Source organism: Hydrogenophaga bisanensis (genome assembly GCF_042665135.1).
GTDB lineage: Bacteria > Pseudomonadota > Gammaproteobacteria > Burkholderiales > Burkholderiaceae_C > Hydrogenophaga > Hydrogenophaga bisanensis.
In genome coordinates this window covers 56,962-114,144 of record NZ_JBHTBX010000004.1, presented here as the reverse complement: position 1 = coordinate 114,144, position 57,183 = coordinate 56,962, and the positions used below count along the sequence as shown (strand labels likewise).

At 64.4% G+C, this 57,183-nt stretch carries 49 protein-coding genes and 2 tRNA genes (2 of these 51 cut by a window edge); 24 read left to right on the top strand and 27 right to left on the bottom strand.

The genetic code is table 11. The features are described 5' to 3' along the window. From ACFQNJ_RS07500 to ppsA, 5 genes are all read right to left on the bottom strand, one after another. A protein-coding gene (locus ACFQNJ_RS07500) for a 3'-5' exonuclease (protein WP_382255612.1) crosses the window boundary here: on the bottom strand, nt 1-1,195 show its 5' portion. The gene continues 1,004 nt to the left of window position 1, outside the view; the window shows 1,195 of its 2,199 coding nt (coding positions 1-1,195); the start codon lies at nt 1,193-1,195; its stop codon lies off the left edge, out of view. Continuing rightward, a complete protein-coding gene (locus tag ACFQNJ_RS07495) occupies nt 1,192-1,566 on the bottom strand; it encodes a response regulator transcription factor (RefSeq protein ID WP_374639980.1) in 375 nt (124 codons plus the stop codon). The genes ACFQNJ_RS07500 and ACFQNJ_RS07495 overlap by 4 nt, the downstream gene beginning before the upstream one ends. 20 nt (nt 1,567-1,586) lie before the next feature. After that, nucleotides 1,587-4,334, bottom strand: a complete 2,748-nt coding sequence (locus ACFQNJ_RS07490) for an ATP-binding protein (RefSeq protein WP_382255608.1) — start codon at nt 4,332-4,334, stop codon at nt 1,587-1,589. 10 nt (nt 4,335-4,344) lie between these two features. Further along, a complete protein-coding gene (locus tag ACFQNJ_RS07485) occupies nt 4,345-4,566 on the bottom strand; it encodes a hypothetical protein (protein WP_374639978.1) in 222 nt (73 codons plus the stop codon). Nucleotides 4,567-4,717: 151 nt separating this feature from the next. Then, nucleotides 4,718-7,111 carry a phosphoenolpyruvate synthase gene (ppsA, locus tag ACFQNJ_RS07480; protein WP_382255605.1) on the bottom strand — a complete coding sequence of 798 codons (2,394 nt, stop codon included), beginning with the start codon at nt 7,109-7,111 and terminating at the stop codon, nt 4,718-4,720. Between the two features lie 244 nt (nt 7,112-7,355). Between ppsA and ppsR the strand changes: the two genes are divergently transcribed. Further along, complete coding sequence (ppsR, locus tag ACFQNJ_RS07475) at nt 7,356-8,177, top strand: posphoenolpyruvate synthetase regulatory kinase/phosphorylase PpsR (protein WP_382255602.1); 822 nt, start codon at nt 7,356-7,358, stop codon at nt 8,175-8,177. A 46-nt stretch (nt 8,178-8,223) separates the two neighbouring features. Here ppsR and ACFQNJ_RS07470 read toward each other — a convergent pair whose 3' ends face one another. The 5 genes from ACFQNJ_RS07470 to ahpC form a co-directional block, all read right to left on the bottom strand. Continuing rightward, complete coding sequence (locus ACFQNJ_RS07470) at nt 8,224-8,607, bottom strand: hypothetical protein (protein WP_374639975.1); 384 nt, start codon at nt 8,605-8,607, stop codon at nt 8,224-8,226. Nucleotides 8,608-8,737: 130 nt separating this feature from the next. Continuing rightward, the gene (locus ACFQNJ_RS07465) at nt 8,738-10,591 is read right to left on the bottom strand and encodes a sodium:solute symporter family protein (protein WP_382255599.1); all 1,854 of its coding nucleotides are present in this window, start codon (nt 10,589-10,591) and stop codon (nt 8,738-8,740) included. Between the two features lie 18 nt (nt 10,592-10,609). Beyond that, nucleotides 10,610-10,870 (bottom strand): DUF4212 domain-containing protein, encoded by a 261-nt coding sequence (locus ACFQNJ_RS07460; protein WP_374639973.1) that lies wholly within the window; start codon nt 10,868-10,870, stop codon nt 10,610-10,612. Nucleotides 10,871-11,161: 291 nt separating this feature from the next. Continuing rightward, nucleotides 11,162-12,751, bottom strand: a complete 1,590-nt coding sequence (gene ahpF / locus ACFQNJ_RS07455; protein WP_382255596.1) for an alkyl hydroperoxide reductase subunit F — start codon at nt 12,749-12,751, stop codon at nt 11,162-11,164. 208 nt (nt 12,752-12,959) lie between these two features. Then, complete coding sequence (ahpC, locus tag ACFQNJ_RS07450) at nt 12,960-13,538, bottom strand: alkyl hydroperoxide reductase subunit C (protein WP_382255594.1); 579 nt, start codon at nt 13,536-13,538, stop codon at nt 12,960-12,962. Between the two features lie 285 nt (nt 13,539-13,823). Between ahpC and ACFQNJ_RS07445 the strand changes: the two genes are divergently transcribed. From ACFQNJ_RS07445 to hemP, 7 genes are all read left to right on the top strand, one after another. Then, the gene (locus ACFQNJ_RS07445; RefSeq protein ID WP_382255592.1) at nt 13,824-16,169 is read left to right on the top strand and encodes a TonB-dependent receptor; all 2,346 of its coding nucleotides are present in this window, start codon (nt 13,824-13,826) and stop codon (nt 16,167-16,169) included. A gap of 91 nt (nt 16,170-16,260) precedes the next feature. Next, nucleotides 16,261-16,953 carry a Fe2+-dependent dioxygenase gene (locus tag ACFQNJ_RS07440; protein ID WP_382255590.1) on the top strand — a complete coding sequence of 231 codons (693 nt, stop codon included), beginning with the start codon at nt 16,261-16,263 and terminating at the stop codon, nt 16,951-16,953. After that, nucleotides 16,950-18,056: an alpha-hydroxy acid oxidase gene (locus ACFQNJ_RS07435; protein ID WP_382255588.1), complete on the top strand. Its 1,107-nt coding sequence runs from the start codon at nt 16,950-16,952 to the stop codon at nt 18,054-18,056. The genes ACFQNJ_RS07440 and ACFQNJ_RS07435 overlap by 4 nt, the downstream gene beginning before the upstream one ends. Before the next feature lie 242 nt (nt 18,057-18,298). Next, complete coding sequence (locus ACFQNJ_RS07430; RefSeq protein ID WP_417449749.1) at nt 18,299-18,946, top strand: energy transducer TonB; 648 nt, start codon at nt 18,299-18,301, stop codon at nt 18,944-18,946. Nucleotides 18,947-18,992: 46 nt separating this feature from the next. Beyond that, nucleotides 18,993-19,727: a MotA/TolQ/ExbB proton channel family protein gene (locus ACFQNJ_RS07425; RefSeq protein WP_382255583.1), complete on the top strand. Its 735-nt coding sequence runs from the start codon at nt 18,993-18,995 to the stop codon at nt 19,725-19,727. A gap of 11 nt (nt 19,728-19,738) precedes the next feature. Next, complete coding sequence (locus tag ACFQNJ_RS07420; protein WP_374639965.1) at nt 19,739-20,152, top strand: ExbD/TolR family protein; 414 nt, start codon at nt 19,739-19,741, stop codon at nt 20,150-20,152. A gap of 26 nt (nt 20,153-20,178) precedes the next feature. Next, nucleotides 20,179-20,382 (top strand): hemin uptake protein HemP, encoded by a 204-nt coding sequence (gene hemP, locus ACFQNJ_RS07415; RefSeq protein WP_374639964.1) that lies wholly within the window; start codon nt 20,179-20,181, stop codon nt 20,380-20,382. Between the two features lie 138 nt (nt 20,383-20,520). Here hemP and ACFQNJ_RS07410 read toward each other — a convergent pair whose 3' ends face one another. Beyond that, nucleotides 20,521-20,925 carry a GlcG/HbpS family heme-binding protein gene (locus ACFQNJ_RS07410; RefSeq protein ID WP_382255579.1) on the bottom strand — a complete coding sequence of 135 codons (405 nt, stop codon included), beginning with the start codon at nt 20,923-20,925 and terminating at the stop codon, nt 20,521-20,523. 203 nt (nt 20,926-21,128) lie between these two features. Between ACFQNJ_RS07410 and ACFQNJ_RS07405 the strand changes: the two genes are divergently transcribed. After that, nucleotides 21,129-21,827, top strand: a complete 699-nt coding sequence (locus tag ACFQNJ_RS07405) for a Bax inhibitor-1 family protein (protein ID WP_374639962.1) — start codon at nt 21,129-21,131, stop codon at nt 21,825-21,827. Between the two features lie 106 nt (nt 21,828-21,933). Then, nucleotides 21,934-22,296 carry a hypothetical protein gene (locus ACFQNJ_RS07400; protein WP_374639961.1) on the top strand — a complete coding sequence of 121 codons (363 nt, stop codon included), beginning with the start codon at nt 21,934-21,936 and terminating at the stop codon, nt 22,294-22,296. A 16-nt stretch (nt 22,297-22,312) separates the two neighbouring features. Here the strand turns inward: ACFQNJ_RS07400 and rlmD are convergent, their stop codons facing one another. From rlmD to surE, 5 genes are all read right to left on the bottom strand, one after another. After that, complete coding sequence (gene rlmD, locus ACFQNJ_RS07395; protein ID WP_382255574.1) at nt 22,313-23,734, bottom strand: 23S rRNA (uracil(1939)-C(5))-methyltransferase RlmD; 1,422 nt, start codon at nt 23,732-23,734, stop codon at nt 22,313-22,315. 12 nt (nt 23,735-23,746) lie between these two features. Next, on the bottom strand, nt 23,747-24,583 hold the full coding sequence (locus ACFQNJ_RS07390; RefSeq protein ID WP_382255571.1) for a 3'-5' exonuclease: 837 nt from the start codon (nt 24,581-24,583) through the stop codon (nt 23,747-23,749). A gap of 11 nt (nt 24,584-24,594) precedes the next feature. After that, entirely contained in the window at nt 24,595-25,515 is a 921-nt protein-coding gene (locus tag ACFQNJ_RS07385; protein WP_382255569.1) for a peptidoglycan DD-metalloendopeptidase family protein, read from the bottom strand. Nucleotides 25,516-25,598: 83 nt separating this feature from the next. Further along, nucleotides 25,599-26,429: a protein-L-isoaspartate(D-aspartate) O-methyltransferase gene (locus ACFQNJ_RS07380; RefSeq protein ID WP_382255567.1), complete on the bottom strand. Its 831-nt coding sequence runs from the start codon at nt 26,427-26,429 to the stop codon at nt 25,599-25,601. Further along, nucleotides 26,426-27,226: a 5'/3'-nucleotidase SurE gene (gene surE / locus ACFQNJ_RS07375; RefSeq protein WP_382255565.1), complete on the bottom strand. Its 801-nt coding sequence runs from the start codon at nt 27,224-27,226 to the stop codon at nt 26,426-26,428. The genes ACFQNJ_RS07380 and surE overlap by 4 nt, the downstream gene beginning before the upstream one ends. 135 nt (nt 27,227-27,361) lie before the next feature. On the opposite strand from surE, the gene ACFQNJ_RS07370 reads away from it, so the two are divergent. From ACFQNJ_RS07370 to ACFQNJ_RS07325, 10 genes are all read left to right on the top strand, one after another. After that, nucleotides 27,362-28,348 (top strand): NADPH:quinone oxidoreductase family protein, encoded by a 987-nt coding sequence (locus ACFQNJ_RS07370; RefSeq protein ID WP_382255562.1) that lies wholly within the window; start codon nt 27,362-27,364, stop codon nt 28,346-28,348. 165 nt (nt 28,349-28,513) lie between these two features. Continuing rightward, nucleotides 28,514-33,910, top strand: coding sequence for a PAS domain S-box protein (locus tag ACFQNJ_RS07365; RefSeq protein WP_382255559.1), 5,397 nt, complete (start codon nt 28,514-28,516; stop codon nt 33,908-33,910). Between the two features lie 277 nt (nt 33,911-34,187). After that, nucleotides 34,188-35,528, top strand: a complete 1,341-nt coding sequence (locus ACFQNJ_RS07360) for a tyrosine-type recombinase/integrase (RefSeq protein ID WP_382255557.1) — start codon at nt 34,188-34,190, stop codon at nt 35,526-35,528. Between the two features lie 203 nt (nt 35,529-35,731). After that, on the top strand, nt 35,732-36,922 hold the full coding sequence (locus ACFQNJ_RS07355; protein WP_382255554.1) for a hypothetical protein: 1,191 nt from the start codon (nt 35,732-35,734) through the stop codon (nt 36,920-36,922). Nucleotides 36,923-37,354: 432 nt separating this feature from the next. After that, a complete protein-coding gene (locus tag ACFQNJ_RS07350) occupies nt 37,355-37,717 on the top strand; it encodes a hypothetical protein (protein WP_382255552.1) in 363 nt (120 codons plus the stop codon). Then, the gene (locus ACFQNJ_RS07345; RefSeq protein ID WP_382255549.1) at nt 37,717-39,666 is read left to right on the top strand and encodes an AAA family ATPase; all 1,950 of its coding nucleotides are present in this window, start codon (nt 37,717-37,719) and stop codon (nt 39,664-39,666) included. Before ACFQNJ_RS07350 ends, ACFQNJ_RS07345 begins: the two co-directional genes overlap by 1 nt. Continuing rightward, nucleotides 39,653-40,120 (top strand): VRR-NUC domain-containing protein, encoded by a 468-nt coding sequence (locus tag ACFQNJ_RS07340; protein ID WP_382255546.1) that lies wholly within the window; start codon nt 39,653-39,655, stop codon nt 40,118-40,120. Before ACFQNJ_RS07345 ends, ACFQNJ_RS07340 begins: the two co-directional genes overlap by 14 nt. 20 nt (nt 40,121-40,140) lie before the next feature. Next, entirely contained in the window at nt 40,141-40,563 is a 423-nt protein-coding gene (locus tag ACFQNJ_RS07335; protein WP_382255543.1) for a DUF5681 domain-containing protein, read from the top strand. Next, complete coding sequence (locus tag ACFQNJ_RS07330) at nt 40,550-40,756, top strand: hypothetical protein (protein WP_382255540.1); 207 nt, start codon at nt 40,550-40,552, stop codon at nt 40,754-40,756. The genes ACFQNJ_RS07335 and ACFQNJ_RS07330 overlap by 14 nt, the downstream gene beginning before the upstream one ends. Next, a complete protein-coding gene (locus ACFQNJ_RS07325; RefSeq protein WP_382255537.1) occupies nt 40,743-40,952 on the top strand; it encodes a hypothetical protein in 210 nt (69 codons plus the stop codon). The genes ACFQNJ_RS07330 and ACFQNJ_RS07325 overlap by 14 nt, the downstream gene beginning before the upstream one ends. A gap of 296 nt (nt 40,953-41,248) precedes the next feature. Here ACFQNJ_RS07325 and ACFQNJ_RS07320 read toward each other — a convergent pair whose 3' ends face one another. The 6 genes from ACFQNJ_RS07320 to ACFQNJ_RS07295 all read right to left on the bottom strand — a co-directional run bounded on the left by ACFQNJ_RS07320 (nt 41,249) and on the right by ACFQNJ_RS07295 (nt 46,087). Further along, nucleotides 41,249-41,995 carry a hypothetical protein gene (locus ACFQNJ_RS07320; protein ID WP_382255534.1) on the bottom strand — a complete coding sequence of 249 codons (747 nt, stop codon included), beginning with the start codon at nt 41,993-41,995 and terminating at the stop codon, nt 41,249-41,251. A gap of 206 nt (nt 41,996-42,201) precedes the next feature. Beyond that, nucleotides 42,202-42,277: transfer RNA gene (locus tag ACFQNJ_RS07315), tRNA-His, on the bottom strand. Between the two features lie 59 nt (nt 42,278-42,336). Next, complete coding sequence (locus tag ACFQNJ_RS07310) at nt 42,337-44,235, bottom strand: SurA N-terminal domain-containing protein (RefSeq protein WP_382255531.1); 1,899 nt, start codon at nt 44,233-44,235, stop codon at nt 42,337-42,339. Nucleotides 44,236-44,338: 103 nt separating this feature from the next. Then, nucleotides 44,339-44,414 (bottom strand) — tRNA-Val (locus tag ACFQNJ_RS07305). A 24-nt stretch (nt 44,415-44,438) separates the two neighbouring features. Then, the gene (locus tag ACFQNJ_RS07300; RefSeq protein WP_374639950.1) at nt 44,439-44,711 is read right to left on the bottom strand and encodes an HU family DNA-binding protein; all 273 of its coding nucleotides are present in this window, start codon (nt 44,709-44,711) and stop codon (nt 44,439-44,441) included. A 278-nt stretch (nt 44,712-44,989) separates the two neighbouring features. Further along, entirely contained in the window at nt 44,990-46,087 is a 1,098-nt protein-coding gene (locus ACFQNJ_RS07295) for a tartrate dehydrogenase (protein WP_382255528.1), read from the bottom strand. A gap of 94 nt (nt 46,088-46,181) precedes the next feature. Here ACFQNJ_RS07295 and ACFQNJ_RS07290 point away from each other — a divergent pair, with 94 nt between their 5' ends. After that, nucleotides 46,182-47,144 carry a LysR family transcriptional regulator gene (locus ACFQNJ_RS07290; protein ID WP_382255527.1) on the top strand — a complete coding sequence of 321 codons (963 nt, stop codon included), beginning with the start codon at nt 46,182-46,184 and terminating at the stop codon, nt 47,142-47,144. On the opposite strand, the gene ACFQNJ_RS07285 is transcribed toward ACFQNJ_RS07290, so the two are convergent. From ACFQNJ_RS07285 to uvrC, 3 genes are all read right to left on the bottom strand, one after another. Beyond that, nucleotides 47,101-48,006 carry a DMT family transporter gene (locus tag ACFQNJ_RS07285; protein ID WP_382255524.1) on the bottom strand — a complete coding sequence of 302 codons (906 nt, stop codon included), beginning with the start codon at nt 48,004-48,006 and terminating at the stop codon, nt 47,101-47,103. The two genes, ACFQNJ_RS07290 and ACFQNJ_RS07285, sit on opposite strands and share 44 nt — an antisense overlap. Further along, nucleotides 48,003-48,572: a CDP-diacylglycerol--glycerol-3-phosphate 3-phosphatidyltransferase gene (pgsA, locus tag ACFQNJ_RS07280; RefSeq protein ID WP_374639946.1), complete on the bottom strand. Its 570-nt coding sequence runs from the start codon at nt 48,570-48,572 to the stop codon at nt 48,003-48,005. The genes ACFQNJ_RS07285 and pgsA overlap by 4 nt, the downstream gene beginning before the upstream one ends. A gap of 114 nt (nt 48,573-48,686) precedes the next feature. Then, the gene (uvrC, locus tag ACFQNJ_RS07275) at nt 48,687-50,735 is read right to left on the bottom strand and encodes an excinuclease ABC subunit UvrC (RefSeq protein ID WP_382255522.1); all 2,049 of its coding nucleotides are present in this window, start codon (nt 50,733-50,735) and stop codon (nt 48,687-48,689) included. Between the two features lie 50 nt (nt 50,736-50,785). Here uvrC and earP point away from each other — a divergent pair, with 50 nt between their 5' ends. From earP to ACFQNJ_RS07260, 3 genes are all read left to right on the top strand, one after another. Next, entirely contained in the window at nt 50,786-51,922 is a 1,137-nt protein-coding gene (gene earP, locus ACFQNJ_RS07270; protein ID WP_382255520.1) for an elongation factor P maturation arginine rhamnosyltransferase EarP, read from the top strand. 172 nt (nt 51,923-52,094) lie between these two features. Next, entirely contained in the window at nt 52,095-52,649 is a 555-nt protein-coding gene (gene efp / locus ACFQNJ_RS07265) for an elongation factor P (protein ID WP_374639943.1), read from the top strand. Between the two features lie 120 nt (nt 52,650-52,769). Then, complete coding sequence (locus ACFQNJ_RS07260; protein ID WP_382255517.1) at nt 52,770-53,672, top strand: LOG family protein; 903 nt, start codon at nt 52,770-52,772, stop codon at nt 53,670-53,672. Here the strand turns inward: ACFQNJ_RS07260 and ACFQNJ_RS07255 are convergent, their stop codons facing one another. Together ACFQNJ_RS07255 and ACFQNJ_RS07250 are read right to left on the bottom strand one after the other, a co-directional pair. Next, nucleotides 53,673-55,058: an efflux transporter outer membrane subunit gene (locus tag ACFQNJ_RS07255; protein ID WP_382255514.1), complete on the bottom strand. Its 1,386-nt coding sequence runs from the start codon at nt 55,056-55,058 to the stop codon at nt 53,673-53,675. A gap of 10 nt (nt 55,059-55,068) precedes the next feature. Beyond that, on the bottom strand, nt 55,069-57,183 hold the 3' portion of the coding sequence (locus tag ACFQNJ_RS07250) for an efflux RND transporter permease subunit (RefSeq protein ID WP_382255512.1). Its footprint extends 1,044 nt past the window's final position; only the last 2,115 of its 3,159 coding nucleotides appear in the window; its start codon lies beyond the right edge, outside the window; its stop codon occupies nt 55,069-55,071.

Genomic DNA, 57,183 nt, shown 5'->3' with positions numbered 1-57,183 from the left:
GTGCCTGAAGCAGGGAGAAGCTCTCGACGTTCAGCCACAAGGATGGGTCCACCGAGGACGCCGAAGCCGATACCCCGGTGACCGCCTCGATGCGACGAAGTGCGGCGGCCACGAAATCGGCGCCAAGCATCTCCTCCAGCGGCCAGCGCGTCTGGATCGTCTGGGTAGCATCCCCTTCGAGTTCACCGATGCGCTGTCCGAGCGTGCGGGTTTCGTCCCGGATCACCCCCAGGAAGCGCTCGCGCATCGCCGGTTCCAGATCCGGGTAGTCCAGCATGTCCAGCGCGGCCTGCATGTTGGCCAGTGCTGCGCGGCTGCGCTCGGTCAGGGTGTGGAGCACCCGGTCACGCGCCGCCTCGGCCTCGAAATCACGGGTGATGTTGTCCAGCATCAGCACGAAGCCCGTCAAGGCCTCGGTGGTCTCCTGTGGCGTACCGGACGGCGCACGCACGGGCGCCATCTGTACCCGGAGGAACTGGCCGGACGCGGTGGCCGTCACGAACTGCGCCGACGGCTGCGATGCCCCGCGCAGGATGCGCTGCTGGATGTTCTCCAGCGCATGCGCGACCAGCTTGCGGTCAAACACGCTGTAGATGGATCGCCCCAGACCAATGATCTCCGCGCCACCGGCCACGCCCGGTGCCTGGGACAGGGCCTTGAACTGCAGACGGGCACGGTTGTTGTAGAGGAGGATGCGACCGTCCAGGTTGCAGACCACCACGCTCTGGGTCAGCTCGGACATCAGTGCCGCCAGCCGACCGCGCTCCTGCTCGATCCCGCGGGCCACCTCGGCGACCCGTTCATCCATTTCCCGGCGCAGGGCTTCGCGCTGCTCGACCAGCTGATTGAACAGCCGGGCCAGCTCGCGCGTCTCGACGTTGCCCTTGAGCGCAAGCGCCCGCACCACGTCCGTGCGCAGCACCACCTGGGCCTCCTCGGCCAGCTGGACGGATGGCGTCACCCAATGGTCAAACCATCGCTTGAGCCCCCAGGCGATGGCCGCCATGCCCGCGCTCCAGGTCAGGAGAATCAGCACCAGCCGATCCCCCACGAGTGACCAGACGGTGGCGCGATCATCAGTCTCGAGGGTGGCTCCGATCAGCCCGATGGTGGCCAGCAGCCACAGCACCGACAAGGCCGCCGCGGCGCCCAGCAGCCACCACAACCGGCGGTCTGTCTTCTGCTGCGCACTCATGCGGCGTCGCCCAGCAGTTCGTGGATCTTCTGTACGAGTTCGCGGGTGGAAAACGGCTTGGTCATGTAGGCGTTCGCACCCAGGGCCAGCCCCTTGGCCACGTCGGTGTCGCGGCCCTTGGCAGTCAGCATCACGATGATCACGCCCTTGTAGGCATCGTTGGCCCGCACCTCGTGGCAGACATCGAAGCCAGTCTTGACCGGCATCATCACGTCCAGCAGAACCAGGTCCGGCTGCTCCCTGCCAATGGCTTCGATGGCTTCCTGTCCATCACGCGCCGTGACCACCTGGTAGCCCTCCCGCTTCATCAGGAACTCCAGGGAGACCAGGATGTTGGGCTCGTCGTCGACGATCAGGATCTTGTGACTCATGCGCTTGTACTCCTCTTGTGTCAGTGTGTCTCTTCACCGCGGCCACGGGCGTCCAGTGGCAGCTCGACCCCGAAGCAGGCACCCTGCCCCGGCGTCGAGGTCAGCCAGAGACGACCGCCGAAGTGCTCGACGATCTGGCGGCTGATCGGCAGCCCCAACCCCGTTCCTCCGGGCCGGTAGTGCTGGTCGCCGGCCACCTGCCGGAACTTCTCGAACACCATGGCCTGCTGGTCCGGCGGAATGCCGGGACCGTTGTCCTTCACCTCGAACGACACCCGCCGCGCATCCGCCCACAGGTGCACGTTCACGATGCCCGTATCGCGGGGGGCGTACTTGGCCGCGTTCGACAGCAGGTTCAGCACCACCTGGGTCAGTCGGTCCGCATCTGCCCAGACCATCGGTACCGCATCGGGCAGGGACAGCACCAGGCGGATACCCCGCTCGCGAAACGTTTCCGCCATGCTGCCGGCCGACTGCTCCAGCACCTGCCTGAGGTCCACATTGCTGGCATGCCAGTCGGCCTGACCCGACTCGATCTTGGCCATGTCCAGCACCTGGTTGACCAGCCGGCTCAGACGCTCGGCCTCCGCCACAATGATGTCCAGAAACTGCTGCCGCTGGGCACCGTCCATGTCAGGATCGTCGTGCATGAGTTCCGACAATGCTCTGATCGAGGTCAAAGGGGTGCGCAGCTCGTGGGTGACCGAGGACATGAAATCGTCCTTCAGGCGGTCCAGGCTCTTGAGCTTCTCGTTGGCCTCCCTCAGTTCGGCGGTCGCCCGCTCCAGCGACTGGGACTTCTCCTCCAGGGCGTGCGAGTACGCCCGCAGCTGCGACGCCTCATCGAGGATGCGCATGACCCCGTCCAGGTCCAGCGCCTCTTCATCCACCGCCGAAGCCACCATCACGCGGGCCGAGGCACTGCCGATCGCCCCGGCCAGCTGGGTTTCCACAAACTGCACCAGACGGGCATCCGGCACGATCTGGGCGACATCGGCAACGCCCGTCTGGCGGGCATAGTCGCGCAGCAATTGCTCAGCCCTGGCGGCCCCCAGAAAGCGCGTCATCAGGCCACGCAGCTCGGACACCTGGGCCTTGCCCCGCCAGAACACCGGCCGGGCGCCGGCCTGGCGGTGGAACACATCAACGAACAGCAAGGCCTGGCTGGCCTCGGCTGCCGAGGGCGGACGCCAAAGCGACAGTCCCACGTAGGCGGCCAGGTTGACCAGCAGGCTCCAGAAGAGCGAATGGGTCAGGTTGTCCAGCCCGTGCAGGCCCAGCAGCGCTTCAGGCTTGAGCCAGGCCAGGCCCCAGAGGCCGTTCTGCAGGAAATCGTCGGCCAGCCAGCCCGACTTGGCCAGCGACGGCAGCATCAGGGTATAGGCCCAGAGGGCAAAGCCCAGCAGCAGGCCGCCCATGGCTCCGCGGCGCGTGCCGCCCTTCCAGTACATGCCTCCCAGCATGGCGGGAGCGAACTGGGCCACCGCCGCGAAGCTGATCAGGCCGATGCTCACCAGGGCATAGGCCTCACCGGCCAGGTGAAAGTACAGATAGCCCAGCAGCAGGATGCCCAGAATGGCCAGCCGCCGGATGGTCAGCAGCAGACCGGTCAGGTTGCCGCTGCGGGAGGCACTGAAGCGCCGCATCCTGAGCAGCAAGGGCATCACCAGGTCGTTGCAGACCATGGTGGAGACGGCAATGGCCTCGACGATGACCATGCCGGTGGCCGCCGACAGACCGCCGACGAAGGCCAGCAACGCCAGCGCGGTCTGACCCTCGGCCAGCGGCAGGGACAGCACAAAAGTCTCCGGGTTGAACGGCCGGTCACCAAAGTACAGCAGGCCGCCGATCGCAATCGGCAGCACAAATACGTTGATCAGCAGCAGGTAGGTGGGAAACACCCAGACCGCGCGCCGCAGGTGCTGTTCCTGAACGTTCTCCACCACCATTACCTGGAACTGGCGCGGCAGCAGGATCACCGAAAACATGGCCAGCAGTGTCATGCCCATCCACTGCGCGTAGGGAAATGGCTGGCCCTGACCGAACAGCAGCAGGCGGCGAATCCGGGGCTCGGCGTCGGCCTGCGCAAAGATGTCCTGCATGCCCTGGAAAAGGCCCCAGGTGACGAAGACGCCGACGGCCAGAAAGGCCACCAGCTTGACCAGCGATTCGACGGCTATGGCGGCCACCATGCCCTCGTGCCGCTCCGTGCTGTCCAGGTGACGGGCACCAAAAATGATGGTGAAGCCGGCCAGGGCCAGGGCCACATACAAGGTCGTGTCCTGCCACCAGGGCACGGCCGGGGAGGCCACGCCGCCCAAGGGCTGGGTCAGCACGGCAAACGCGCTGGCCACGCCCTTGAGCTGCAGGGCTATGTAGGGAATGATGCCGACCACGGTGATCAGGGTCACCAGTCCGGCGAGCCACTGGCTCTTGCCGTAGCGGCTGGCGATGAAGTCGGCAATCGAGGTGATGCGATAGGTACGCGAGATCCGGATCATCTTGCGCACCACCATCCACGCCAGGATCATGGCCAGCATGGGGCCCAGGTAGATGGGCAGGAACCACACCCCCGAACCGGCGGCCCGCCCCACGCTGCCAAAGTAGGTCCATGCGGTGCAGTAAACCCCCATCGACAGGGCGTAGACCCATGCATTGCCGATGACCGAGCGGCCTTGGCGCGAACGGGCATCGGCCCAGTAGGCCACGGCAAACAGCAGCAACAGGTAGGCAAACGAGACGGCCACCACCAGCGCGACGGGGATCATGGGTGCGTCCTCAGTCGGTGGTGTCGGGTTCCCGGGCCGACCCCGGCCGCTCGACCACCCAGGCGACGGCCACGATCAGCGCCGCCCAGATGCCGAACAGTGCCAGCGGAAACAGGGGCAGGCCCCAGACGCGCAGGTCATGGTCCCAAAGGGCCAGCAGCGGAAAATTCAACAGCAGCAGCGCCGCCACGAACAGCGCCGCGAGCCGTTGTGCCACCAGGCCTTCGAACATCTCTGCGTCTCCAGGGTGCGGTCGGCCATGGCCCACCGCTTTGTCTGGCTCCATTGTGCGTCCGGCACTGACCCTGTGCTTACTGCGCCGCCACAAAAAAGGGCGGCCGGTGTCGCCACCGCCGCCCTTTTCCAACTGACCGGAGACCGGATCAGCCTGCCGCCAGCAACTGCCAGGTGTCCACCACGGAATCCGGGTTCAGCGAGATCGAGCTGATGCCCTCGTCGCGCAGCCACTGGGCGAAATCCGGGTGGTCGCTGGGGCCCTGACCGCAGATGCCCACGTACTTGCCCTCCGCCTTGCAGGCGCCGATGGCCAGCTTGAGCAGCGCCTTGACCGCCGGATCGCGCTCGTCAAAGTCGTGCGCCAGCAGTTCCAGACCCGAGTCGCGGTCCAGACCCAGGGTCAGCTGGGTCAGGTCGTTGGAGCCGATCGAGAAGCCGTCGAAGTACTGCAGGAAGTCGTGCGCCAGCACCGCGTTGCTCGGGATCTCGCACATCATGATGAGCTTGAGATCGTTCTCGCCCCGCTTGAGGCCCTTGGCCGCCAGCAGCTCGGTCACCTTGCGCGCCTGCTCCAGCGTGCGCACGAAGGGCACCATCACCTGCACGTTGGTCAGGCCCATGTCCTCGCGCACGCGCTTGAGGGCCTCGCACTCCATGGCGAAGGCTTCGGCGAAGTCCTCGCTGATGTAGCGCGCCGCACCGCGGAAGCCCAGCATCGGGTTCTCTTCGTCCGGCTCATAGCGGCTGCCACCGACCAGCTTGCGGTATTCGTTGGACTTGAAGTCCGACAGGCGCACGATCACCGGCTTGGGCCAGAACGCAGCGGCAATCGTCGCCACGCCCTCGGCCACCTTGTCCACATAGAAGGCACGCGGGCTGGCGTGGCCACGGGCCACGGATTCCACCGCCTTCTTCAGGTCGGCGTCGATGGCCGGGTAGTCCAGGATAGCCTTGGGATGGACACCGATGTTGTTGTTGATGATGAATTCCAGACGGGCCAGACCCACGCCACCGTTGGGGATTTGGGCGAAGTCGAAGGCCAGTTGCGGGTTGCCGACGTTCATCATGATCTTGACGTCGATGGGCGGCATCTCGCCCCGCTTGACCTCGGTGACTTCGGTTTCCAGCAGGCCGTCGTAGATGTGACCGGTGTCGCCCTCAGCGCAGCTGACGGTGACCAAGTTGCCATCCTTGAGCGTGTCGGTGGCGTTGCCGCAGCCCACCACGGCCGGGATGCCCAGTTCGCGCGCGATGATGGCCGCGTGGCAGGTACGACCGCCGCGGTTGGTGACGATGGCGCTGGCGCGCTTCATCACCGGCTCCCAGTTCGGGTCGGTCATGTCGGTGACCAGCACGTCCCCAGGCTGCACCTTGTCCATCTCGCTGATGTTGTGCACCAGGCGCACCGGACCAGTACCCACCTTCTGGCCGATCGCGCGACCGCTGGCCAGCACCGCGCCCTTGCCCTTGAGCTTGTAGCGCATCTCCACCTTGCCGGCGGCCTGGCTCTTGACCGTCTCAGGACGGGCCTGCAGGATGTAGAGTTGTCCGTCGGTGCCGTCCTTGCCCCACTCGATGTCCATCGGGCGGCCATAGTGCTGCTCGATCACCAGCGCGTAGTGCGCCAGTTGCTCGACCTCGGCGTTGGTCAGGCTGTAGCGGTTGCGCAGTTCGACGGGCACGTCCACCGTCTTGACCAGCTTCTTCGTTGCGGCCTTCTCTTCGGGCGTCGAGAACACCATCTCGATGAGCTTGCTGCCCAGGTTGCGGCGGATCACGGCCTGCTTGCCGGCCTTGAGCATGGGCTTGTGCACATAGAACTCGTCGGGGTTCACGGCGCCCTGCACCACCGTCTCGCCCAGACCGTAGCTGGAGGTGATGAACACCACGTCCTCAAAACCCGATTCGGTGTCGATGGTGAACATCACGCCGGCGGCACCCAGGTCGGAACGCACCATGCGCTGCACACCGGCGGACAGAGCCACGTCGGCGTGGGCAAAGCCCTTGTGCACGCGGTAGCTGATGGCGCGGTCGTTGTACAGGGAGGCGAACACCTCCTTCATCTTGTGCAGCACATCGTCAATGCCGTGCACGTTCAGGAAAGTCTCCTGCTGACCGGCGAAGGACGCGTCGGGCAGGTCCTCGGCGGTGGCGGAAGAGCGCACAGCGAAAGACGCATCCGGGTTGCCTTCGCTCAGGCGTGCGAACTCTTCGCGGATGGCCTTTTCCAGGTCGGCCGGGAAAGGCTGCGCCTCGACCATGGCACGGATCTCGGCGCCGGCTTCGGCCAGCGCGCGCACGTCTTCGGTATCGAGTGCATCCAGGCGCGCATTGATGCGATCCGTGAGGCCGTCGAACTTCAGGAACTCGCGGAAGGCGTGGGCCGTGGTGGCGAAGCCGGTGGGCACCTTCACGCCTTGAGGCAACTGCGAAATCATCTCGCCAAGGCTGGCGTTCTTGCCGCCGACGATCTCGACGTCGGTCATTCGCAGTTTTTCAAACGGCACGACCAGAGCGGTCGGCTCAAACAGGTTGGACATGGAAGACTCCTAAGGTTAAAAAACCGGGGGCTCCATGCACCGTGCGTCGACCTGTCGTTCTGTTATGGGTCCGGCAGCGGGCAAAGGGCTGAAATCAGGGCTGGCCGGATAATGCAGTCATTGCCGGCCGAAACAGCCGCCCATTGTAGGCGGCCCATCGGGTGAGCGTCACCAGATCAGCTGTCAAAGAGCTGAAAGGTGCGCCGATCGGCTGTGAAATTTCCTCTACCGAGCGAGAGCTGACATGCCCAACCGCACCGTATTCTTTGTGTCCGACGGCACCGGCATCACCGCCGAAACCTTCGGCAACGCCATCCTGGCGCAGTTCGAGACCCCCATGCGCCGGGTGCGCCTGCCCTTCCTGGACAGCGTGGACAAGGCGCATCAGGCGGTGCGGCAGATCAACCACACCGCCGAAATCGAGGGCAAGCGGCCGCTGGTATTCACCACCGTCGTCAATGAAGAGGTGCTCGCGGTGTTCAAGACCCACTGCCAGGGCCGGATGATGGACATGTTCGACACCTTTGTTCAGCCCATTGAGGAAGAACTGGGCATCAAGTCCAACCACCGGGTCGGGCGCTTCTCGGACGTGACCCGAAGCAAGGAATACCACGACCGTATCGAGGCCATCAACTTCTCGCTGGCCCACGACGATGGACAGAGCAACACCGATCTCGAGAGCTCGGACGTGATCCTGGTGGGGGTGAGCCGCAGCGGCAAGACGCCCACGTCACTGTACCTGGCCATGCAGCACGGCCTCAAGGCATCAAACTACCCGCTGATCCCCGAGGACTTCGAACGGCGCAAGCTGCCGCCCGCCCTGCTGCCTCACCGCAAGAAGATTTTCGGTCTGACGATCGCGCCGGAACGGCTGTCCGAGATCCGCAACGAACGCCGGCCCAACTCACGCTATGCCAGCCTGCAGAACTGCCGCATGGAAGTGGCCGAGGCCGAGGCCATGATGCGGCGCGAGGGCATCCGCTGGCTGTCGACGACGACCAAATCGATCGAGGAAATCGCGACCACGATCCTTCAGGAACTGCGACCCGAGCGGCTGGAATACTGAGAACGGCGCGCTGCATGGCGCAGCCTGCACCGCCGGCCATCCAGGCTCAGCCCTTGGCCTTCTTCTCCCGCGCCTCGGCCGACTTCCTGGCCAGCGCCGTCATGCCCCCATGCGCATGGCGGCCCAGCGCGAACGACAGGAACAGCTTCATCCACAAGGTGGAACCGGCGATCGCGATCCAGTCCTCACTGGCCAGCGCCTGAAAACCCAGCACCGCCACCAGCACGCCCACCATCACCACGCCACCGACCAGGTTGATGGCCATCTCGTAGGGGGCGTATTTCTCTGCGTTGGGCGGTGGCAGGCCCTTTTTCAGGGCCACCTCGGAAAAGTCGCGCTTGATAAGAATGCGCCAGGCCCTGCGCAGCCAGAAGAACGCCACCGGAAACAAGGCCAGCAGGAAGATCCAGTTGAAGATGAAGATGCTCATGCCATCCAGTCGATAGGTCGGGTGCGGACTGCACCCTTTGCTCGGATTCTCTCAATAAAAAACCCCGTTGGTCACCCAACGGGGTTTCCGGTCAGGGGATCTTCATCCCCTGCAGGTGTTGCTCACACCATCAGTGAGCCACGGCACCACCCGCGCCCTTGGGCACGCGGACGGATTCGACCAGCTCGGCGATGTGGGCCGGCACCGGCTTGGTCATCTTGCTGACGATGAAGGCGACAGCGAAGTTGACGATGGCACCCACCGTACCGAAGGCTTCCGGCGTGATGGTGAAGAAGCTGTTCGCGCCACCGATCATGTCGGTGAACTCGGTGCCCTTGATGAAGAAGATGCCCTTGTGTGCGAACACATAGAACAGGGTCACGAACAGACCTGCCAGCATGCCGGCGGAGGCGCCCTTGTCGTTGATGGACTTGCTGAAGATGCCCATCATGATGGCCGGGAAGATCGTCGAGGCAGCGATACCGAAGGCCAGGGCCACGGTACCGGCTGCGAAGCTCGGCGGATTCAGACCCAGCCAGCCCGAGATCACGATGGCCACGGCCATGGAGATCTTGCCAGCCAGCAGTTCGTTCTTCTCACTGATGTTCGGGTTGATGGCACCCTTGATCAGGTCGTGCGACACGGCCGAGGAGATGGCCATCAGCAAACCGGCGGCGGTGGACAGCGCGGCCGCCAGACCACCGGCAGCCACCAGCGCGATCACCCAGTTGGGCAGCTTGGCGATTTCCGGGTTGGCCAGCACGATGATGTCGGCGTTCACGGTCAGCTCGTTGCCCTTCCAGCCGGCGGCCTCGGCCTTGCCCTTCACGACTTCGTTCTTGGTGGCGTCGTTGTAGAACTGGATGCGGCCGTCACCGTTCTTGTCGGTGAACTTCAGCAGACCGGTCTTTTCCCAGCGCTTCATCCACTCCGGACGGTCTTCGTACTTCAGGCTGGCTTCAGGAGCAAACATGTCGCCGTTGGCCTTGACCACGTCGGACTTCACCACCATCTGGCCATCAGCACCAGAACCAATACCCACAGCGGTGTTGACCGTGCCGAACAGGTTCAGGCGGGCCATGGCGCCGACGGCAGGCGCGGTGGTGTACAGCAGGGCGATGAAGACCAGGGCCCAGCCGGCGGAGGCACGGGCGTCAGAGACCTTGGGCACGGTGAAGAAGCGGACGATCACGTGCGGCAGACCGGCGGTACCGATCATCAGCGACACGGTGTAGAAGAACATGTTCAGCGTCGAACCGGCCGAAGTGGTGGTGTACTTGCCAAAGCCCAGGTCGGTCACCACCTGGTCGAGCTTGGCCAGCAGGGACACGTCGGTACCCGCCAGAGAAGAGCTCAGGCCCAGCTGCGGCAGGAAGTTGCCGGTGAGGTTCAGGGAGATGAAGATGGCAGGCACCACGTAGGCCAGGATCAGCACGATGTACTGGGCCACCTGGGTGTAGGTGATGCCCTTCATGCCGCCGAACACCGCGTAGAAGAACACGATGGCCTGGCCGATGTAGATACCGGTTTCGCTGGACACGCCCAGGAAGCGCGAGAAGGTCACGCCCACACCGGTCATCTGACCGATGATGTAGGTGGTGGAAGCCACCAGCAGGCAGATCACCGCCACGGTACGGGCCGTCTGCGAGTAGTAGCGGTCACCGATGAACTGGGGCACGGTGAACTTGCCGAACTTGCGCAGGTACGGGGCCAGCAGGCAGGCCAGCAGCACGTAGCCACCAGTCCAGCCCATCAGGAACACGGCGCCGCCGTAGCCCATGTTGGAGATCAGGCCGGCCATCGAGATGAACGATGCTGCCGACATCCAGTCGGCGGCCGTGGCCATGCCGTTGGTGATGGGGTGCACGCCGCCACCGGCCACGTAGAACTCGGAGGTGCTGCCAGCACGCGCCCAGAAGGCGATGCCCAGATAGAGCGCAAAGGTTGCGCCGACGACCACGTAGGTCAGGGTTTGAAGATCCATGGTGTGGTGTCCTCTTGATCAGTCTTCTTGCATGCCGAACTTGCGGTCGATGTCGCCCATCTTCTTGGCGTACCAGAAGATCAGCGCAATGAACACATAGATGGAGCCCTGTTGGGCAAACCAGAATCCCAACGGAGCACCGCCGAAGCTGATGTTGTTGAGTGCGCCGGCAAACAGGATGCCAAAGCCGTACGAGACAACGAACCAGATGACCAGCACCTTGGTCAGCAGGCCCAGCGTCGCAGACCAATAGGCCCGCGCGTTGCTATCGTCTTTCATATCAGTCATCTCCTCAGAGTGATTGCGGATGGAGCGGCGAGCCGCCACGCTTTGCATGCCACGTACCGTCTTTTCACGTGCTTTCCCGTGCGGTTTTTGGCACTACGGGGCGGACTTTGTCGGCGCTTTCTTACAGCAAAATTTCGAAACACCGGCACCGCGCGGAACCATAGGGAAAGCCCCTAGCAAATAGTCGCCAGGGGCCTTGATGGAAGCGCAAGGGCGAGACGGACCAATGAAAAAGGGCCCCGGGAAACCGGGGCCCTTTGCGCAATCGGACACAAGCGAAGATCAGGCCGCAGAGACGAATTCCGCAGGCGCGGCCGCCGGCTGGCGGATCAAGTGGTCGAAGGCGCTGAGGGCGGCCTTCGCGCCCTCACCCGCGGCGATGACGATCTGCTTGTAAGGCACCGTGGTGCAGTCACCGGCCGCGAACACACCCTCCACATTGGTGTGGCCCTTGGCATCGACCACGATCTCGCCGAAGCGGCTGAGTTCGAGTGTGCCCTTGAGCCATTCGGTGTTGGGCACCAGGCCGATCTGCACGAACACGCCTTCCAGCGGCACCAGATGTTCCTGGCCACTGACGCGGTCCTTGTACTTCAGACCGTTGACTTTGCCGTCGGCGCCGGTGATCTCGGTGGTCTGCGCGTTGACGTGGATGGTCACGTTCGGCAGGCTCTTGAGCTTGCTCACCAGCACGGCGTCGGCCTTGAGCTGGTCGGCAAATTCGATCAGCGTCACGTGCTGCACGATGCCGGCCAGGTCAATGGCGGCTTCCACGCCCGAGTTGCCGCCGCCAATGACGGCCGTGCGCTTGCCCTTGAACAGCGGGCCGTCGCAGTGCGGGCAATAGGCCACGCCCTTGTTCTTGTATTCCTGCTCACCCGGCACATTGACGTTGCGCCAGCGCGCACCGGTGGAGAGGATGACGCTGCGCGCCTTGAGCACGCCGCCGTTGGCCATCTGCACCTGCACCAGACCGCCCGGCTCGGTGGCGGGGATCAGCTTCTCGGCGCGCTGCAGGTTCATCACGTCCACCTCGTAGTGGCGCACCTGGGCTTCCAGCGCGGCCGCGAACTTGGGGCCGTCGGTCTCCAGCACCGAGATGTAGTTCTCGATGGCCAGGGTGTCGTTGACCTGCCCGCCGAAACGCTCGGCAGCCACACCGACGCGAATCCCCTTGCGAGCGGCATAGACGGCCGCGGCCGCACCGGCCGGGCCACCGCCGACGATCAGCACGTCGTAAGCGTCCTTGGCGTTGAGCTTGGCGGCTTCGCGCTCACCGGCGTTCGTGTCCAGCTTGGCAACGATCTCCTCCACCGTCATGCGACCCGAGCCGAACACCTGGCCATTGAGGAAGACCATGGGCACAGCCATGATCTCGCGATCGGTCACTTCCTGCTGGAAGGTGCCTCCCTCGATCACCACGGTCCGAACCTTGGGGTTGAGGATGGCCATCAACGACAGGGCCTGCACCACGTCCGGGCAGTTGTGGCAGGACAGGGACATGTAGACCTCGAAGGCGAAGTCGCCGTCCAGGGCCTTGATCGAATCGATCACCTCCTGCTCCACCTTCGGCGGATGGCCACCCGTCCACAGCAGAGCCAGCACCAGCGAGGTGAATTCATGGCCCAGCGGCAGGCCGGCAAAGCGCACGCCCGAGGTCTCACCCTCGCGGGCAATCACGAAGGACGGCTTGCGGGCGTCCTGGCCCGACACATCCAGGCTGATCTTGTCCGACACGCCCACGATGTCGTCCAGCAGGCCACGCATCTCCTGGCTGGCGGCGCTGTCATCGAGCGAGGCGATCAGGCGGATCGGCTGGCGCAGCATGCCCATGTACTGCTGCAGCTGGGCTTTAAGGGTGGCGTCAAGCATGTTGGACTCCTTGAATGCGGGAAAAAGGGAACGCGGAACCAATGCCGCTGGTGGCTGGGCCTGCGAGAAGCCCAGCGGGCAGCAGAACTGCCGAGGAGACGTTGAAACGGAGTGACCCGGTCCAGAGTGCCGCGGAACCGGCTTTGCCGGGCCGCAGGCACTGCCCCCTTGAGGGGGTGACGCGCCGCAGGCGCGGCGCGGGGGTGGATCAGATCTTGCCGACCAGGTCCAGGGAAGGAGCCAGGGTCTTGGCGCCTTCGTTCCACTTGGCCGGGCAGACCTGGCCAGGGTTGTTGGCCACGAACTGGGCAGCCTTGAGCTTGCGCACGGTTTCCTTGACGTCGCGAGCGATGGCGTTGTCGTGGATTTCGGCGGTCTTGATCACGCCTTCGGGGTTGATCACGAAGGTGCCGCGCAGGGCCAGGCCTTCTTCAGGGATGTGCACGCCGAAAGCGTTGGTCAGCTGGTGCGTCGGGTCGCCAACCAGGGGGAAGCGGGCCTTGCCCACGGCGGGGCTGGTTTCGTGCCACACCTTGTGCGAGAAGTGGGTGTCGGTGGTCACGATGTAGACCTCGGCACCGGCCTTCTGGAACTCGGCGTAGTTGTCGGCGGCGTCTTCGATTTCGGTCGGGCAGTTGAAGGTGAAGGCGGCCGGCATGAAGATCAGGACGGACCACTTGCCGTGCAGGTTCTTCTCGGTGATCTCGATGAACTCGCCCTTGCCACCGTCGCGGTTGACGAAAGCGGTGGTCTTGAACGGCTGGACTTGGGTGTTGATCAGGGACATGGTTTTTTCCTCTGCAAGGGTGGTTGGGAACTGGTGTGCAGTACTGCCGCACTGCAACGTAGCAAATCATAGCTGACTTCTATTAAAAATCAATATTGATAGTTCCTATCCACCCCATAGATTTGTGATGCGGCGCAGCATCGTCAGCACGACAGCGTCATTCTCACACCACACTCTCTTTAAAATACTTTACGAATCGTTCGCATTTAGAATAAGATTTCGGCCTCCAGCCAGCCACAACGCCGGGTCGTTGAAGCCAGCCGACAACTTCAACGCATCCGAGCCATGTCCCAACGCAAGAAAGCCGCCCGCGGCCGACAGCAGGCGCACCGCCTGCAACCTCCCCCTGCTTCCCATTCCAACGCCGTCCTCCTGCCCCTGGGCGCCATGCTGCTGGCTGGCTCCCTGAACGCCATGGCCCAGACGACACCCGCTGTGCCGACCGACACGGGCCGGACCCTGGGCACCGTCACCGTCCGCGAGAGCGCCGAAGCACCGGAAGGCAAGGACGCCGTGCGCGCCACCGAAGTCACCATCGGCAAGGGCAAGCAGCAGTTGCGCGACATTCCGCAATCCGTGACCGTGGTGACCGAGCGACTGATCGACGACCGCAATCTGGACACCGTCAAGGAAGCCCTGAAGAACACCGCCGGCATCACCTTCCTGGCCGCCGAAGGTGGCGAAGAAGATATCCGCCTGCGCGGCTTCGCCCTGCAGGCGACCGGCGACCTGTTCATCGACGGCATGCGCGACCCGGCCATCTATGACCGCGACACCTTCAACCTGGACCGCCTTGAGGTGCTGCGCGGCTCTGCCTCGATGCTGTTCGGCCGGGGATCCACCGGTGGCGCTGTCAACCAGGTGTCCAAGCAGCCCCGCCTGATCGACGAGCACCAGGTCGACCTGACCTTGGGCAACCACAAATACGTGCGTGCCACGGGCGACTTCAACATCAAGACCGGCGAGAGCGCCGCGCTGCGCATCAATGCCATGGCCACCAAGGCCGACAACAACGGCAGCGGCTCCAGCATCGACAAGCGCGGCCTGGCCGCCGCCTACCGCTGGGGCATCGGCGAGAGGAACGAGTTCCAGGCCAGCCTGTACCACCTGGACAACAACAACGGCATCAACTACGGCATCCCGTTCATTGCGCCCACGCGCACCGCCACCAATCGCGTGCTGCTGCCGCTGGATCCGGACGCCTACTACGGCCTGGACAGCGACTACAACGACAGCGGTGCCACCATTGCCGGTTTTGCGCATACCCACCGCTTCAGCCGCGACAGCGAACTCAAGACGCAAGTGCGTGTCGGCAAGTTCGAGCGTGACCAGCGCTCGGGGGCCATCCGCCTGTGCACCCGAGGCGTGAACCAGCAGACCGGCGCCGTGACCAATCCGCAGTGCCCCACCTCGAACACGCTCGAGAACTTCGGCCCGAACACGATCTTCACCCGCGGTAACCACCTGAAGATCCAGGACATGGACACCGCACAGTTCCAGAGCGACTACTCAAGCAAGTTCGACGCCCTGGGCATGAAGCACGAGTTGCTGACCGGTGTCGATGTCTCGCGCGAGGAACGCACGGTGTTCGCGGCCCGCTCACGTGCCCAGGGCGGTGTCGACCTGACCAAGCCCACCACCCGCGTCGGCACCCCGGACGATGGCGCCCGCGTGAATGAAGGCTCTCGCGTACTGCGCGTCAACAACCAGTACACCTCGCAGGGCTGGGGCGCCTATGTGCAGGACACGGTGCAGATTGCGCTGGCCTGGAAGGTCGTGGCGGGTATCCGTTACGACAACCTGACCGGTGACTACGATGCGTTCTCGATCCCCGCGGCCGCTGCGGGTCCCACGACCACCACCAGCTACCGCATGAAGGTGTCCGAGTGGAGCCCGCGCGCCGGCGTGCTGTTCCAGCCCACACCGCTGCACTCGTTCCACGCCTCGGTGGGCCAGTCCTTCAACACCTCGGGTGACGCCTACTCGCTGGGCGCCGACAACGTGGACACGCCGCCCGAGAAGAGCCGCAACTTCGAGATCGGCGCCAAGCTGGACTCGGCCGACAAACGCTTCAGCACCCGCCTGGCCGTGTTCCGCTCCGAGAAGTACAACGAGCGCAACACCGACCCTGACCTGCCCGTGGTCACCCTCTCGGGCAAACGGCATGTGGCGGGCTTCGAGGCCGACATCGCCGGCCGCCTGACGCCGCAGTGGGAGGTCTTCGGTTCCTACATGTGGCTGCCGGTCGCCAAGGTCGACAAAGCGGCCCCCTGCCCGCGCACCGGTGGATGCGCCCAAAGCAGCCCCGGCGAGCGCCCGGGTGACCGCCCGGCCCTCACGCCCGAGCACAGCGGTACCGTGTGGACCACCTACCAGTTCACCCCGCGACTGCGCCTGGGTGCCGGCCTGAACTTCCGCGGCAAGCAGAAGCCCACCCGTGTGGAATGGACCGTGCCCTCGTACGTGACCGCTGACCTGATGGCCGAATACAAGTTCGACTTCGACCGCCTGACGCTCAAGGCCAACCTGACCAACGTCACCGACAAGCTGTACGCCGACCAGCTGTACCCGGCCCATTACATCCCGGGTGCGGGCCGCACGCTTCAGGTGACCGCCAGCCTGAAATTCTGATCGCTTTTCACAGTCCGATCGCAGGCCTCTCAAGGCCGCTCCGCCCCAGGCGGGGCGGCCTTATTCCTTTCATGTCCGGATTGCTGACACCATGCTGATCACCCTTCCCGATATCCTCAGCGCTGGCGAACTGGCCCTGGCACGCCGTCTGCTCACCGAGGCCCCCTGGGACGACGGGCGCGAGAGCGCCGGCCCCCAGGCACAGATGGTCAAGAACAACGAGCAGTTGCCCCACGACTGCGAAGCCGCCACCGTCATCCGGCAAATGGTTCTGCAGGGGCTGAATCGCTCGGCGCTGTTCTTCAGCGCTGCCCTGCCCTTGCGCATCTTCACCCCGCGGGTCAACCGGTACAGCGGCGCCGCCAACGCCTATGGCAACCATGTCGACAATGCCATCCGCCTGCGCGCCGCTGCTGGCGGCCAGACCGAATATGTCCGCACCGATGTGTCGTGCACGGTCTTCCTGAGCGACCCCGACGAGTACGACGGCGGGGAACTGACCGTCAGTGACACCTATGGCACGCGCGGTGTGAAACTGCCCGCGGGTCATGCCGTGCTGTACCCCGGCACCAGCCTGCACCAGGTCACCCCGGTCACCCGCGGTGCCCGCGTGGCCTGCTTTCTGTGGGTGCAATGCATGGTGCGCAGTGACGAGCAGCGGCGTCTGCTCCACGACATGGACATGAACCTGCTGTCGCTGCGCCAGCGCCTGGGTGAATGCGAGGAAACCACCGCCCTGACCGGCACCTACCACAACCTGCTGCGCCTGTGGGCTGAGACATGAGCGAGCCCGCATTGCCGCCGTCGGTGGTGAACCTGGCCGACCACGAGGCGCTGGCCCGCCAGCGCCTGCCCGCCGACCGCTGGGCCTATCTGTGTGGCGCCGCCGGCGACGGCATCACCGCCACCGAAAACCAGCGGGCCTGGCAGGCCATCGGCCTTCGGCCCAGGGTGCTGCGCCCACTGGCCGGAGGACACACCCGGGTGACCCTTCTGGGCAAGGAGTGGACCCATCCCGTGCTGGTGGCACCGATGGCCTACCAACGCCTGGCGCACCCCCAGGGTGAAGCCGCCGCGGCCCTGGCGGCCGCCGTCCTGGGTGCTGGCATGGTGCTCAGCACCCAGTCCAGCGTCAGCATGGAGGAGGTGGCCCGCCTGATGCTGACCGAACCCGCACGGGGGCCCCTGTGGTTCCAGCTGTACCTGCAAGCCGACCGGGACTGGACCGGCCGGTTGATCCGGCGCGCCGAGGATGCGGGCTATGAAGCCTTGGTGCTCACCGTCGACGCCCCTGTACATGGCGCACGGGACGCCGAACGCCGCACCGGCTTCCGGCTGCCGCCAGACATTGAAGCGGTCCACCTGCATGAGCAGCCTTTGACTCGCCAGCCCGTCCCGGCGGCGGGAACAAGCGCGCTGTTCGACGGCCTGCTTTGCAGCGCGCCCACCTGGGACGACATCGCCTGGCTGAAAGCGCAGACGTCCCTGCCCATCCTGCTCAAGGGCATCACCCATCCTGCCGATGCCCGGATGGCGGCGGACCTCGGAGCCGCCGGTGTCATCGTTTCCAACCATGGCGGCCGAACGCTGGACACGGCCGAGCCCACCGCCCGCGCGCTGCCCGATGTCGTGGCCGCCATCGGAGGCGAGGTACCCGTCCTGGTGGATGGCGGGATCCGACGGGGCACCGACATCCTGAAAGCCCTGGCCCTGGGCGCATCGGCCGTGCTGGTGGGCAGACCTGTGCTGCACGGCCTGACCAATGCCGGCGCGCCGGGCGTGGCCCATGTGCTGCGCCTGCTGCGCGATGAACTGGAGATCGCGATGGCTCTGACGGGATGCCGGACACTGGAAGATGTCCAGCCCGAACTGCTCAGATCAGTTTGAGGAAAAATTTCTCTCGCATTCGCCAATGCGAAGAATTCGTATTTATAATACGAATATCAGTTTTCAACGACCCACCGCAACCATGGCAATCTCACTGTCCATCCTCGGCGGCAGCCTGATCCTGGGTGCAGCATGGTGGGTCCTGCGGACCTGAGAGTTCCTGTACATACACTATGCTTTCCACCCACGCCACCGCCACCGCACCCCTGGACGGGTTCCGACCGGTCACGCCCAGCGCACGCATGAACCGCCGCCTGCTCATTGTTGCCGCCGTCATCGGCCTGCACATCGCCGGTCTGTGGGCCCTGCAGTCGGGTCTGTTACGCCGTGCGGTCGAAATGGTGGTGCCGGTCCAGGTGATCGCTGACCTGATCGAGCTGCCCCAGCCCAAGGTGGAACCGACCCCACCCCCTCCGGCACCGCAACCGACGCCCAAGCCACAACCGGTGGTCCGCCAAACACCCAGGCCACAGCCCACCCCACTGCCGGTGGCCGTGGCCGACCCGGCCCCTTCGGAACACGCGCCCATCGTCCCCGCCCCGGTTCCTCCTGCACCCGCAGAACCCAGCCCGGCGCCGGCCAGGCCAGCTGAGCCCGCCGTGCCAGCCGTTCAGCTGCCCTCCAGCACGGCCGACTACCTGAATAATCCCGCACCTGCGTACCCGCCGCTGTCACGGCGCCTGGGTGAGCAGGGCCGCGTGGTGGTGCGCGTCCTTATCGGCACCGACGGCACCGCCAGCCAGGCCGAGATCCGGAGCTCCAGTGGCTTTGAGCGCCTGGATCAGGCCGCGCTGCAAACGGTGCTCAAGTGGCGCTATGTTCCTGGCAAACGGGCAGGAGTGCCCGAGGCCATGTGGTTCAACGTACCCATCAACTTTGTGCTGGAGTGAGGCCCTGCCCTGCTCTGACTTTTTTCCGACCGCAGATCAACTACCCATGGATTCGAACTTCGCCTCTTCCGGCCTGGCCCACGTGTGGACCCAGGGCGACGCCGTCACCCGCGCCGTGGCCATCGTGCTGCTGATCATGTCGCTGGCCACCTGGATCATCATCCTGTGGAAGGTGCTGGACCAGCGCGGCTACCGCAAGCAGGCCAAGGCCTGCGAAAGTTTCTGGCACAGCGCCGACTTTGCCGAAGGGCTGGACAAGCTGGGCGAGGCCGATGGCAACCCATTCCGGGCGCTGGCCACCGAAGGCCGTGAAGCCACGCGCCACATCCTGCACAAGGACGGGCGCACAGGCCCGCAGTTGCATGACAGCCTGGACGTCAGCGACTGGGTCGAACGCAGCCTGCGCCGCAGCCTGGACGACCACACGGCCCGGGCACAGAGTGGCCTGACGGTGCTGGCCTCGATTGCTTCCACGGCCCCCTTTGTCGGCCTGTTCGGCACGGTGTGGGGCATCTATCACGCACTGCTGGGCATCGGTGCCGCCGGCCAGGTCAGCATCGACCAGGTGGCAGGCCCGATCGGAGAGGCCCTGATCATGACCGCGCTGGGACTGCTGGTGGCGATCCCTGCCGTGCTGGGCTACAACGCCCTGGTGCGAGGCAACAAGGCCATCACGCACAAGCTCAACCGCTTCGCCCACGACCTGCATGCCTACTTCGTCACCGGTGCGCGGGTGACCGCGGGTGGCGACGGCAAAGTGCTGCCGATGAAGAAGGCCTGAGGAGTCAAACCATGGCCATTGGAACCCAGGACGACAGCGACGAGATGCTCAGCGAGATCAACATGATCCCGTTCATCGACGTGATGCTGGTGCTGCTGATCATCTTCATCATCACCGTCCCCGTGATCAAACACGCGGTGAACATCGACCTGCCACGTGCCAGCAACGAGAAGGTGCTCGACAAGCCCGAGAACGTGCGCCTGTCGGTCGATGCGGAGGGTGTGTATTACTGGAACGAGCTGCGGGTGGAGGACGCCGACTTCGAGCAGCGCCTGGCCCAGACGGCCGCCCAGGAGCCTCAGCCCGAACTGCATATCCGGGGCGACAAGGCGGTGCGCTACGAACGTGTGGCCCAGGCCATGGCCGCAGCCCAGCGTGCCGGCGTGCGCAAGATCGGCTTCATCACCGAGCCGGCCACCCCCTGACCCGCTGACACACGAGGAGAGATGACATGCCCGACTGCGTGATGCCTGCCAGCCAGGAACCTGTCCGAAGCACGCCCACTGGCGTGCAGACACCCGCCACCGCACCGCACGGCCCTGTGTTGCAGAGCAACGACCTCCTGCAAGGTCGCCATGCCATCGTGATCGAACACAACGGGTCGGTCTACCGCCTGCAGACCACCCGCCAGGGCAAGCTGATCCTCACCAAGTAAGGACAGCCCGCCCGCCATCCATCTGTTTCATCGTGGGGCGACACCGGGAACATCATTCCCGAGCGTCGTTTTTTGCCAGCCAGGAAGTCTGAACGCTTCGTTAGCCAGGCATTTTTTCACCTTTGAAACCGAAGCGGCTCAACCCAGGACGGCGATCCCCGCCTTCGCGATCTGGGCATCCTCGCTGGACTTCACGCCGCTGACGCCGACGGCACCAATGCACTGGCCATCCACCAGGATGGGCACCCCGCCTTCGAGCATGCCCTCGATGGCCGGTGCGCTCAGGAAGGACATGCGGCCCTGGTTGATCACGTCCTCATAGACCTTGCTCTCACGGCGGCCCAGCGCGGCCGTGTGGGCCTTGGCGGGTGCGATGTGGGCAGAGATCGGGGGAGCACCGTCCAGACGCTGCAGCCACAGCAGGTGACCACCGTCATCCACGATGGCGATCGTGACCGCCCAGTTGTTTTTCAGCGCCTCGGCTTCGGCGGCGGCAGCCACCGCCTTGACATCGGCCAGTTCGAGTACGGCTTTGTTTTTCATGAACTTTATCCTGTGTTGAAGGTCTGACGGATCGTCCGCATGATTGGAAAGCAGGACGTTCAGGCTGGCAACCATACCGCAGCAATTGCTGTCATGGGAGTCAAAAATGATCTGACTGCGGCAGGGGCTGACCGACAGGGATCGGGAACGGCCCCTAGAATGCGGACTTTTATCGTCACCCCCGTCATCCACAGGAGTACGTCATGAACCAGCAACCCCTGCAGACCGGCACCTTCGGTCACACGACCACAGGTCTGGCCTACGAGCGCCAGAAGGTCATGCGCAACACCTACTGGCTGCTTGCGCTGTCGCTGCTGCCCACCGCCCTGGGTGCGTGGGTGGGACTTCGCACCGGCATCACCGCCGGCCTGACGGGCGGTATTGGTCTGGTGGTTTTCCTGGGTGGCGCCTTCGGCTTCATGTTCGCCATCGAGAAGTTCAAGAACTCTGCCGCCGGCGTGCCGATTCTTCTGGCCTTCACCTTCTTCATGGGCCTGATGCTCTCGCGCATGCTGGCCGTGGTGCTGGGCTTCAAGAATGGCTCTGACCTGGTGATGACCGCCTTCGCGGGTACCGCCGGCGTGTTCTTCGTGATGGCCAACCTGTCCACGGTGATCAAGCGAGATCTCTCGGGCATGGGCAAATGGCTGTTTGCCGGTGCCCTGGCGATCATGATCGGCGGCATCATCAACGTGTTCGTCGGCAGCCCGGCGGCCTTTGCCGCCATCGCCACGCTGGCCATCGTGGTCTTCAGCCTCTATCTGCTGTATGACCTCAAGCGCATCGTGGACGGCGGCGAGACCAACTACATTGCCGCCACCCTGGGCCTGTACCTGAGCCTGTACAACATCTTCCAGAGCCTGCTGGCCCTCTTGGGCATCTTCGGTGGTGACCGTGAGTGACGCCAAGGTCTCGTCCGTCTGATCAGGGGGGCTTCGGCCCCCTTTTTCGTGGCCGTTCAGGCCCGAAAGCGCTCAAGATTTCCAGGTGCCGGCCGACATTTGAGACATGTTCAGCTCTGCACGACTCCTTCTGATGCTCAGCGCCACCGGCTTGCTGGCCGGGTGCGACCTGCTGGGGATCGAGACCGCCAGCCAGGTGGCGGCGCGCAAGGAGGCCGAAGGCAAGGCCATCGGCAGCGCCTGCCGCCACGCGGTGCGCAGCATCGAGGACTGCTTCCGATCCAACCCCAAGGCCGGCAAGGCGGCGGTCTTCGCGGGCTGGAAGGAAATGGATCAGTACATGCGAGAGAACGAGATCGTCGGGATGCCGAACGAGTCCGAATCCTCGAAGGATGTGCCGAAGGCGGATGAGCCGATCGAAGAGATCATCCTGCCCGAACGCAAGACCGGCAGCGCGCGCCGGTCCTGAGCCTTTTTCCGGGTCCTCAGCCCGACAGATCGAACACCGCGATGCTTTCGACGTGTGCCGTGTGAGGGAACATGTTGACCACCCCCGCTGCCGTGCAGCGGTAGCCAGCCTGATGCACCAGCAGGCCGGCATCACGCGCCAGGGTGGCCGGGTTGCAACTGACATAGACGATCCGGCGCGGCGGCGTCCACCCCGCCCGGCGTGACGGATCCTGGTGCAGATCGGCCAGCGCCTTGGAAAGGGCAAATGCGCCCTCGCGTGGCGGATCCACCAGCCAGCGGTCGGCGACGCCATCGGCCACCAGGAGTTCCGGCGTCATCTCGAACAGGTTGCGCGCCACAAAGGACGTCGGTGCCAGAGGCTGAAGCCGGTCCGTCTGGTTGTGGCGCAGGTTGTCCCGTGAACGCGCCACCAGCGCCTCGCTGCCTTCGATGCCCAACACCTCGCCAGCCTGCGTGGCGATCGGCAGCGTGAAGTTGCCCAGGCCGCAGAACCAGTCGATCACCCGTTCATCGCGTTGGGCGTCCAGCAGACGCAGGGCACGTGCCACCAGCACCCGGTTGATGTGGGGGTTGACCTGGGTGAAATCCGTGGGCTTGAACGGCATGTGGACGCCGAACTCGGGCAGTCGGTAGGACAGCACCGGTCCCTGCTCATCCAGCAGTCGAACCGTGTCCGGGCCCTTGGGCTGCAACCACCACTGCACACCGTGCTGCTGCGCAAAGGCACGCAGGCGACTCTGGTCATCCTCGGACAGGGGTTCCAGGTGCCGCAGCACAAGCGCCGTGACCTCGTCGCCGCAGGCCAGTTCGATCTGCGGGCAGGTCTCGCGGGCATCCATGCTGAAGATCAGCTCCCTCAGCGGCAGCAGCAGATCACTGACATGCGGCGGCAGCACGTGGCAGACCTTCATGTCGGCCACGTAGCGGCTCTTGCGCTCATGAAAACCGATCAGCACCTCGCCTTTCTTGTGCACGTAGCGCACCGACAGACGCGCCCGGTAGCGGTAGCCCCAGGCCGGTCCCTGGATCGGGCGCAGCAAGGTCTCCGCCTTCACCTTGCCCAGGTGCCAGAGGTTGTCCTCCAGCACCCGCTGTTTGATGGCCACCTGACCCGACTCGTGCAGGTGCTGCATCTTGCAGCCGCCACAGGCACCGGCATGCAGCCCGAAGTGCGGGCAACCGGGGCGCACCCGCTGTGAAGACTCGCGGTGGATCACCGTGGCGGTGGCCGCTTCCCAGTTGTTCTTGCGCCGGTTGACGCTGACACTGACCTGCTCGAACGGCAGTGCGCCCTCAATGAAGACCACCTTGCCATCGGGCCGGTGTGCAATGCCCTGGGCTTCAATGTCCAGGGACTCGACGGCCAGCCAACCCTCGGGGAGGCCGCCGGACGGGGATGTGGGAGGAACGGTGTTGTCGGGGATCTCTTGGCTCATGCCCCGATTGTCTCAGGAGACGGTGGCGCCGCCTGATCCGGGCGTGGTCCCGACGCTGCCCGCATCGGTCCAGGCGTTCAGGTATTCCCGCCAGTGCGGCTCACCGGTGGCCAGTTGCGCCACGGTCTCCCGCACCAAGTCGATCTCCTGCGCATACTCGGCCTCGGTCAGACCACCACGCATCTTCTGGAAGCGGCAGTACACCAGGTAGGTGTTCATCACGTCGGTCTCGCAATAGCGACGGATGTCTTCCAGACCACCCGCCTGGTACTGGGGCCACACCTGGGAACCGTCCATGCCCAGCTTGCCGGGAAAACCGCACAGCTTGGCCAGCGCGTCCAGCGGTGCGTTGTTCCGGGGGTTGTACATGGCCAGCAAGTCCATCAGGTCCAGATGGCGCATGTGGTAGCGGCTGATGTAGTTGTTCCACTTGAACTCGCGGTCGTCCTCGCCCATGTCCCAGTACTTGCTGGCCTCGACACCGTGGCGCAGGCCGCGGTAGTGCAGCACCGGCAGGTCAAAACCGCCGCCGTTCCAGCTCACCAGCTGCGGCTGGTGTTTTTCGATCGTGTGAAAGAAGGTCTGGATGACCTTGCCTTCGCTCTGCCCGTCACGGTCGACGAAGGAGTGCACGCGCAAACCCTCCGCGTTGCGAAAGACCACGCTGATGACCAGCACCCGCTGCAGGTGCAGCGGAGCGAAATCGCCCTGCCCCTTTTCCTTGCGCTCCGCCAGCCACGCCTCGTAAACCTGTGAGTCGCTGTGTCCGGCAGGATCTGCGCGCAGCAAGCGAAGGCCTGCCACGTCCGGCACCGACTCGATGTCGAAGACGAGGACAGGCCAGCTCAAGGCGGCTCGCCTCAGCGCTTGGGCAGGTGGTTGAGCGGATCGACCGGCTTGCCCTGGCGGCGCACCTCGAAGTGCAACTTGACACGGTCGGTGTCGCTGCTGCCCATTTCGGCAATGCGCTGACCCTGTTTGACCTGCTGGTCCTCACGCACCAGCAGGGCCTGGTTGTGAGCATACGCAGTGAGATAGGTGTTGTTGTGCTTGAGGATCACCAGGTTGCCGTAACCCCGCAGACCGGCGCCCGCATACACGACCCGGCCGTCGGCGGCTGCGACTACGGGGTCACCCGGTTTGCCACCGATCGAGACCCCCTTGTTGCGCGCCTCGTCGAAAGTGGCAATCACCCCACCTTGAGCTGGCCAGACAAAAGCGATTTCGTCGGGACCGGAAGCTTGCTCGGCCGCCGGGGCCGGCGCAGGGGCCACTGTCGCAGCGGCAGGCGCAGGCGCAGGCGCGGTTGCCGGAGCCGGGGCCGACGTGGCAGCCGCCTGACCAATCGGCCGCCCGACCACGGCGCTGCTGGGCACCGGCGCCACCGCGACGGGAGCAACTGGCGCGGCAGCAGGCACCGGCGGCGCCACCCTCAGCACCTGACCGACTTCGATCAGGTTGGGATTGGCCAGGTTGTTCCATGCCTGCAAATCGCGCCAGGCCTGTCCGCTTTCCAGTGCAATGCGGTAGAGCGTATCCCCTGGCTTGACGGTGTAGTACCCTGGCTTGCCAGCGTTCTCAGCCCCCGGCAAGGCCTTGACCGCATCCTGTGCTTTGGCACCCGACCGCTCTTCCACGGGTGCCGGCTGCGCGACGCGCCGGGTCGAGCAACCCGCTGTCACGGCAAGGCCGGCCACCAGCGCCAGAAGGGTGATCCGCTGCACCCAGAGCTGCGCGGTGCGGCCGCATTCAAGGTGCAAGGGTTCCACGTGTTGTTTCATGTCTGACGACTCCCATGGGGACACCGGCGCCTGGCCCGTGCCCGTTCGTGATCCGTAAACCTGAGACTCCCGTTTCGACGGGCTCAGGACACGCCCGATTTTAGAGGTACGAACAACACCGGTTCGAGCACTTGCTGTCTTGGACCGGCGGGTGTCTTGTCGATGACGACCAGCCGCTGCTGGCCAGGCCCGACCAGGGCCGGAGCGACCAACCGCCCCCCTTCGGCCAGCTGATCAATCCAGGCCTGCGGAATGGCCTCGCCGCCGGCGGCCGCGATGATGGCCGCGTAGGGCGCACCGTCCGCAAATCCGAGCATGCCATCACCCAGCAGCAGGTGGACATTGGGCAGCCGGAACGGACGGAGGTTCGACCGGGCACGGTCATGCAGACCTCGCAAGCGCTCGATGGTGTACACCTCTTGGGCCAGATGGCTCAGGACCGCGGCCTGGTAGCCGCAACCGGTGCCGATCTCCAGCACGCGCCCCAGCCGCTCACTGCGACCCTCACACAACAGCTCCAGCATCCGGGCCACCACGTTCGGCTTGGAGATGGTCTGCCCCAGACCGATCGGCAGGCTGGTGTCCTCATAGGCCTGGTTGGCCAGCGCACTGTCGACGAAACGGTGCCGCTCCACCGCCTGCATGGCCGCCAGCACCGCCGGATGGCTCAACCCCTGACGCTGCAGTTTCTGGACCATGGCCATGCGCATGGCCTGCGCGCCGACCGCACCCACCCGCTCGTCCCGCACGGGCGCGGCTGCGGCGGGCTGTACGGCCGGAATGCTCACAGCCCCCTTGCGCGCGGGCTGCGGCGCGGCGGACGCCGGAAGGCGTGCAGGAAACGACGGCCGGGGACGCTCGGCACCCGCGGGCACCGACGCCCCCCTGGGCGCAGGCGACAAGGGTTTCTTCATGCCCCATGGCCTTCGACAGGCGCCACGGCGCCCGCAGACAACTGCGCGGCCAAAGGCGCCCAGTAGGGAAGACGTTCGTGATCGGTCAGATCCACCTGCAGCGGCGTGATGGTCGCGTAGCCCTGGGCGGTACCATGGAAATCGGTGCCTTCGGCATCGTCCTTGGCCGGGCCGGCGCTGCCGATCCAGTACATGGTCTCGCCGCGCGGGTTCTGCTGGATGATGACCTGCTCGGCTGCATGGCGGCGCCCCAGGCGCGCGACCTTGAAACCACGCAGCTTGTCTGCCGGCAGGTTGGGGATATTGACGTTGAGCAGCCAGGGCGCCGCGCGTTCATCGGCCTTGGGCAAAGACGGCAACAGGCGGGCCACCAGTTCGGCGGCTTTGGCCGCGGCCGCGTCGAGATGACCCCAGCCACGTTCCGTCTGGGAAAAGGCGATGGCCGGGATGCCGAAAAGATAACCCTCCATGGCCGCGCCCACCGTTCCCGAGTAGATGGTGTCGTCGCCCATGTTGGCACCGTTGTTGATGCCGGAGACGACCAAGTCAGGCCGGTAACCCAGCAGCCCTGTCAGCGCAATGTGCACACAGTCGGCCGGTGTGCCGTTGACATAGCGAAACCCGTTGGCCGCGTTGTGGACGTACAGCGGGGAATGCAGGGTCAAGGCGTTGGATTTGGCGCTGTTGTTGTGTTCGGGCGCCACCACCTCGACGTCGGCAAGCCCGCGCAGGGCCTCATACAGGGCTTCGATGCCAGGTGCGCGGAATCCGTCGTCATTGCACAGCAGTATCTTCATCCGGGGGATTGTAGGAGTTGCAGGCCGACGGCCGGTCGGTCACCGGGGAGACACGGCCAGACGGTGGATGGACCCTGTCGAACGGCCAGGCTGCCTATCATGCGATCTTCCGACGACACCACCCAAGGAGACACGATGCAAGCGTGGCTGTGCGAAAACCCGACCGGGGTCGAAGCCCTGACCTGGAAGGAACTGCCCACCCCCGAGCCCAAGGCCGGAGAAGTACTGATCGAGATCCAGGCGGCCAGCCTGAACTTTCCGGATCTGCTGATCGTTCAGAACAAGTACCAGATCAAACCGCCCCTGCCCTTCGTGCCAGGTTCGGAATACGCTGGCATCGTCCGCGCGGTGGGAGATGGTGTCACCCACCTCAAGGTGGGACAGGCGGTGGCCTGCCTCAGCGGCACCGGCGGCTTCGGCACCCACACCCTGGCCCCTGCCGCGCTGTGCATGCCGCTGCCCGACGGGTTCCCGGCGGTGGACGCGGCCGCCTTCATCATGATCTATGCGACGTCGTGGCACGCCCTCATGGACCGCGCACAACTGAAGGCTGGTGAGACCGTGCTGGTGCTGGGCGCGGCCGGTGGCGTCGGAACGGCGGCCATCCAGATCGCGAAGGCTGCGGGTGCCCGGGTGATCGCAGCGGCCTCCAGCGACGAGAAATGCGACCTGTGCCGGCTGCTGGGTGCCGATGAAGTCATCAACTACAGCATCCACACGCCACAGCAGGGCCTGCGCGACGAGATCAAGCGCCTGACCGACGGCAAAGGACCTGACGTCATCTACGACCCCGTGGGCGGCGATTTCGCTGAGCCGGCCTTCCGCTCGATCGCCTGGCGCGGCCGGTATCTGGTCGTGGGCTTTGCCAGCGGTCCGATCCCCAGTCTGCCACTGAACCTGGCTCTGCTCAAGGGCGCCAGCATCGTGGGCGTGTTCTGGGGTGACTTTGCCAAGCGCGAACCCAAAGCCAACGCGGCGATGATGCAGACCCTGGCCGGCCTGTACCTCAAGGGCCAGATCAAACCGGTGATCGACCAGACCCTGCCGATGAAGGATCTGCACAAGGCCTACGCCATCATGGGCGCCCGATCGGTCAAGGGCAAGCTGGTGCTGGTCAACTGAGATCGCCCGCGCGCCCCTGAAAGCCCGTCCTCCCGGCGGGCTTTTCTTTGGGTACGCCGCTGCTCATGCGCCGTCTCAAGGAATGGCCCTGGATGGCCGATGAAGAGGACTGAAGGTGGCGTCGACCGGCCGGTGTGCGCCCCACTGTCCCCGAGGCCCACACGCATGCAGATCGCCCCCCTCCCTCCCGATGAAGAACGGCGTCTGGCCGCGCTGCGCGCCCTGGAGGTGCTGGATACCCCCGCCGAGGCCGCATTTGATGCCCTGGTGGGTGCTGCGGCTGCCTGCTGCGACACCGACATCGCGCTGATCAGCCTGGTCGATGAGCAGCGCCAATGGTTCAAGGCCTCACATGGTCTGCCAGGGGTGTGCGAAACCCACCGGGATGTGGCGTTCTGCGCCCACGCCATCCTGGAGGATGGTCTGCTGGAAATCCCCGATGCCACCCTGGACCCGCGGTTTGCCGACAACCCGCTGGTGCTGGGTGAGCCTCACATCCGCCTGTACGCGGGTGTGCCGCTGAGGTTGTCCAGCGGCGAGGCCGTCGGCACCCTCTGCGTGATCAACCGCCAGCCTCGCAGCCTGACGGCACCCCAGCGGGAGGCCCTGACCCACCTGGCCACCGCCGCCACCCATGCCCTGGAGGCTGCCCGGGCAATGCGGACCGAGCGTCGGGCATCGGCCTTGCTGGTCGACACCCGGGATGGCATGGTTTCTCTCGATGCCGTCGGGCACATCCGGTTCTGCAATGCGGCCGCACTGACGATTGCTGGCCGGAATGAAGCTGAGCTGATCGGACAGCCGCTGTCAGCCCTGGGTTTGACAGAGCATGAGCTGCGCAAAGCCGTGACCACCCATAGTCCGACCGGGCGAATGGTCAGCGACACCGTCCTGATCCGTCCGGACGGCACACAGGTGCCGGTCAGCATCACCCAGACACCCCACATGTCCCCCGGGGGAACGTCAGACGGCTGGACGCTGTTCATCCGGGATCTGAGGGACCAACAGGCCTCCCGGGCCATGGCCGCCGAGATCGAGCGGCTGAGCCTGGTGGCCAAGCGCACGTCGAATGCCGTAATCATGACCGACCCGCATGGACGTGTCACCTGGGTCAACGATGGCTTCGAGCGCATCACGGGCTACCGGTTGCAGGAGGTCCGTGGCCGTTCGCCGGGCAGCATGCTCCAGTGTCCCGAAACAGACCAACAGGAACTCAAGCGGCTTCGGCGAGCCCTGGACGCCCGGCAGCCCTTTCAGGGTGAGCTGCTCAACCGCGGCAAGCATGGACGCCAATACTGGCTGGCCATCGAGATCCAGCCGATGTGGGGCAGCGACGGCAGTCTGTCCGGCTTCATGGCGATCGAATCCGACATCACGCAGCGCAAGGAGGCCGAGCTGGCCCTGCGCCAGGAGCGGGAGCGGCTGCACCAGATCATGGAAGGCACGGCTGTGGCCACCTGGCGCTGGAACGTGGACACCGGTGAAACCGAGTTCGATCAGCGCGGCGCCGCGATGGTGGGCGAGGACCTGGCCAGCTTCGGAAAAACCACGATTGCCACCTGGTCCGAACGCGTGCATCCGGACGACCTGTCGCAGGCCATGGTGGCCCTGGAGCGGCACCTCAATGGGGAGTCGGCCATGTACGAGGCCGAAATGCGGATCCGGCACCGTGAAGGGCATTGGGTCTGGATCCTGGCCCGCGGCAAGGTCAGCGAACGCCACGAAGACGGTCGCCCGTTGTGGATCGCCGGCACGCAACAGGACATCCACCAGAGCAAGCTGATCCAGCTCGAACGCCAGATGGTCAGCAAGCGGTTCCGTCTGGCCGCAGAGAGTGCCGGCATCGGCGTCTGGGAGATCCAGCTGCCTGGGACAGAGACCCAATGGGACGAACAGATGTGCCGCCTGCATGGCCTGACCGGTCCGGCGGATTCAGCCACAGTCAAGACGCACTGGCGGACGCATGTCGACCCTGAAGACCTCAAGCTCGCCCGGCAACGGTTGGTGAACACCTTCAACACCGGACAGGACTACGCCTCGGAGTACCGCGTACGCCTGCCTGGTGGCGAGTATCGGATCCTGCGCAACATGGCGCGAGTCCTGGGAGACGTTCGGCATGACAACGAAATCAAGGTGATCGGCATCTGTCAGGACGTGACCGAGCAGCGCCGGCAGGAGGCCAGGCTGCACGAGAGCCGGGCGTTTCTGGACAACGCAGGCCGGGTGGCGGGCCTGGGCGGCTGGTCGCTTGATGTCCAGAGCGACACGCTGGAGTGGTCGGCCCACACCTGCCGCATTCACGGTGTGCCCGAGGGTCACCGACCCAGCACCGAGGAGGCGCTGGGCGTCTATCCCCCCGAGGAACGGCAGATGCTCACGGCCGCCATTCGCCGCTGCATCATTGAGGGCATTCCCTTTGACCTTGAGTTGCCCATGGCGCCACAGGGACGCATCCAGCGCTGGGTACGGATGGTCGGAGAGGCCCAGCGGGAGGCGGGTCGCACGACCCAGCTGATTGGCGCGGTGCAGGATGTGACCTCATGGATCGAGTTGCGCCAGGAGCTGCAGCGCCGCGGGACGCAGTTGCAGGCGGTGCTGCACAACCTGCCTTGCGGTCTGTGCGCGGTGGATGCCGAGAGGACCGTCACCCTCTGGAACGACGAGTTCATCCGCCTCATGGATCTGCCCTCGGACATGCTGCTTTCTGGCAAGGTGACGCTGGATGATCTCGTCAGCTATGGCGCACATCAGGGCGAGTATGGAGAAGGCGACATCGGGGTGCTCCTCCAGCGAGGGCACCACAACCTGCAGAAGGTGCTGAACGGCCAGGTCATCGAGCGCAAACGACCCGATGGCACCTGGGTGGAAATTCGCGGTGGTTCCATGCCGGGCGGGGGCCACGTGATCACTTTCATGGACATCACTGCCCGAAGGCAAGCGCAGCAGGAGGCCGAAAAGAACGAGCGCATCCTGAAAGAGGCCATCGGTGCCCTCAACGAGGCCTTCTCTCTGTACGACCCGCAAGACCGGCTGGTCTACTGCAACGAGAAATACCGTCAGGTCTACCGGCACAGCGCGGAGCTCATCCGCCCCGGCGTGGCCTTCGAGGAGATCCTCCGCCACGGAGCCCGTGCCGGCCAATATCAGCACGCCGTCGGACGGGAAGACGAATGGGTGGCAGAGCGTCTGGCCCTGCGCCACAAGGAGAGCTCGGACTTCATCCAGCCCCTCGATGACGGGCGCATCCTGCGCATCGCCGAGCGGCGCACGCCCGACGGCTACACCGTCGGCTTCCGCATCGACATCACCGAGCTGGTTCAGGCGCGTGAGGCGGCCCTGAGTGCGTCGCGATCCAAGAGCGAATTCCTGGCCACCATGAGCCACGAGATCCGCACCCCCATGAATGCGATCCGGGGCATGCTGGCGCTGCTGGGCAAGACACCCCTGTCGCCCAGGCAGGCCGACTACGCCAGCAAGGCCGAAGGCGCGGCGCGCTCGCTGCTGGGCATCATCAACGACATCCTGGATTACTCCAAGATCGAAGCCGGCAAGCTCGAACTCGATCCGCAACCCATGCGCCTGGAGAACCTGCTGCGCAACCTGTCCCACCTGCTCACGGTATCTGCCGGTGACAAGCCGGTCGAGCTGATCTACGACATCGACCATGACCTGCCGGAATGGGTGGTCGCCGATGAGCTGCGCCTGCAGCAGGTGCTGCTGAACCTGGGCAGCAATGCGGTGAAATTCACCCCGCAGGGCGAGGTGGTGCTAAAGGTCACGCAGTTGTCCACCGACAGATGGCACACCCGGCTGCGCTTCGAGGTTCAGGACACCGGCATCGGCATTGCCGCGGAACATCAGGAGCGGATCTTCGACGGTTTCACCCAGGCTGAGGCCTCCACGGCCCGGCGATTTGGTGGCAGTGGACTGGGCCTGGCCATCACCCGCCAGCTGCTGGCCCTGATGGGCGGCCAGATCCACCTGGAAAGCCGCTCCGGCCAGGGAAGCCGATTCTGGTTTGAACTCGGCCTTCCCCTGGCGCCGATGCCCCAAAGCAGACCGCCCGCCACCGTCCGGCAGCCCCAGCCACGCATCCTGATCGTCGAAGAGAACCCGCACACCATGAGCGTGATCGGCCGTACGGCCAGTGCCCAAGGGTGGAAGATCGAAACGGCGGACAACGCCGTACAGGCCCTGGCGAGCGTCTCCATCGAGGGCGACGGAAATCGCGCCATGGTCCCCGATCTGGTCCTGCTGGACTGGACTCTGCCCGACATGCCGGGCGGTGAACTGCTCCGCCGGTTGCGGGCCAAGCGGGAGCTGGCACACCTGCGCATCGTGGCCTTGGTCAGCGCCCTCGACCGAGAACAGCTCAGCGGCGAACACGCCTTGATAGAAGGTCCGGACGCCTTGCTGTCCAAGCCGTTCACCCCCAGGGAACTGAAGGAAACGGTCGAGCAGCTGCTCAAGACCGAGGGGCCGCCCCGTCCCTCGGTGACCAGCGCGCGTGACAACCTTATGGAGAGACCACGCCCTCTTCTGGGCCTGAAGATCCTGGTCGCTGAAGACAACCGGCTGAACCAGCAGATTGCCCAGGAACTGCTGCAGGCCGAGGGTGCGGAGGTGGCATTGGCCGACGATGGCCTGCAAGCCATCGATGCCTTCGATTCCCCGCCCCAACCCCAGCGCTTCGATCTCGTGCTGATGGATATGCAGATGCCGTTCATGGATGGTCTGACCGCCACCCGTGAACTGCTGGCCCGCATGGGCGACCAATGCCCTCCCATCATCGCCATGACCGCCAACGCGATGGGCAGCGACCGGCAGGCCTGTCTGGCGGCCGGCATGGTCGAACACGTCGGCAAGCCGTTCGACATTCATGAGCTCTCGCGCCTGATCTGCCAGGTCACCGGGCACCATGCGCCGGCGCCCGGCAGCCAGGCCACGAACCGGCAGGACGATGCCCGCGCTCAGGCCATTGCCCGACTGGGTGGGGACGCGGCTTTCCTGGACCGGATGATCGCGCGCTTTGCCCATGACTGGCCGACGACGCGCCAGCGAATCGAAGCGTCGACGGAGCCCAGCAGGCGGGGCCAGCTTGCCCGCGAACTGCACAGCCTCAAGGGAGCCACCGGCACCCTGGGCATGCCGGATCAGGCCCAAGAGGCCGCACGACTGGAAATGCTGTGCAAGAACCCGATCGATCCCGCTTCAATGGACATCGCCGGACCGCTGCGGCAGTTGCTCGATGACATCGAGCGACTGATCCAGCCGGAGACCCGCCCTGCGCAAGTGGCCTTGACGCCAGGACCGGCTGAACCACCAGCGCCAGCGACTGCAGCAGGCAACCCAAGCGAAGTCGGGCGTCTCCTGGCGGCGCTACACCCCTTGCTGCTCGCCTCTGACATGGCCGTCTTCGAGGTGTGTGCGCCGCTGGAGTCCCACACCCACGAGCAGCCGGCACTGGTGCCCTTGCTGGCGGCCATTGAACAGATGGACTTTGAAGAAGCCGCCCGTCTTTGCGTCGAACTGAGCGAACAACTGGAGGGCCCCGTTCGCTAGGACGACAGACTGGGTCCGGCCAGAAACGACAAAGCCCGGTGCGAGACCGGGCTTTGCATCTATCTGGGGTGGCTGATGGGACTCGAACCCACGACAACAGGAATCACAATCCTGACTTTTTAGTATTTGCCCCCGTTGATTGGCGCTGATAGAATACATATAAATCAATACTTTACGCGAACTGAACTGGATATGTAGACAGCTATCGTGTTGATTGAAATGCGGCAGTTTCTAGCGAATTTGCCTACAGATTGCCTACAGATTCCAAAGGGGCACCATGAGCAAGCCACAAAACCGCGTGAGGCTGACCGCTGGCAGGGTTGACGCCTTCACCTGCCCGGCTGGCAAGTCCCAGGCTTTTCTATGGGACACCGAAGCCCCCGCCCTGGCGCTGCGTGTGACGCCTACGGGCCGTAAAACCTACGTGTTTGAATCGCGCCTGAACGGGGCAACCCTGCGCGTGAACATTGGCACTGCCGCCGACTGGCCGATTGAAAAGGCTAGAGGCGAAGCGCAGCGCCTGAAGATGCTGGTGGACAGTGGGCAAGACCCCCGAGAGATTGAGCGTCAGCAACAGGCCGCCCAGGCTGCCGACAAAGCCGCAGCCGTTGCAAAGGTGGAAGCTGACAAAGTGGCCGCAGTTACCGTGGGCGAAGTCTGGGCGGACTACCTAGAAAAGCGCCGCCCGTTTTGGGGCGACCTGCACTATCGCGACCATATCGACAAAGCTAAGACCGGGGGCTTGCCATCGGGCCGCCGTGGTGGAGGCAAGCAATTGACCAAGCCGGGGCCGCTGGCCGCACTGATGCCCTTGGCGCTGAAAGACCTTGACCAAGCCACGATAGAAAGATGGGCAGCCAACGAGGGCAAGACCCGCCCATCATCCGCCCGGCTGGCGTGGCGACTGCTGACCGTGTTTCTGACTTGGTGTGCGGAACAGCCGGAATATGCGCCGCTGTTACCTGACAAGAACCCAGCCAAGACCAAGAAAGCACGCGAGGCGCTGGGCAAACCCGGCACGAAATCTGATGTGTTGCAGCGTGAGCAACTGGCCGCATGGTTTGCCGCCGTGCAACAGATACAAAACCCCGTTATTGCCGCCAGCCTGCAAATGATGCTGCTGACTGGTGCCCGCCCTGGCGAAGTCCTGGCGCTGCGCTGGGAGGACATAAATACCAAATGGAAGGGAATCAGCATCCGCGACAAGGTGGAAGGCACGCGCGAGATTCCCGCAACGCCCTACATGCATCACTTGCTGGCCGCCCTGCCCCGCCGCAATGAATGGGTGTTTTCCAGCCCCACCAGCGCGAGCGGACGCCTGACAGAACCCAACAACCCGCACACACGGGCCTGCAAGGCTGCCGGGCTGGAGGGGCTTACCCTGCATGGTCTGCGCCGCTCCTTTGCCAGTCTGACCGAATGGCTGGAGGTGCCCGCCGGTGTGGTCGCTCAGATTCAAGGCCACAAGCCCAGCGCCACGGCAGAGAAGCATTACAAGGTGCGCCCGCTGGAACTGCTGCGCGTACACCATGAGCGCATCGAGGCGTGGATTCTGGAACAGGCCGGAGTGAAGTTCGACACACAGGCCGAGAATGGCAAGCTTAGGGTGGTCGGATAACGTACTCGGATAACGTACTCTGTACCTAATCAAACAAGGATGGGATAAGCATGACCAACTTGAACTGGGTGAGCAAGGGCTTCATGAAGACGTAGCTCGCCTCTGGACTCTGATTGCCCCAGCTAGGCCCGCGAACCGAAAAGCGGGTTTCCCTGCCCGCCTGCTGGGGCACCTTTTCAGGGTTGCAATAAGGGAGTGCGAGGGTGAAAGTTATTATCAAAATTGGTGACCGTGAGGCCGTGCCTGTTCGGGCGATTCCATTGCTGACCCACTGGGAAACGATGAGTCCTGACGTTGTTGCGCAGGCGCTGGCTTGGAACGAGGGCGAGCCTCATTTCAAAGGGCTACAGGCCTTTCGGTGTTATGAAGGCTCGCGCCCAATTCCCGCAAGAGAGTGGGAAAACGAGGTTTGTTGGCAGTTCACCGCCCTGAACGAATCCATGAAGGCCACAGGTAACACACCGGCAACAGGCTTGCTGGAGTGGCGGCGAAGAGCACTCGAAATACTCCCTGCTGGCGTTTACGTTTGGAAAGATGAGTTTGAGCCGATGCATTGCATGCGGTACGGGCCGGACGGTGAGACTCTTTTGAAGAACATGGTACCGGTTGATGATGAAGCACACGAACGGCTGGTGGCGTTGGACTTTGACCCGGTCATTTCTGACCCGGAAATTCAGCGCCTGGTTTTCGAGGGATTTGTACCGACACCTGCGGGGGACGCTGCATTCACGCTCGCCTTCTATGGCACATGTGGTGGATTGGATATTGAGCAGTGGGCCAAAAAGATGGAGGTGCGACCGCTGGAAGCCGCTAGGCTCTTATGCGGTGAAGACCCGTTGAACCTGAAAGCGTGCGCTGACAGTGCAGAGGTGCAATTGTTGGCACGCATTTTGGAGGACACGGCCAAGAGCCATCCAGATGGATGTATGTTGCGGGACTACGCACTTTTGGCAATGGAGAGAGGAGCACGCCACCGTCAAGAAATTTCAATGGCCGTCGTCCATTTGACTGCGGATGCTGTCACTGCGGTGCAGTCTGCGACTTTGGTCCCGAACGAAGCCAGCAATACGGCTGTACATAACCGTTCGATGTTGGCCTCGCGCGACCAACTGATTGCAGCCTTTGGAAGCTTCACGGGCATGGACTCCACATGGTTCAACAATTTGACCGACACCCCAGCATTGCAGGCCTCCCGCAAAGTGGCTGGGCAAGGGATGCGAGGACGTACTGCTGAACCGCTTTTCTGTCCGTTTGAGGTTATGCAATGGTTGGCAAATCCCAAGCGCCGCAAAGGCCGAAAGCTGAGTCCCGATAAAGCATGGGAGCTGCTGGAGAGGCACTTCCCGAAGGTCTACAACCTGAAATCAGTAGCCGACCCAAGGAGCCCCGATTGACCGGGGCAATAACGCCGACCGGGCGGGGTTGACTGCCCCGACCTGGCGGGGTTGCAGAGTGAAAGCGGGCGGGGTTGCAAGCGCCAGACAAACCCCGCCATCGAAATGGAGCCATGTAAAACAAACCCGAGGGTTTAAATATGGCTGCAAAGACTATTCAACTCACACCGCTGGCGCAGGAAACACGCACAGCACTGCCGACACCAGAGGCCGCCGGGCACCTTAACCGCGCACAGCAGACACTGCGCATTTGGGCCTGCCGTGAAGATGGCCCCATCCGTCCAATCCGCATCAATGGCCGCCTAGCGTGGCCGGTGGCCGAGCTTCGCCGCGTACTGGGAGTGGCGTGATGGTGGCCGCTATCAACCGCCTGCTGGTGCGCTTGTGGTGCGCCATGCCGTCCTGCTGGCTTCGCAAGAAAGGGGACCGGTGATGACAGCCCCCAAAAGAAAAGCCCCCGAACCGTCCAAAGTAGCAGGGGCTTACGGTGAGCAACTTTCGTTTCTGCCGCCGCCGCCATTTTGCCCTACATGGCCGACGCGTGGAACCCTTGCCGACAAGGCGCTGGGCATGCTGATGGATGGCCAAATGATTGACCATCCCGACTTCGAGAACAGCACGCAATCCTGGCGTTTGGGTGCCGTGATATTCACCCTGCGCACCTTGGGCTGGCCGGTGGAAACCATCGAGGTGCCGAGCCCGACCGAGCAAAGCCCCGACCGTGTGATTGCGCTGTACTGCCTGGACCCGAAGTACACCGCGCAAGCCCTGGCGCTGAATGGGGGCGCAGCGTGATGACCGATGCAACAAAAGCAATCAACGCGCTGCAATCTATCCCGCCCGACCTGCCCCGCGATGAGTGGGTGAAGGTGGGTATGGGTGCACATGCTGCTGGAGTAAGCTTTGATGACTTCGACGCCTGGAGCGCCGGGGCTGGCAACTATGACGCCAGAGCCTGCCGTGAGGTGTGGCGCAGCATCAAGCCGGGCAAGGGTGTAGGGGCTGGGACGCTTTACCGCGTGGCCGCCGAGCATGGATGGCGCATGGGTGAAAGGCCACAACAAAGGCCCATGCAAGCCCCCAGGAAGCACGCAGAGCCGCCGCGCAAGCCAGCCCCAGGCATGAGCCCTGCCGAGGTGTGGGGCCGCTGCGAAGCCGCTACAGCCGAGCATGCCTACATCGTGGCAAAGCACGCCGCCGGTGCGCCATTGGATGGGCTGCGCGTGGTGCCCGCTGGCGACCCGCTGCGCATTGCCGGGCAGAGCATGGCCGGGGCTTTGGTGGTGCCAGCCTATGCCCCAGAAGGTGAACTGCAAAGCCTGCAACTGATACCACCGCCTGGTGCCGGAAAGAAGCTGAACCTGCCCGGTGTGCCGATGGTCGGGGCATCCTTCACGGTGGGCGACATGGTGGCCGGTGCGCCGCTGTATCTGTGCGAGGGCATCGGGACTGCGTGGGCCTGCTGGCAGGCAACCGGGCATGCCGCCGTGGTGGCTTTCGGCTGGGGTAATGTGCGCAAGGTGGCCGAAGAACTGCGCCAGAGTGACGCATCCGCCCGGCTGGTGCTGGTGCCTGACGTGGGCAAGGAAGAAAGCGCCGCAGACATTGCCCAGGCCCTGCAATGCGCCGTGGCCTACATGCCCAAGGGTGAAGAACGTAACTTTGACGCGAATGACCTTGCCCAGCGTGAAGGGGGCGACGTGCTGGCCGCACTGCTGGAGGCTGCAACAGAGCCCGCACCGCCGCCGCTGCCCTTGTCTGTGGCCTTTGCCGATGAGTTACCCGAAACCTTCACGCCGCCTGACGAACTGGTGGAAGGTGTTTTAACTGCTGGCGATGGCTCCGTGCTGTACGGTGACAGCAACAGCGGGAAGACCTTTTTCGTCATCGACATGGCCGCCGCTGTGGCGCGTGGCGTGCAATGGATGGGCCGCAACACCGAGCCGGGACTGGTGGTGTACCTGGCTGCCGAAAGCCCCGCATCCGTGCGCAGCCGCCTGCAAGCCTATCAACGACACCACGGGGTGAGGGTTCCGAACTTCGCCATTGTGCAGAGCCCTATCGACTTGTTTGATGGTGATGCAGACACCGAGGCCGTCATATCGGTGGTGCGCCAGCTAGAGCGCCAGCGAGGGCAAAAGGTGCGCCTGATAGTGGGCGACACACTGGCACGCCTGAGCGCCGGGGCGAACGAGAACGCCGGGCAGGACATGGGTCTGGTGGTGCGCCGCTTTGACCGCATCCGCAGCGCCTGCAATGCGCACTTTCTGCTGATTCACCATAGCGGGAAAGCTGCCGCCAATGGTGCGCGTGGCTGGAGTGGCATCCGCGCCGCCGTGGACACCGAAATCGAGGTGACGGACTCGCCTGCTGGCCGGTGCGCTGAAATCACAAAGCAACGGGATTTAAGCACCAAGGGGCAGCGCATCGGATTTCGCCTGGACACGGTGACGCTGGGAAGCACCAAATGGGGAGCACCTGCCACGTCCTGTGTGGTGGTGCCTGCTGACGCGCCAGACAAGCCCCAGGGCAAGCGCTTATCTGAGGTGGGCGGGGCTGTGCTGGAGTACCTGCGCACCCAACCCGCCGGAAAGAAAAAGCGCGAGGTGGTGGAACACTTCCAGCCGCTGTACGACAAAAGCGCCGTGTACCGCGAGCTTAAAAAGCTGGTGGTGGCCGGGCAGGTGTTGGAGTGCATCGGGATTGTGACGGCCAATGTGGAGGTGCGAAATGGTGCGAACTGATGCAAACACCAATCCGCACCGCCGGGCAAAAAAGGTGCAGATGAGTGCAGCACCCTATAGGGGTGCACCAATCCGCACCTGCCCCGCACCTGCTGCTGGCACTGACTTGCTGGGGGATGAAATACAGACGCCCCAAACCAACCGCCGCCCCGAGGCTGCCGCCCTGGTGGAAGTCCTGAAGGCATTACGAGCACATCCCGCCGTGGCATGGGCTGAGCGCATGAACAGCGGGGCCGCAAAGGTGGGCAACCGCTTTATCCGTTTTGGCTGGCCGGGCTGCCCTGATGTGCTGGGGCAATTGAAAGATGGCCGCCTGCTGGGTGTGGAAGTGAAAGCGAAGGCAGGACGCGTGAGCACTGAGCAAGCTGCGTTTATTGAGCGCATCCGGTGCGCTGGTGGCGTGGCCTTCGTAGCGCGTGACTTGCGGGATGTGTTCGCGCACCTGAACAACTGAAAAATCAGGAAGGAATCAAGATGACTGACACGAGAAAACGACCCGGCAGGTGGAAGCCTGGCGAGAGTGGCAACCCGGCAGGCAAGCCCAAAGGTTCGGGGGAAGTGGCAAAGCTGCGCGCCGCCATTGCGGACCGTGTACCTGAACTGCTGGCCGCGATGATGGCCCGCGCCCTTGATGGCGATGTGGGCGCCGCCCGCCTGTTGCTGGAGCGCACCATAGCCCCGCTGAAGGCCATAGAACCGCCCCAGCCGTTGACCCTGCCCGATGGGTCACTGACTGAGCAAGGACGTGCTGTGCTGGCTTCTGTTGCTTCTGGTGAGCTTGCGCCGGGGCAAGGGGCCGCGCTGGTCGGTGCCATCGGTGCACTGGCCCGCGTGACCGAGATTGATGAACTAGCCGAACGTGTGGCTGCCTTGGAGAAAAAAAATGTCAGCACTTGAGAAACGCATCGAACGGCTGGAGCAGGTTCACGGCGCGGTGAAATCACCGACCAGCGTGGTGCAGTTCGTCAGTCCAACACTGGGGCTGGTTGGGCTGCGGTGTGGCGACTTCACCATAGACCGTCTCGACGATGAAACAGAAGTGCAGTTTCTAGTTCGCTCACGGAGGGAGCTTGCTCATGTCGGCCCTTGAATCCCGCGTCACCAAGATGGAACAGGCTGTCACCTGCTTTCACCTGAACAGGATGACGGATGCGGAACTGCTCGCGCATGCCGGGACGTTCCCAATGTTCACCAAGGGCATGTACACCGCCGTGCTGACGCTGGTTGGTCGCCGCCCAAGTGCGCTCCCTGTCGTGAAGGATGACCCTGAACATGCCAAACCTTGAAAGGCGTTTGTCGCAGCTTGAAGCGACACGGACCAATGTGCGCAGGCGTTCGTTGTCGGATGCTGAACGTGCCGTGCGACTGGCTGCCCTCAAGCCGGGTACATCAGTGCATGCAAGGGCTTGGGCCATTGTTCTGGGGCACAAGAAACATGGCCGAAATGGTGGCGGGTTTTAGCACGCAAAGTTTGGCTGGTGGCTACTCGCCGTCTAGCTTGCCCGTAAATGGCTTGAGTCCAGGATACGGGGAGACTTCTTGCTTTGCAGGTCCTGCCTTCCACCACTCAGCATCGGACGACTTATTCGGCCAGTCTTGCAGTTGACGGGTCGAACTTCAATTCAGCATCGGGCGACTTTGGTCTGAGACTGCTAGAAGACGCATGCCCAAGTTCTTGTGGCGATGTGACGCTGACATTGGCACAAAATACATTTGCTGCCTCAGCGCTCGGTTTCATGCCGGGTGGATATACGACAACGATAGACCCATCACTCAGTCGGCAAAAGCGCGAACCCGCAGGCGCGTGCGCCAGCCAAGGACCATTTTCAATGGTTCCCGTGTTTTCTTGTGTCCAGTACTTTGCTTCTTCCAAAGACGGTGGCTGCTCTCCATCCAGCTTTCCCGTGAACGGCTTTAGTCCGGGATACGGTGAGACTTCCTGCTTTGCGGGCCCGACCGGGGTATCTTGCTTCCACCACTCAGCATCGGACGACTTGACCGCCTTTTGTTGTTCTCGGGTGTCGACCATGGGCAGAACTAGGCCAAGGATTGTTCCGACAATGAGAATCGCAGGCCACGCGGCAACCGCCATCTTTGCCAGCACGGCCCAGACTTTCGGCCCTTCATACAGACTGGCCGAGCGCCAGATGCCTACATTCAGGATGATGAAATAGGCCAGCAGAGGCAACAACATCAGCTTGGCACTCACGCTGCCAGGAGTGACGAAGGTCAAAGCGAAGCCAATCCCGAAGCTGACGACTACGCCATAGAGCCAGTAGGTGCGAGCCAATCCAGCCCGTCCGGTCCAAATCTGTCTGATGATGCCCATGATGGCTACCCCCTGTTTTGGACAGTCTAACAACTGTTGCAGGCGTTACACATCATCCGTGGTGACATTCGCCAAGCCCCCCGCCGTGGGACTTTTGTCGTTGGCGCTGGGGCTGCATTCGGACAACTTGCCTACAGATTGCCTACAAGCAGCGGAAAAGAAAAAACCCCGCTACCTTTTGGATAGCAGGGTTTCCTTATGTTACCTGGGGTGGCTGATGGGACTCGAACCCACGACAACAGGAATCACAATCCTGGACTCTACCAACTGAGCTACAGCCACCGTGAGCCTTGCATTATAGCGCGAAGTCTGGCCTTTTCACCAGACTCCATACCGGAACCTCATTTGGGGGCGGGCACCAGCATCTTGACCTTGAAACGCTGCTTGAGCCAGTCGTAATAGGCCTGCGCCTCCGCAGCAGCCCACCACTGGTTGTACTGGCGCATTTCCTCCGCCAGCGCCTGCGGCTCGCGTGCCTCGCGCTCAAGAATCTTCTCCACCTTCACCAGGGCATAGCCCTGGTCACCCAGCGTGACGCCCACCCAGGCAGGCAGTTGTCGCGGGTCGGCGCTGAGTGCCGCATCGAGCACCGCGGCGGGCAGGCCTGCATCCTTGTCACGGGAGACCGTTTGCACCGCCCCCATGGCCTTGTCATCGGCGGCTTGGCGCATGGCATCGAGTTGACGGGCACCCTCCTCACGGGCCAGTTCGGCCGAGCTCTGGGCCACCAGGCGTGCGCGGACCGTGTCACGGACCTCGGCCAGGGGCATGGTCCGGGCAGGCTGATGATTGACCACCCGGGCCGACAGCAGCTGGTTGTTGCCCAGTTCGATGGCCTCGGTGTTGCGCTTCTTCTCGACCGACTCGGCCGAGAACAGCGCCTCGATCACCCTGGGGTTGGCCAGCACACCCGCCTGGGGACCCGCCTGGCGGGTCAGACCCTGCGACGTGCGCAAAGGCAGCTTGAACTCGTCAGCGGCGGGCTTGAGGCTGTCCGACTGCTCGTAGACCATGTTGCTGAAGGCTTCGGCTTTCTCGCTGAACAGCTTCTGCGCCTGCTGCTTCTTGAGGTCGGACTCCAGCGATGCCCGCAGTTCCTCGAAGCTCTTGGTCTTGGGGGCGCGGACATCGGTCAGCTGAATGATGTGATATCCGAACTCGCTTTCCACGAGGTCGGAAATGTCACCCTTCTTCATGGCGAACACGGCTTCTTCGAACGGCTTGACCATGGCGCCCCGGCCGAAGAAGTCCAGATCACCCCCACGCGAGGCCGAACCGGGATCCTGCGATTCGGTCTTGGCGATGTCGGCAAACCCGGCGGGATTCTTGCGGACCTGCTCCAGGACCGACTGCGCCTTGGCTTTGACCTTGTCCTTGTCCGCCTGCGAGGCACCGGCCTCGAAGGTCAACAGGATGTGACTGGCCCGCCGTTCCTCGGGGCCGGCCAGCCGGGCGGCGTTCTCGTCATAGTACTTGCGCAGATCGGCTTCATTGAGCGTGATGTCCTTGGCAATCGCCGCCGCATCCAGCACCAGGTATTCCACGTCCACCTGCTCGGGTGCCTGGAACATGGCGGTGTTGGCCGTGTAGAAGGCTTCGATGTCGGCGTCCGTGGGATTGACCTTGTTCACAAAATCGGCCGCCTTGAACTGGCGCACGCGCACATCGCGACGCTCGAAGAAGGCGTTGAGGGCACGGTCGGCCACCGCCTTGGGCGAGAACGCCGTACCCGCCAGGCCCGCGACCAGTTGCTGGCGCGACAGGTCGGCACGCACCTGCGCTTCGAACATTTCGGGCGTCATGCCCTGAGCGCCCACCAGTTGCCGATAGGCATCGACGTCCAGCGTGCCATCAGGGCGGCGAAGGGTGGCAATCATCTCGTTGCGCTGAAGTTCACGCGCGAGCTTCTGGTCACTGGTGTAGAGATGCTGCTTGTCCACGGCCAGCGCCACCACTCGGTCACGCACCAGCTGCTCCAGGGTGGCGTAGCGGGCCTGCTCGGTGTCGAACAGTTTCACATCGACACCGGGCAACTCCTGCTGGCGGCGCTGGACCTCGGCCTGATGGGCCTGCTCCCACTCGGCCTTGGTGATGTCATGCCCGTCCACCGTGGCCACCGGCTCGGTCTGCTCGTTGAACCGGGTGTACCCCTCGATGCCGAACAGCACGAAGGACGGGATGATGAGAATCAGCAGGAAGCCCATGAAGAACTTCTTGTGATTGCGAATGGACTCGAACATGCCGTGAATATCCTGCTACTGACAGAAGGGACTGATGACCGCTGCCGGCCCGATGCCCGGAAAAACAACAAAAAAGGCGAACCCGTGTTCGCCTTTTGTGCCTTGGTGGGTGCTGACGGGGTCGAACCGCCGACCTACGCCTTGTAAGGGCGCCGCTCTACCGACTGAGCTAAGCACCCCACCGTTAACTTGCAGATGGCTGATCAGTTCAGCGCATCCTTGAGTGCCTTGCCCGGGCGGAACTTCGGCACTTTAGCAGACTTGATTTTAATCTCTTCGCCGGTGCGGGGATTGCGACCCTTGCGTGCCGGGCGCTTGGTCACCGCAAAGGAACCGAAGCCCACCAGCGACACGGTGCCGCCTTTCTTGAGCGTGGTGCGGATGGCGGCGATGGTCGAGTCCAGGGCGCGGGTAGCGGCCGCCTTGGAAATGTCGGCATTCTTGGCGATGTGTTCGACGAGTTCTGTTTTGTTCACAAATAGCCCCTCATGAAGTGTTGGAGTACCGGTTGGACCGAAGAAGGGCCGGTGCCGGGTAGGCATCGACCCGGCATGAATGTCATGCTGGGCACCGCATGAATCGCAATCCTGCAGGCGCTGTCTGATTAGACCCATGCCCTCGACGGACTGTCAATACATGCGAGCCCCATGAGCGGTCGCCGCCGTCTCGGGAGGCGTGATTCTAGACGTTTTCACTGACCGCGAAGGCGGCCACACCGCGTCCTTGCGTAAGCTTCACGTCAAGGTTGTGACGATCAGCGTTGCGCCACCGCATCGGCGATGGCCTGCCCCAGTTCGGTCGTGCTGGCCGTGCCCCCCAGGTCCGGTGTGCGGGGCGCCTGGCTGCCAGGCTCCAGCACCGACTCGATGGCACCCAGGATGGCATCGTGTGCCTGACGATGGCCCAGGAAATCCAGCATCATGGCCCCGCACCAGATCTGCCCGATCGGGTTGGCAATGCCCTTGCCCGCGATGTCGGGCGCCGAACCATGCACCGGCTCGAACAGCGACGGGAACCGTCGATCCGGGTTGAGGTTGGCGCTGGGCGCAATGCCGATGGTGCCTGTGCATGCCGGCCCGAGGTCCGACAGGATGTCCCCGAACAGGTTGCTGCCCACCACCACGTCGAAGAAATCCGGACGCTGCACGAAATGCGCCGTCAGGATATCGATGTGGAACTTGTCGACCTTCACGTCCGGGTACTCCCTGGCCATCGCCTCGACCCGCTCGTCCCAGTACGGCATGGTGATGGCGATGCCGTTGCTTTTGGTGGCACTGGTCAGGTGCTTCTTCGGACGTGAGCGCGCCACCTCGAAGGCATAGCGCAGCACGCGGTCGACACCGTGGCGGGACATCACCGTCTCCTGCATCACGATCTCGCGCTCGGTCCCGGCATACATGCGCCCGCCGATGCTGCTGTATTCGCCTTCGGTGTTCTCGCGAACGATGATCATGTCGATCTCGCCGGGCTGACGCGGACTGCCGTCTCGGCGAACCACCGGGGCAGTCACGCCGGGCATCAGCCGTGCGGGACGGAGGTTCACGTACTGGTCGAATTCGCGCCGGAACATGAGCAGAGAGCCCCACAGCGAGATGTGGTCCGGCACCTTGTCCGGCCAGCCCACGGCGCCGAAATAGATGGCATCGTGCCCACCGATCTGCGCCTTCCAGTCGTCCGGCAGCATCTTTCCGTGCTTCTCGTAGTAGTCGCAGCTGGAGAAGTCGAAGTGGTCATACTGCAGACCGATCCCGAAGCGCCGGGCGGCGGCATCAAGGACCCGGATGCCTTCGGGCATGACTTCGGTTCCGATGCCGTCGCCGGCGATGACGGCAATGCGGTGGGGCTGGCTCATGGATGCGCTCCGTTGGTGTGGATGAGTGAAGGCCTCCAGCTTAAGCTGTTCCGGTGAAATAATCCTGCAACTGATCGTTGCCTGAAAATCAATAATGGACCGACTGGATCTGGAACTGGTGACCGCCATCCGGCAGCAGGGCAGCCTGGCCGGCGCCGCCCGTACCCTGGGTCTGACGCCCCCCGGGGTGACCCGGCGACTGGCGGCGCTGGAGGCGCAACTGGGGGTCAGGCTGTTTCAGCGCAGCACCCGACGCGTGACAGCCACGGCGGAGGGAGAGTCCCTGTGTGACCACGCCCGCGTGCTGCTGCAGGGTTTTGACGCGGCCGAGTCCGAGATGCGGGAACGCCGCTCGGCGCCCTCAGGCCCCATCCGCCTGGTGGCCACCTTCGGGTTTGGCCGGCATTGGGTCGCCCCCGCCCTGGCCGACTTCCAGGCCTTGTATCCCGCGGTCAGCATCCAGTTGCACCTGACAGAACAGTTGCCTGACCTGGCGGTCGACGGTTACGACGGCGCCATCTGGCTCTGGCATGCGCCCCTCACACGACAGGCGGAATGGACTTCGCGACGTCTGGCCCGCAACCAGCGGGTGATGGTGGCGTCGCCCGGGTATCTTCGCCGGCGCGGAATGCCCGCGGACCCGCAGGACCTGACCCAGCACGACTGTCTGGTCGTGAGGGAGAACCTGGAACCAGGCCAGCGGGTGGATCACTGGCACTTGCGGCAGGCAGGCGGTCAACCAAGGCATGTGCCGGTGCGTGGCCCCTTGTCCAGCAATGCCGGCGAGGTGGTGCGCGACTGGTGCCTGGCGGGCAAAGGCATCATGCTGCGCAGCCTCTGGGATGTGGCGCCGCTGCTCTCGCAGGGCAAGCTCATTCAGGTGCTGCCCGACTGGTCCATGCCGGATGCGGACATCCACTGGCTGGCACCCTACCGGCCACAGATACCCGGACGGATCCGATTGATGGTGGAGTTCCTGGCCGAGCGCTTTCGCGCCGAACCCTGGCGACCGGTCAGCGCGGCGGGCGCACGACCAGGCTCACGCCGAAAGCCGTGAGGGCCGTGCCCGCCACGGTGGTGACGGTGATGGGCTCCGCAAACAGGACCCAGGCAATGAGCGCGGTGCAAGGCGGCACCAGGTACATCAGGCTGGTGACCGACGCAGCCGCGCCACGCTGGATGAGCATGTACAGCAACGAACTCCCTCCCAGCGTCAGCCCCAGCACCGACCAGGCCATGGCGCCCGCCAGTTCGGCATTCCAGCGCATGGACTCGGCCTCCATCAGGGCCAGTGGCAGGGTCACCAGCAGGGCGGCAGAGAGCTGCACGGCGTTCGCCGTGCGCACATCGCAAGGCTGAACGTAACGCTTCTGATAGAGCGTACCGATGGTGATCGAGAACAGTGCCATCACCGCAAACGACAGGTTTGTCCAGGTCGCGGTGTCGCCGGGGCCGCCATCGGTGAACTTGCGCGACACCACCAGCACCAGACCGGCAAAACCAAGGACCAGTCCGACCCATTGGCGCCGGCTGGGCTGCTGACCGGCGCCACCCATGCTGCTGAGCCAGATGGCAGTGAGCACCGGTTGCAGACCGACGATCAGCGAGGACAAGCCCGAGCCCATGCCCGCCTTGACGGCGGCCCACACACCGCCCAGGTAACCGGCGTGCATGAGGATACCGGTGATGGACAGGTGCAGGAACTGCTGGCGGCTGGTGGGCCAGCGCACGCCGGCCAACCAGATCCACGGCAGGAAACACAGGATGGACAAGGTGTAGCGAACCGCCAGAAAGGACATCGGCGGCGAATGCGGCATGCCATAGCGCGCCACGATGAAGCCGGTGCTCCAGATCAGCACGAACACCCAGGGCATGGCCCGGATCCATTGGTTGTCGCCCGCAGGCACAGGCGCATTCATCGCGAACGGGCGCGGATCTCGGGCAAGGCCTTCTGCAGGTAGTAGACCATCGACCAGATCGTCAGCACGGCCGAGGCCCAGATCAGCCAGGTCCCCCACAGGTGCGTGTCGATCACGCCAAACAGCTGTCCATTGAACAGCAGAAAAGGAATCGCCGCCATCTGGACCGAGGTCTTGATCTTGCCGATCATGTGGACCGCGACACTCTTGGTGGCGCCGATGATGGCCATCCACTCCCGCAAGGACGAAATCGCGATCTCGCGGCCGATGATGATCAAAGCCACGAACACGTTGGCACGGTCCAGGTGCACCAGCACCAGCAGACTGGCGCACACCAGGAACTTGTCGGCCACCGGATCAAGGAAGGCACCAAAGGCCGAGGTCTGGTTCAGTTTGCGCGCCAGGTAGCCGTCGGCCCAGTCGGTCAGCGCAAACACCACGAACAGCACGGTCGCGATCAGGTTCTGCTGGGCGACGCTCATGCCCTCCCAGTAGAAGACCCCGATGATCAGGGGAATGGCGACGATGCGCGCCCAGGTCAGCAGGGTGGGAAGGTTGAAGAACATGGCGACATTATGGAGTAGCGTGGCTGCAGAAGTGTTGATCCGGCGCCGGGCCGCCCCAAGCCGGATCAGCCCCCTCGGGGGGCAGCGACCCGCGCAGCGGCGGAGCGTGGGGGCTCAGTGCAGTGCACGGTAGATGGTGTCGGCGAGTTCTGCGGAAATGCCTTCCACGGTAGCCAGATCCTCGACGCTGGCCGAGGCCACGCCACGCACGCCGCCAAAGCGCTGGAGCAGCCGGGCGCGCTTCTTGGGACCGACACCCGGAATGTCTTCCAGCTTGCTGCCACCGGTGCGCACCCTGGCCCGCTGCGCCCTCATGCCGGTGATGGCGAAGCGGTGCGCCTCGTCGCGGATCTGGGCCACCAGCATCAGCGCCGCGGAATCGTGTCCCAGGTACACCTTCTCGCGTCCATCGGCGAACACCAACTCCTCCAGACCGACCTTTCGGCCCTCACCCTTCTCGACGCCCACGATCAGCGACAGGTCCAGGCCGAGTCGAACGAACACCTCCCGGGCCATGCTGACCTGCCCTTTGCCGCCGTCGATGAGGACCAGATCCGGCATCCTCGGTCCCTTCGGTGCCTCGCCAGCCGGCTCGACCACCTCGGTGCCGGGTGCATCGGCGGCGTCATCGGCAGCACCGGTCTCACGCGGCGCAGGCAATTCGTCGCCACGCTCTGCGCGCAGCGCCTGGGCGATCTTGCCGTATCGCCGCAGCAGCACCTGGCGCATCGCCGCGTAGTCATCCCCCGGCGTGATGCCGTCGATGTTGTAGCGCCGGTACTGGCTGTTCTGCATCTTGTGGCCCTCGAACACCACGCAGGAGGCCTGCGTGGACTCTCCGGCGGTGTGGGAGATGTCGAAGCACTCGATGCGCAGTTCGTCCAGGTTGTCGTCGGGCAGACCCAGGGCTTCGGCCAGCGCGCGGGTGCGTGCCTGCTGGGAGCCCTCTTCAGCCAGCAGTCGCGCCAGCGCGATCTCGGCATTCTTCTGTGCCATGTCCAGCCAGGCGCGCCGGTGTTCGCGCGGCTGGTGCACCGCATGGACGCGGGCGCCAGATTGCTCGATCAGGGCGTCGATCAGGCCTTTGCCGACCGGGTGGCTGGTCACCAGCGTGTGGGGCAGCGCAGCGCCCAGGTAGTGTTGGGCAATGAAGGCTTCCAGCACGCGAATGTGCAGACGCTCCGCCGGATCGGCCACCCGATCGCTCTCGGTCTCAGCCTCCATGCCTTCATCGATCTGTGTGGCGTCGTCCACATGGGCCGGAAAGTAAGGCCGATCACCCAGGTGTCGACCGCCCCGCACCATGGCCAGGTTGACACAGGCCTTGCCCCCTTGAACCTTGACGGCCAGGATGTCCACGTCGCGGTCGCTGGCGGTGTCCATGGCCTGCTGATGCAGCACCCGCGACAGGGCCGCCATCTGGTTGCGGATTTCAGCGGCCTGCTCGAACTCCAGCTTCTCGGCGTGCGCCATCATCCGGTCCTGCAACTCGTCCAGCACGGCCTGGGTCTCTCCGCGCAGGAACCGCTCGGCGGCGGTCACATCGCGCGCGTAGTCCTCGACATGGATCAGATCGACGCAGGGACCGCTGCATCGCTTGATCTGGTACAGCAAGCAAGGCCGCGTCCGGTTGGCGAAGACGGTGTCCTCGCAGGTGCGCAGCCGGAACACCTTCTGCAGCAGCGTGATCGACTCCTTGACCGCCCAGGCACTGGGATAGGGACCGTAGTAGCTGTGGCGCCGATCGACCACGCCCCGGTAGTAGGCCATGCGCGGAAACAGGATGGCCGGGGCCGCGCCAGGACCAGCCGTGCGCCAGGTCTCCCGCGTGCCCGTGATCTTGAGGTAGGGGTAGCTCTTGTCGTCGCGGAACAGGATGTTGAACCGCGGATTCAGGGTCTTGATGAGGTTGTTTTCCAGCAGCAGCGCCTCGGCCTCGGAGCGCACCACCGTGGTCTCCATCCGCACAATGCGGCTGACCATGTGGCCGATACGGGTGCCGTCGTGGTTCTTCTGGAAGTAGCTGCTGACGCGCTTCTTCAGGTTGCGCGCCTTGCCCACATAGAGCAGTTGCCCCTGGGCGTCGAAATAGCGGTAGACGCCGGGCAGCGCGGGCAGTGCCGCGACCTCGCTGAGCAGTTGTTCGGAATGGACCTCGGCCATGGGGGCGTATTGTGAACCGCCAGCGCCCCGGTTTGCGGCAAGATCGCTGCATGGACACACATTCGATCGGCGCCAGCACCCGCGGACCCGCCCTGCGCTGGGATGTCTTCTGCCGGGTCGTGGACAACCTGGGCGACATCGGTGTCTGCTGGCGGCTGTGCACCGATCTGGCGTCCCGGGGCCAGCAGGTGAGGCTGTGGATCGATTGCCCGGATGACTTGGACTGGATGGCGCCCGGCGCGCGACAGGGCCTTCATCCGGGGGTGCAGGTGCTTCACTGGACCGAACCGCTGGCGCCCGGGTTGGCCGATGCCCTGCCGCCGGCCGACGTTTGGGTGGAGGCCTTCGGCTGCGACCCTGCCAGGGAGTGCATCGATGCGCTGGCCGGGCGACTGGCCGCCGGTGAGACGCCCCCCGTGTGGCTGAACCTGGAGTACATGAGCGCCGAGCCCTGGGTGGAACGCTGCCACCGCCTGCCTTCACCGGTGATGAGCGGACCCCTGAAGGGTCTGACCAAATGGTTCTTCTACCCGGGCTTCACGCCTGCCACGGGCGGTCTTCTTCGCGAAGCGACCCTGCCAGCCCGACAGTTGGCCCATGAGCCGGCCCGCTGGCTGCGGAATCTGGGGCTGCCGGTCGACGATGGCAGACGGCGCGTGAGCCTGTTCTGCTACGAACCCGAGTCACTGGGGAACGTGATGCGATCGGCCGGACTGGACGCGTCACCCGCCGACTGGCTGATCACCCCAGGGCGCGCGAGCGCGGCGGTGGACCAGGCTTTGGGGGAAGAGCCTCCCGGCGAGGGATGCCGGCCGATCCGCCTGCCCCGTCTGACCCAGCAGGACTACGACCGGCTGCTCTGGTCCTGCGACCTGAACTTCGTGCGCGGCGAGGATTCTCTGGTGCGCGCCCTGTGGGCAGGCAAGCCCTTCGTCTGGCAGATCTATCCCCAGCACGACAACGCCCATCACGCCAAGCTCGATGCGGTTCTGGACTGGCTGCAGGCCCCGCCATCCTGGCGCGCGTTCCACCATGGATGGAATGGCATGAGCCCCGGCGAGACCGTCTGGCCGGGCTGGGACGCCATCGGTGAATGGGCGTCCTGCGCCCTCCAGGCACGAGACCGTCTGCTGGCCCAGGCCGACCTGTGCAGCCAGCTGCTGGGATTCGTCATGGAAAAGCGATAAAATTCAAGGTTTTGCGAGATCGGTCTGATTGGGCACAGCGACATGGCTGTCTCCGTGATCGCGTACTCGCACCGGAGCGTCGTCTGCCTCGCCGCACAGATCGCCCCCTGATTCACCGTTCCCCGGGTCACAGCCCCTTTGCGGAACCCGCGGCCCAACCGTTGGAACATTTATGAAAATCGCTCAAGAAATCCGCGCCGGCAATGTGATCATGCACGGCAAGGACCCGATGATCGTGCTGCGCACCGAATACGCCCGTGGCGGCCGTGGCGCGGCCACCGTCCGCATGAAGCTCAAGGGCCTGCTGGGCAACATCGGCACCGAAGTCGTCTTCAAGGCCGACGACAAGATGGACCAGATCATCCTGGACCACAAGGAGTGCACCTACTCCTACTTCGCCGATCCGATGTACGTGTTCATGGACACCGAGTACAACCAGTACGAAGTGGAAGCCGAGAACATGGGCGACGCCCTGAACTACCTGGAAGACGGCATGGCCGTGGAAGTGGTGTTCTACGACGGCAAGGCCATTTCCGTGGAACTGCCCACCACCGTGGTGCGCGAGATCACCTGGACCGAACCCGCCGTCAAGGGCGACACCTCGGGCAAGGTGCTCAAGCCTGCCAAGATCGCCACCGGCTTCGAAGTGCCTGTGCCGCTGTTCGTGGATCAGGGTGACAAGATCGAAATCGACACCCGCACCGGCGAATACAAGAAGCGCGTCTGATCGGACTCGCGCCAGCAAAAGGCTCCCACGGGAGCCTTTTCGCTTTCCGGGGGTCCAATCAACGGATCGCCCTGGAGCCAGGCCTCGGGCCTCCCCGCCAACTCATCATAAGGAAGCCAGATGGAAACCACCCAGCACCTGAGCGAACAACGGCTGGCCGATGCCTGGGCCGAACTGCAGGCCCACGCCAACGGCGGCATCGCCCTTCAGGCCGATGCTTACCGGCTGGCCTTCGCCGACCCCGAGTTTCTGCTGCGCCGGGAGACCCGCGGCATCCGTTTCCAGCTGGAGATGCTCAAACCCGACCTGGCACAGCAGGATGCGGGGATCGAGAACACGATCGTGGTGTTCGGCAGCGCGCGCTTTCGCGAGCCGGCCATCGCCCGCGAGCGCCTGGCGGAGGCCGAGGCCAGCGGTGACGCCCAGGCGATCGCTCGCGCCCGCGCACTGCTGCGCAACGCGCATTTCTACGACCAGGCGCGGGAGTTCGGCCGCATGGTCGCCCGTTACAGCAAGGGCTGCCCGCGCGAGGACCAGCTGTTCATCTGCACCGGCGGTGGCCCGGGCATCATGGAGGCCGCCAACCGGGGGGCCCACGACGAAGGTGTGCCTAACGTCGGGCTGAACATCGCCCTGCCTCATGAACAGTCGGCCAACCCCTACATCACCCCCGAACTGAGCTTCAAGTTCCACTACTTCGCGCTGCGCAAGATGCATTTCATGATGCGAGCCAAGGCGCTGGTGGCCTTCCCGGGAGGCTTCGGCACCCTGGACGAGCTGTTCGAAGTCATCACCCTGGTGCAGTGCAAGAAGGCCAAACCGGTGCCCATCGTCCTGTTCGGCAACGACTACTGGGGGCGGCTGCTGGACCTGGAGGTGCTGGTCGAAGAAGGCACCATCTCGCGGGAGGACCTGGATCTGTTCGTGGTCGTCGACGACCCGAAGGCCGCCTGGGACCACATCGTGCGCTTCTACAACCTGCCCCCGGCCAGCCCCTGCCGTGCCGAGGGCAAGGCAGCCTGATCAGTAGCCGCCGCCCAGGGCCTTGTACAGGGCCACCTGGTTGAGCTGGCGCGCCAGGCGCGTCTGCGTCAGGGCCTGCTGGGCAGCAAAGAGCGAACGCTGGGCATCCAGCACCTCGAGGAAGCTGGCCACACCGTTGCGATAGCGCAGCTCCGCCAGGCGCAGACGTTCGGACTCGGACTGCACCAGGCTCTGCTGGGCCTGGATCTGTTCACCCAGGGTGGCTCGGCCCGCCAAGGCATCGGACACCTCCCGGAACGCCACCTGGATGGCCTTCTCGTACTGGGCGACCGCCGACTCGCGCGACGCTTTGGAGGCGTCAAGCGCGGCCTGGTTGCGCCCCAGATCAAAAATCGGCAACAAGGCCTGCGGCGCCAGGGTGAAGCCCCAGGACCCGTCCTTGAACAGCCCGGACAGCTCGGTGCTGGCCGAGCCGAGCGAGGTGGTCAGCGAAATGCGCGGGAAGAAGGCCGCCCGGGCCGCACCGATGTTGGCGTTGGCCGCCAGCAGTTGCTGCTCGGCCTGCCGGATGTCGGGACGACGCTCCAGCAGGTCCGAGGGCAGCCCCTCCGGCACGTCACGCAACAGGGACGACCTGTCGACCTCCTTGGGGACCGAGGGCAGCAAGGAGGCAGGCACCGCCTGCCCCACCAGCAATGCCAGGGCATTGAGATCCTGACTGCGCTGGCGCTGCTGCTGGGCGAGCGTGGCGCGGGCCGATGCCGCCAGCGATTCGGCCTGGCGCAGGTCCAGCGCAGAGGCCGCGCCATTGTCAAAGCGCAGCCGGGTCAGGCGCAGGGAGTCTTCGCGGGTCGCCTGCGTCTGCTGGGTGAACGACAGCAGCTCTTCATCGGCCTGCAGTGACAGCCAGGTGCTGATCACCGACGCCACCAGACTGGTCTGCGCCGCCCGTGCGGACTCTTCGCTGGCGAGGTATTGGGCCAGCGCGGCCTCCTTGAGGCTGCCGAGCCGGCCAAAGAAGTCGATCTCCCACGCACTGACCAGCAAGCCTGCGGTGTACGTACTCGTGATGTCACCGCCCTCGCTGGCCTGACGGTTACCCGTTACGCCCAGGTTGACCGTCGGCGCCTGGTTGGCCCGCTGGATGCGGTACTGCGCGCGCACCTGCTCCACGTTGGCCATGGCCACCCGCAGGTCGCGGTTGTTCTGCAGGGCCAGCGTGACGACCTGACGCAGGCGGTCGTCGGCCACGAAGTCGGACCACGCCGGCAAGACCGGTACGGCGGCCTCTGACACCGAGCCGGCGAACGTCGTCGGGACCGGTGCCGCCGGCCGCTCGTACTCGGGCGTGAGAGAACAGGCGGACAGCAGGCCCAGCGACAGCGAGGCGGCCAGAAGGCCCAGAGGACGTTGGCGCGCCGCCATGGTTATCTTTTTATCGGTCATCGGTGTGCACTCCCATGTGGGCAGCCTGCTCGGCGTGAATACGGTGCTGGCGCTCGCTGTCCTTGAAGATCGAGCGGACCACCACGAAGAAGATGGGCACGAACACCACCGCCAGGACGGTACCGGTCAACATGCCCCCGATCACGCCGGTGCCGATGGCACGCTGGCTCGCCGAGCCGGCGCCAGAAGCAATGGCCAGCGGCAGCACACCCAGGGTAAAGGCCATGGAGGTCATGACGATGGGGCGGAACCGCAGATGGGCCGCCGCGAGCGCGGCCTCGATCACGCCCTTGCCCTGGGCTTGCAGATCCTTGGCGAATTCGATGATCAGGATGGCGTTCTTGGCCGACAGGCCGATGATCGTGATCAGACCCACCTGGAAGTAGACGTCGTTGGCGTAGTTGCGCAGCAGCGTCGCCAGCAACACGCCCAGCACGCCCAGCGGCACCACCAGAATGACGGCGAATGGAATCGACCAGCTTTCATAGAGCGCGGCCAGACACAGGAACACCGCCAGGATGGCGAAGGCGTACACGATGATGGCCTGGGCGCCGGCCAGTTTTTCCTCGCGCGACTGGCCCGTCCACTCGAAGCCGAAGCCCTGCGGCAGCTTGGCGGCCAGGTTCTCCATTTCGGCCATGGCGTCACCCGTGCTGAAGCCGGGCGCGGCACTGCCGCTGATGCGCATCGACGGGTAGCCGTTGTAGCGCACAGTCTGCATCGGACCGATCACCCAGCGGGTACTGGCGAAGGCCGAGAACGGCACCACCTGTCCCTTGTTGTTGAGCACGGTCAGCTGCAGCAGGTCCTCAGGCTGCATGCGGGCCGGCGCATCGGCCTGAACCACCACGCGCTGCAGGCGGCCGGCGTTGGGGAAGTCGTTGACATAGCTCGACCCCAGCGAGGTGCCGATGGTCGCACTGATGCTCTCGAAGGCCACCCCGAGGGCGTTGGCCTTGTCGCGGTCGATGTCAATCTGCAACTGCGGCGCGTCTTCCAGCCCATCCGGACGGACCTGCGTGAGCACCTTGCTCTGCGAGGCCATGCCCAGCAGCTGGTTGCGCGCCGCCACCAGGGCATCACGCCCCAGCCCGGCGCGGTCCTGCAGGCGGAAGCTGAAGCCCTGAGAAGCACCCAATTCGGGAATGGGTGGCGGGCTCAGCGGGAAGATGAACGCGTCACGAATGCCTGACAGCGCCCCGAAGGCACGACCGGCCAGCGCCTGCGCCGAGCTGCCCGGACCCTCACGCTCGGACCAGTCCTTGAGCGTCACAAAAGCCAGTGCCGCGTTCTGGCCCTGCCCCGAGAAGCTGAAGCCGAGCACACTGACCATGCTCTGCACCTCGGGCTGCTGGAGGACGAAGCCCTCGACCTGCTCCATCACCGACAGGGTCCGCTCCTGGGTGGCCCCGGGCGGCAGCTGGATGTTCACCAGCATGGTGCCCTGGTCCTCGTTTGGCAGGAACGACGTTGGCAGTCGCTTGTACACCACCGCCGCGGCGGCGACGATCGCCACATAGATGATCAGGGTGCGACCAGCGCGCGGCAGCAGACGGGCCACACCCGCCTCATAGCGCTTGGCGGTTCGGGAGAAGCCCCGGTTGAACCAGCCGAAGAAGCCGCGTTTTTCGTGGTGGTGACCGGCTTCCACCGGCTTGAGGAGCGTGGCGCACAAAGCGGGTGTGAGCGACAGCGCCATGAAAGCCGAGAAGGCGATCGACACCCCCATCACCGCCGAGAACTGGCGATAGATGTTGCCCACCGATCCGCTGAAGAACGCCAGCGGCACGAACACCGAGATCAGCACCACCGTCACGCCGACGATGGCCCCGGAAATCTGGCCCATGGCCTTGCGGGTGGCCTCGCGAGGCGGCAGCCCTTCCTCGCTCATGATGCGTTCGACGTTCTCTACCACCACGATGGCGTCGTCCACCACGATGCCGATCACCAGCACCATGCCAAACATGGTCAGGACGTTGATGGAGAAGCCCAGCGCCAGCAGGGCCGCAAACGTACCCAACAGCGCGATCGGCACGACCACGGTGGGAATGACGGTGTAACGCCAGTTCTGGAGGAACAGGAACATCACCAGGAACACCAGCAC

Bases quoted from the DNA above. Each gene is read 5' to 3' on its own strand.
- ACFQNJ_RS07495 (WP_374639980.1), bottom strand. From the start codon at position 1,566: ATGAGTCACAAGATCCTGATCGTCGACGACGAGCCCAACATCCTGGTC.
- ACFQNJ_RS07490 (WP_382255608.1), bottom strand. From the start codon at position 4,334: ATGATCCCCGTCGCGCTGGTGGTGGCCGTCTCGTTTGCCTACCTGTTG.
- ACFQNJ_RS07485 (WP_374639978.1), bottom strand. From the start codon at position 4,566: ATGTTCGAAGGCCTGGTGGCACAACGGCTCGCGGCGCTGTTCGTGGCG.
- ppsA (WP_382255605.1), bottom strand. From the start codon at position 7,111: ATGTCCAACCTGTTTGAGCCGACCGCTCTGGTCGTGCCGTTTGAAAAA.
- ppsR (WP_382255602.1), top strand. From the start codon at position 7,356: ATGCCCAACCGCACCGTATTCTTTGTGTCCGACGGCACCGGCATCACC.
- ACFQNJ_RS07470 (WP_374639975.1), bottom strand. From the start codon at position 8,607: ATGAGCATCTTCATCTTCAACTGGATCTTCCTGCTGGCCTTGTTTCCG.
- ACFQNJ_RS07465 (WP_382255599.1), bottom strand. From the start codon at position 10,591: ATGGATCTTCAAACCCTGACCTACGTGGTCGTCGGCGCAACCTTTGCG.
- ACFQNJ_RS07460 (WP_374639973.1), bottom strand. From the start codon at position 10,870: ATGAAAGACGATAGCAACGCGCGGGCCTATTGGTCTGCGACGCTGGGC.
- ahpF (WP_382255596.1), bottom strand. From the start codon at position 12,751: ATGCTTGACGCCACCCTTAAAGCCCAGCTGCAGCAGTACATGGGCATG.
- ahpC (WP_382255594.1), bottom strand. From the start codon at position 13,538: ATGTCCCTGATCAACACCCAAGTCCAGCCGTTCAAGACCACCGCTTTC.
- ACFQNJ_RS07445 (WP_382255592.1), top strand. From the start codon at position 13,824: ATGTCCCAACGCAAGAAAGCCGCCCGCGGCCGACAGCAGGCGCACCGC.
- ACFQNJ_RS07440 (WP_382255590.1), top strand. From the start codon at position 16,261: ATGCTGATCACCCTTCCCGATATCCTCAGCGCTGGCGAACTGGCCCTG.
- ACFQNJ_RS07435 (WP_382255588.1), top strand. From the start codon at position 16,950: ATGAGCGAGCCCGCATTGCCGCCGTCGGTGGTGAACCTGGCCGACCAC.
- ACFQNJ_RS07430 (WP_417449749.1), top strand. From the start codon at position 18,299: ATGAACCGCCGCCTGCTCATTGTTGCCGCCGTCATCGGCCTGCACATC.
- ACFQNJ_RS07425 (WP_382255583.1), top strand. From the start codon at position 18,993: ATGGATTCGAACTTCGCCTCTTCCGGCCTGGCCCACGTGTGGACCCAG.
- ACFQNJ_RS07420 (WP_374639965.1), top strand. From the start codon at position 19,739: ATGGCCATTGGAACCCAGGACGACAGCGACGAGATGCTCAGCGAGATC.
- hemP (WP_374639964.1), top strand. From the start codon at position 20,179: ATGCCCGACTGCGTGATGCCTGCCAGCCAGGAACCTGTCCGAAGCACG.
- ACFQNJ_RS07410 (WP_382255579.1), bottom strand. From the start codon at position 20,925: ATGAAAAACAAAGCCGTACTCGAACTGGCCGATGTCAAGGCGGTGGCT.
- ACFQNJ_RS07405 (WP_374639962.1), top strand. From the start codon at position 21,129: ATGAACCAGCAACCCCTGCAGACCGGCACCTTCGGTCACACGACCACA.
- ACFQNJ_RS07400 (WP_374639961.1), top strand. From the start codon at position 21,934: ATGTTCAGCTCTGCACGACTCCTTCTGATGCTCAGCGCCACCGGCTTG.
- rlmD (WP_382255574.1), bottom strand. From the start codon at position 23,734: ATGAGCCAAGAGATCCCCGACAACACCGTTCCTCCCACATCCCCGTCC.
- ACFQNJ_RS07385 (WP_382255569.1), bottom strand. From the start codon at position 25,515: ATGAAACAACACGTGGAACCCTTGCACCTTGAATGCGGCCGCACCGCG.
- ACFQNJ_RS07380 (WP_382255567.1), bottom strand. From the start codon at position 26,429: ATGAAGAAACCCTTGTCGCCTGCGCCCAGGGGGGCGTCGGTGCCCGCG.
- surE (WP_382255565.1), bottom strand. From the start codon at position 27,226: ATGAAGATACTGCTGTGCAATGACGACGGATTCCGCGCACCTGGCATC.
- ACFQNJ_RS07370 (WP_382255562.1), top strand. From the start codon at position 27,362: ATGCAAGCGTGGCTGTGCGAAAACCCGACCGGGGTCGAAGCCCTGACC.
- ACFQNJ_RS07365 (WP_382255559.1), top strand. From the start codon at position 28,514: ATGCAGATCGCCCCCCTCCCTCCCGATGAAGAACGGCGTCTGGCCGCG.
- ACFQNJ_RS07360 (WP_382255557.1), top strand. From the start codon at position 34,188: ATGAGCAAGCCACAAAACCGCGTGAGGCTGACCGCTGGCAGGGTTGAC.
- ACFQNJ_RS07350 (WP_382255552.1), top strand. From the start codon at position 37,355: ATGACAGCCCCCAAAAGAAAAGCCCCCGAACCGTCCAAAGTAGCAGGG.
- ACFQNJ_RS07345 (WP_382255549.1), top strand. From the start codon at position 37,717: ATGACCGATGCAACAAAAGCAATCAACGCGCTGCAATCTATCCCGCCC.
- ACFQNJ_RS07340 (WP_382255546.1), top strand. From the start codon at position 39,653: ATGGTGCGAACTGATGCAAACACCAATCCGCACCGCCGGGCAAAAAAG.
- ACFQNJ_RS07335 (WP_382255543.1), top strand. From the start codon at position 40,141: ATGACTGACACGAGAAAACGACCCGGCAGGTGGAAGCCTGGCGAGAGT.
- ACFQNJ_RS07330 (WP_382255540.1), top strand. From the start codon at position 40,550: ATGTCAGCACTTGAGAAACGCATCGAACGGCTGGAGCAGGTTCACGGC.
- ACFQNJ_RS07325 (WP_382255537.1), top strand. From the start codon at position 40,743: ATGTCGGCCCTTGAATCCCGCGTCACCAAGATGGAACAGGCTGTCACC.
- ACFQNJ_RS07320 (WP_382255534.1), bottom strand. From the start codon at position 41,995: ATGGGCATCATCAGACAGATTTGGACCGGACGGGCTGGATTGGCTCGC.
- ACFQNJ_RS07310 (WP_382255531.1), bottom strand. From the start codon at position 44,235: ATGTTCGAGTCCATTCGCAATCACAAGAAGTTCTTCATGGGCTTCCTG.
- ACFQNJ_RS07295 (WP_382255528.1), bottom strand. From the start codon at position 46,087: ATGAGCCAGCCCCACCGCATTGCCGTCATCGCCGGCGACGGCATCGGA.
- ACFQNJ_RS07290 (WP_382255527.1), top strand. From the start codon at position 46,182: ATGGACCGACTGGATCTGGAACTGGTGACCGCCATCCGGCAGCAGGGC.
- ACFQNJ_RS07285 (WP_382255524.1), bottom strand. From the start codon at position 48,006: ATGAATGCGCCTGTGCCTGCGGGCGACAACCAATGGATCCGGGCCATG.
- pgsA (WP_374639946.1), bottom strand. From the start codon at position 48,572: ATGTTCTTCAACCTTCCCACCCTGCTGACCTGGGCGCGCATCGTCGCC.
- uvrC (WP_382255522.1), bottom strand. From the start codon at position 50,735: ATGGCCGAGGTCCATTCCGAACAACTGCTCAGCGAGGTCGCGGCACTG.
- earP (WP_382255520.1), top strand. From the start codon at position 50,786: ATGGACACACATTCGATCGGCGCCAGCACCCGCGGACCCGCCCTGCGC.
- efp (WP_374639943.1), top strand. From the start codon at position 52,095: ATGAAAATCGCTCAAGAAATCCGCGCCGGCAATGTGATCATGCACGGC.
- ACFQNJ_RS07260 (WP_382255517.1), top strand. From the start codon at position 52,770: ATGGAAACCACCCAGCACCTGAGCGAACAACGGCTGGCCGATGCCTGG.
- ACFQNJ_RS07255 (WP_382255514.1), bottom strand. From the start codon at position 55,058: ATGGCGGCGCGCCAACGTCCTCTGGGCCTTCTGGCCGCCTCGCTGTCG.